The sequence below is a fragment of the Streptomyces sp. NPDC050287 genome (assembly GCF_044459385.1).
Taxonomy (GTDB): Bacteria; Actinomycetota; Actinomycetes; order Streptomycetales; family Streptomycetaceae; genus Streptomyces.
This window is the reverse complement of sequence record NZ_JBITIY010000006.1, coordinates 421104-478774: the sequence shown is the minus strand read 5'-3', so window position 1 is coordinate 478774 and position 57671 is coordinate 421104. Positions and strand designations below refer to the sequence as shown.

Annotated in this window: 41 protein-coding genes, 1 tRNA gene and 2 pseudogenes (1 of these 44 only partly in view); 13 read left to right on the top strand and 31 right to left on the bottom strand. The window is 70.7% G+C overall.

The window, feature by feature from the left end:
- Positions 1–13 precede the first annotated feature (13 nt).
- Entirely contained in the window at positions 14–1465 is a 1452-nt protein-coding gene (locus tag ACIBK3_RS24065; RefSeq protein ID WP_399368559.1) for a GH1 family beta-glucosidase, read from the bottom strand.
- Positions 1466–2202: 737 nt separating this feature from the next.
- On the opposite strand from ACIBK3_RS24065, the gene ACIBK3_RS24060 reads away from it, so the two are divergent.
- From ACIBK3_RS24060 to ACIBK3_RS24040, 5 genes are all read left to right on the top strand, one after another.
- On the top strand, positions 2203–3522 hold the full coding sequence (locus tag ACIBK3_RS24060; protein WP_399368557.1) for an ABC transporter substrate-binding protein: 1320 nt from the start codon (positions 2203–2205) through the stop codon (positions 3520–3522).
- Positions 3523–3961: 439 nt separating this feature from the next.
- A complete protein-coding gene (locus ACIBK3_RS24055) occupies positions 3962–4957 on the top strand; it encodes a carbohydrate ABC transporter permease (RefSeq protein WP_399368555.1) in 996 nt (331 codons plus the stop codon).
- Positions 4958–4971: 14 nt separating this feature from the next.
- Positions 4972–5892, top strand: coding sequence for a carbohydrate ABC transporter permease (locus tag ACIBK3_RS24050; RefSeq protein WP_399368552.1), 921 nt, complete (start codon positions 4972–4974; stop codon positions 5890–5892).
- A gap of 181 nt (positions 5893–6073) precedes the next feature.
- A complete protein-coding gene (locus ACIBK3_RS24045) occupies positions 6074–7537 on the top strand; it encodes a GH1 family beta-glucosidase (RefSeq protein WP_399368550.1) in 1464 nt (487 codons plus the stop codon).
- Between the two features lie 173 nt (positions 7538–7710).
- A complete protein-coding gene (locus ACIBK3_RS24040) occupies positions 7711–8766 on the top strand; it encodes a LacI family DNA-binding transcriptional regulator (protein WP_399368548.1) in 1056 nt (351 codons plus the stop codon).
- A gap of 495 nt (positions 8767–9261) precedes the next feature.
- Here the strand turns inward: ACIBK3_RS24040 and ACIBK3_RS24035 are convergent, their stop codons facing one another.
- Together ACIBK3_RS24035 and ACIBK3_RS24030 are read right to left on the bottom strand one after the other, a co-directional pair.
- Positions 9262–10716, bottom strand: a complete 1455-nt coding sequence (locus tag ACIBK3_RS24035) for a cytochrome P450 (protein ID WP_399368546.1) — start codon at positions 10714–10716, stop codon at positions 9262–9264.
- Entirely contained in the window at positions 10713–11666 is a 954-nt protein-coding gene (locus ACIBK3_RS24030; RefSeq protein WP_399368544.1) for an SDR family NAD(P)-dependent oxidoreductase, read from the bottom strand. The genes ACIBK3_RS24035 and ACIBK3_RS24030 overlap by 4 nt, the downstream gene beginning before the upstream one ends.
- Before the next feature lie 66 nt (positions 11667–11732).
- Here ACIBK3_RS24030 and ACIBK3_RS24025 point away from each other — a divergent pair, with 66 nt between their 5' ends.
- Positions 11733–12191, top strand: coding sequence for a nuclear transport factor 2 family protein (locus ACIBK3_RS24025; RefSeq protein ID WP_399368542.1), 459 nt, complete (start codon positions 11733–11735; stop codon positions 12189–12191).
- A 50-nt stretch (positions 12192–12241) separates the two neighbouring features.
- Here ACIBK3_RS24025 and ACIBK3_RS24020 read toward each other — a convergent pair whose 3' ends face one another.
- The 9 genes from ACIBK3_RS24020 to ACIBK3_RS23980 all read right to left on the bottom strand — a co-directional run bounded on the left by ACIBK3_RS24020 (position 12242) and on the right by ACIBK3_RS23980 (position 29551).
- Entirely contained in the window at positions 12242–12661 is a 420-nt protein-coding gene (locus tag ACIBK3_RS24020) for an ester cyclase (RefSeq protein ID WP_399368540.1), read from the bottom strand.
- A 30-nt stretch (positions 12662–12691) separates the two neighbouring features.
- Positions 12692–15097, bottom strand: a complete 2406-nt coding sequence (locus ACIBK3_RS24015; RefSeq protein WP_399368538.1) for a KR domain-containing protein — start codon at positions 15095–15097, stop codon at positions 12692–12694.
- 28 nt (positions 15098–15125) lie between these two features.
- Positions 15126–20957, bottom strand: coding sequence for an SDR family oxidoreductase (locus tag ACIBK3_RS24010; RefSeq protein ID WP_399368536.1), 5832 nt, complete (start codon positions 20955–20957; stop codon positions 15126–15128).
- A 53-nt stretch (positions 20958–21010) separates the two neighbouring features.
- A complete protein-coding gene (locus ACIBK3_RS24005; RefSeq protein WP_399368534.1) occupies positions 21011–22549 on the bottom strand; it encodes an acyltransferase domain-containing protein in 1539 nt (512 codons plus the stop codon).
- Positions 22550–22615: 66 nt separating this feature from the next.
- Positions 22616–23995 carry an NAD(P)/FAD-dependent oxidoreductase gene (locus ACIBK3_RS24000; RefSeq protein ID WP_399368532.1) on the bottom strand — a complete coding sequence of 460 codons (1380 nt, stop codon included), beginning with the start codon at positions 23993–23995 and terminating at the stop codon, positions 22616–22618.
- Between the two features lie 50 nt (positions 23996–24045).
- The gene (locus tag ACIBK3_RS23995) at positions 24046–25500 is read right to left on the bottom strand and encodes an MFS transporter (RefSeq protein WP_399368530.1); all 1455 of its coding nucleotides are present in this window, start codon (positions 25498–25500) and stop codon (positions 24046–24048) included.
- 38 nt (positions 25501–25538) lie between these two features.
- Positions 25539–26795 carry a wax ester/triacylglycerol synthase domain-containing protein gene (locus tag ACIBK3_RS23990; protein ID WP_399368528.1) on the bottom strand — a complete coding sequence of 419 codons (1257 nt, stop codon included), beginning with the start codon at positions 26793–26795 and terminating at the stop codon, positions 25539–25541.
- A 46-nt stretch (positions 26796–26841) separates the two neighbouring features.
- A complete protein-coding gene (locus ACIBK3_RS23985) occupies positions 26842–28419 on the bottom strand; it encodes an acyl-CoA carboxylase subunit beta (protein WP_399368526.1) in 1578 nt (525 codons plus the stop codon).
- A 307-nt stretch (positions 28420–28726) separates the two neighbouring features.
- On the bottom strand, positions 28727–29551 hold the full coding sequence (locus tag ACIBK3_RS23980; RefSeq protein WP_399368524.1) for an IclR family transcriptional regulator C-terminal domain-containing protein: 825 nt from the start codon (positions 29549–29551) through the stop codon (positions 28727–28729).
- A gap of 224 nt (positions 29552–29775) precedes the next feature.
- Between ACIBK3_RS23980 and ACIBK3_RS23975 the strand changes: the two are divergent.
- Positions 29776–29967: pseudogene (locus ACIBK3_RS23975) on the top strand (substrate-binding domain-containing protein); the annotation flags it as partial.
- A 7-nt stretch (positions 29968–29974) separates the two neighbouring features.
- On the opposite strand, the gene ACIBK3_RS23970 reads toward ACIBK3_RS23975, so the two are convergent.
- Entirely contained in the window at positions 29975–30292 is a 318-nt protein-coding gene (locus ACIBK3_RS23970) for a hypothetical protein (RefSeq protein WP_399368522.1), read from the bottom strand.
- Positions 30293–30346: 54 nt separating this feature from the next.
- On the opposite strand from ACIBK3_RS23970, the gene ACIBK3_RS23965 reads away from it, so the two are divergent.
- Entirely contained in the window at positions 30347–30964 is a 618-nt protein-coding gene (locus ACIBK3_RS23965) for a serine/threonine protein kinase (RefSeq protein WP_399368520.1), read from the top strand.
- Here ACIBK3_RS23965 and ACIBK3_RS23960 read toward each other — a convergent pair.
- The 5 genes and pseudogenes from ACIBK3_RS23960 to ACIBK3_RS23940 all read right to left on the bottom strand — a co-directional run bounded on the left by ACIBK3_RS23960 (position 30953) and on the right by ACIBK3_RS23940 (position 34509).
- Positions 30953–31453 (bottom strand): GNAT family N-acetyltransferase, encoded by a 501-nt coding sequence (locus ACIBK3_RS23960; RefSeq protein ID WP_399368518.1) that lies wholly within the window; start codon positions 31451–31453, stop codon positions 30953–30955. The genes ACIBK3_RS23965 and ACIBK3_RS23960 overlap by 12 nt on opposite strands.
- 100 nt (positions 31454–31553) lie before the next feature.
- Positions 31554–31626, bottom strand: a tRNA-His gene (locus ACIBK3_RS23955).
- Between the two features lie 109 nt (positions 31627–31735).
- A complete protein-coding gene (gene orn / locus ACIBK3_RS23950; protein ID WP_399368516.1) occupies positions 31736–32338 on the bottom strand; it encodes an oligoribonuclease in 603 nt (200 codons plus the stop codon).
- 154 nt (positions 32339–32492) lie between these two features.
- Positions 32493–33774 (bottom strand): annotated as a pseudogene (locus tag ACIBK3_RS23945) (helix-turn-helix domain-containing protein).
- Positions 33775–34152: 378 nt separating this feature from the next.
- Positions 34153–34509 (bottom strand): hypothetical protein, encoded by a 357-nt coding sequence (locus tag ACIBK3_RS23940; RefSeq protein WP_399368514.1) that lies wholly within the window; start codon positions 34507–34509, stop codon positions 34153–34155.
- A 383-nt stretch (positions 34510–34892) separates the two neighbouring features.
- Here ACIBK3_RS23940 and ACIBK3_RS23935 point away from each other — a divergent pair, with 383 nt between their 5' ends.
- Complete coding sequence (locus ACIBK3_RS23935) at positions 34893–35420, top strand: universal stress protein (RefSeq protein WP_399368512.1); 528 nt, start codon at positions 34893–34895, stop codon at positions 35418–35420.
- Between the two features lie 181 nt (positions 35421–35601).
- Entirely contained in the window at positions 35602–36165 is a 564-nt protein-coding gene (locus ACIBK3_RS23930) for a GPR1/FUN34/YaaH family transporter (RefSeq protein ID WP_399368510.1), read from the top strand.
- Between the two features lie 146 nt (positions 36166–36311).
- Here ACIBK3_RS23930 and glmS read toward each other — a convergent pair whose 3' ends face one another.
- Positions 36312–38129, bottom strand: a complete 1818-nt coding sequence (glmS, locus tag ACIBK3_RS23925; RefSeq protein ID WP_399368508.1) for a glutamine--fructose-6-phosphate transaminase (isomerizing) — start codon at positions 38127–38129, stop codon at positions 36312–36314.
- A 13-nt stretch (positions 38130–38142) separates the two neighbouring features.
- Positions 38143–38400: a hypothetical protein gene (locus ACIBK3_RS23920; RefSeq protein WP_399368919.1), complete on the bottom strand. Its 258-nt coding sequence runs from the start codon at positions 38398–38400 to the stop codon at positions 38143–38145.
- A 186-nt stretch (positions 38401–38586) separates the two neighbouring features.
- On the opposite strand from ACIBK3_RS23920, the gene ACIBK3_RS23915 reads away from it, so the two are divergent.
- The gene (locus ACIBK3_RS23915; RefSeq protein WP_399368506.1) at positions 38587–40149 is read left to right on the top strand and encodes a fibronectin type III domain-containing protein; all 1563 of its coding nucleotides are present in this window, start codon (positions 38587–38589) and stop codon (positions 40147–40149) included.
- A gap of 57 nt (positions 40150–40206) precedes the next feature.
- Here ACIBK3_RS23915 and ACIBK3_RS23910 read toward each other — a convergent pair whose 3' ends face one another.
- Complete coding sequence (locus ACIBK3_RS23910) at positions 40207–41088, bottom strand: DUF4429 domain-containing protein (protein ID WP_399368504.1); 882 nt, start codon at positions 41086–41088, stop codon at positions 40207–40209.
- Between the two features lie 69 nt (positions 41089–41157).
- Between ACIBK3_RS23910 and ACIBK3_RS23905 the strand changes: the two genes are divergently transcribed.
- Positions 41158–42747, top strand: coding sequence for a beta-N-acetylhexosaminidase (locus tag ACIBK3_RS23905; RefSeq protein WP_399368502.1), 1590 nt, complete (start codon positions 41158–41160; stop codon positions 42745–42747).
- A 69-nt stretch (positions 42748–42816) separates the two neighbouring features.
- Here the strand turns inward: ACIBK3_RS23905 and ACIBK3_RS23900 are convergent, their stop codons facing one another.
- The 6 genes from ACIBK3_RS23900 to ACIBK3_RS23875 all read right to left on the bottom strand — a co-directional run bounded on the left by ACIBK3_RS23900 (position 42817) and on the right by ACIBK3_RS23875 (position 49945).
- Positions 42817–44586: an IucA/IucC family protein gene (locus ACIBK3_RS23900; protein ID WP_399368500.1), complete on the bottom strand. Its 1770-nt coding sequence runs from the start codon at positions 44584–44586 to the stop codon at positions 42817–42819.
- Positions 44583–45113, bottom strand: a complete 531-nt coding sequence (locus tag ACIBK3_RS23895; protein WP_399368498.1) for a GNAT family N-acetyltransferase — start codon at positions 45111–45113, stop codon at positions 44583–44585. The genes ACIBK3_RS23900 and ACIBK3_RS23895 overlap by 4 nt, the downstream gene beginning before the upstream one ends.
- Complete coding sequence (locus ACIBK3_RS23890) at positions 45110–46402, bottom strand: lysine N(6)-hydroxylase/L-ornithine N(5)-oxygenase family protein (protein WP_399368496.1); 1293 nt, start codon at positions 46400–46402, stop codon at positions 45110–45112. Before ACIBK3_RS23890 ends, ACIBK3_RS23895 begins: the two co-directional genes overlap by 4 nt.
- Positions 46386–47828: a lysine decarboxylase DesA gene (gene desA / locus ACIBK3_RS23885; RefSeq protein WP_399368494.1), complete on the bottom strand. Its 1443-nt coding sequence runs from the start codon at positions 47826–47828 to the stop codon at positions 46386–46388. Before desA ends, ACIBK3_RS23890 begins: the two co-directional genes overlap by 17 nt.
- Before the next feature lie 176 nt (positions 47829–48004).
- The gene (locus ACIBK3_RS23880) at positions 48005–48850 is read right to left on the bottom strand and encodes a siderophore-interacting protein (RefSeq protein ID WP_399368492.1); all 846 of its coding nucleotides are present in this window, start codon (positions 48848–48850) and stop codon (positions 48005–48007) included.
- Positions 48851–48898: 48 nt separating this feature from the next.
- The gene (locus ACIBK3_RS23875) at positions 48899–49945 is read right to left on the bottom strand and encodes an ABC transporter substrate-binding protein (RefSeq protein WP_399368490.1); all 1047 of its coding nucleotides are present in this window, start codon (positions 49943–49945) and stop codon (positions 48899–48901) included.
- A 326-nt stretch (positions 49946–50271) separates the two neighbouring features.
- Between ACIBK3_RS23875 and ACIBK3_RS23870 the strand changes: the two genes are divergently transcribed.
- On the top strand, positions 50272–52200 hold the full coding sequence (locus ACIBK3_RS23870; RefSeq protein WP_399368488.1) for a glycosyltransferase family 2 protein: 1929 nt from the start codon (positions 50272–50274) through the stop codon (positions 52198–52200).
- Positions 52201–52343: 143 nt separating this feature from the next.
- Here the strand turns inward: ACIBK3_RS23870 and ACIBK3_RS23865 are convergent, their stop codons facing one another.
- The 4 genes in view from ACIBK3_RS23865 to ACIBK3_RS23850 are tightly spaced (at most 14 nt apart) and all read right to left on the bottom strand, a layout consistent with a single transcriptional unit that may run on beyond the window.
- A complete protein-coding gene (locus ACIBK3_RS23865) occupies positions 52344–53504 on the bottom strand; it encodes an acyl-CoA dehydrogenase family protein (RefSeq protein WP_399368486.1) in 1161 nt (386 codons plus the stop codon).
- Between the two features lie 6 nt (positions 53505–53510).
- Positions 53511–54458, bottom strand: coding sequence for a hydroxymethylglutaryl-CoA lyase (locus ACIBK3_RS23860; RefSeq protein WP_399368484.1), 948 nt, complete (start codon positions 54456–54458; stop codon positions 53511–53513).
- A complete protein-coding gene (locus tag ACIBK3_RS23855; protein WP_399368482.1) occupies positions 54455–56626 on the bottom strand; it encodes an acetyl/propionyl/methylcrotonyl-CoA carboxylase subunit alpha in 2172 nt (723 codons plus the stop codon). Before ACIBK3_RS23855 ends, ACIBK3_RS23860 begins: the two co-directional genes overlap by 4 nt.
- 14 nt (positions 56627–56640) lie before the next feature.
- Positions 56641–57671: the 3' portion of a carboxyl transferase domain-containing protein gene (locus tag ACIBK3_RS23850; protein WP_399368480.1), read on the bottom strand. Its footprint extends 586 nt past the window's final position; the window shows 1031 of its 1617 coding nt (coding positions 587–1617); its start codon lies off the right edge, out of view; it ends in the stop codon at positions 56641–56643.

Below are 57671 nucleotides of genomic sequence, written 5' to 3'. Positions count from 1 at the left end.
GCTCCCCCAGATGTCAGTCCGTTGCCGCCAGTGGCGGCAGGTCGGCCTCGGTGACCGGCGGGAGGGTGCCCGTGCGGGCGGCCTGGGCGTACCAGTGGGCGCTCGACTTCCGGGTGCGGGTCAGGGTGGCGTAGTCGACGTAGACCGCGCCGAAGCGCTTGCCGTAGCCGTAGGCCCACTCGAAGTTGTCCATCAGGGACCACAGGAAGTAGCCACGGACGTCCGCGCCGTCCGCGATCGCACGGCGGACCGCCGAGAGGTGGCCGTGGAGGTAGGCGATCCGCTCCGGATCGTGCACGCGGCCGTCGGGGTCCGGCTTGTCGTCGTAGGCCGCGCCGTTCTCCGTGATGTACAGGGGGAGACCCGGGGCCTCGCGGCTGTAGCGCATGATCAGGTCGTGCAGGCCGGTCGGGTCGATCGTCCAGCCCATCTCCGTGCGCTCGCCCGGTGTCTGGTGGAAGGCGACGTCGTCCGCGCCCGGCCAGGGGGAGAAGGAGCTGGCGCCGTGACCGTCGGCGCGCGGGGCGTCGGCGTGCGGGTCCGCCGCCGACACCAGGGCCGGCGTGTAGTAGTTGAGGTGCAGCGCGTCCAACGGCTGGTGGATGGCGGCCAGGTCGCCGTCCTGGACGTACGACCAGTCCGTGATCCTCTCCGTCGCGGCGTACAGCGTCTCCGGGTACGCCCCGTGCAGCATCGGGCCGTGGAAGACCCCGTTGGCCAGGTCGTCGATCTTCTGGACCGCCGCCAGGTCCGACGACTCCCGCGAAAGGGGCCGCACCACCGAGGAGTTGAGGCTGACCGCCACCGAGTTGCCGGCCGGCATCCCCGCGCGCAGGGCCGTCGTACCCAGACCGTGCGCCAGGTTCAGGTGGTGCGCGGCCTTCAGGGACGCCGCCGCGTCCGTACGGCCGGGGGCGTGCACGCCGGAGCCGTAGCCCAGGAACGCGCTGCACCACGGCTCGTTGAGCGTGATCCACTGCTCCACCCGGTCGCCGAGCGCCTCGCCGACGATCTGCGCGTACTCCGCGAAACGGTACGCCGTGTCGCGCTCCGGCCAGCCGCCCGCGTCCTCCAGCGCCTGCGGCAGGTCCCAGTGGTAGAGCGTGATGGCCGGCTTGATGCCGTGCGCGAGCAACTCGTCGACCAGCCTGCGGTAGAAGTCCAGGCCCTTCTGGACGGCCGGCCCCCGGCCCGCCGGCTGTACCCGCGGCCACGAGATGGAGAAGCGGTACGCGCTCAGGCCCAGGTCCGCCATCAGCGCCACGTCGTCGCGGTAGCGGTGGTAGTGGTCGACAGCGATGTCACCGGTATCGCCGCCGGCCGTCTTGCCCGGCGTGTGGCTGAAGGTGTCCCAGATGGACGGCGCACGGCCGTCCTCGCGCACCGCCCCCTCGATCTGGTACGCGGAGGTCGCGGCGCCCCAGAGGAAGCCTGGAGGAAAAGTCACGCGCTTGAGGTCGGGCATGGAATCGCTCTCGTGAGTCGGGGGCACCATTATGCATGGGAGCGCTCCCACGGCAACAGGGTGCTGAGAGAAGATCAAGGGGGGCCACCAAAGCAGGGCGAGGAAGGGCGAGGGGGTCGAGGAGGGGCGAGGAAGGTCGATGAGGGGGCTCCTCCTCAGTTCGTTCGCTTCGGTCCAGGCTGCGCCCATGACCCCCTCCGACGACGGACCTCCGGGACAGCGGGCAGCTGTCCGGCGGCGCTCATCGTTCACCTTCCGGAGTTCGGCGGGCGGCCCGCCTCCGCCCGGCGCGGAAATTCCCGCGACGACACCGGCGGGTGGCGCGGGCGCCGTGACCCCGGGAGCGCCTCGCCGGTGATCTGCGTGAATCCTGCGGGAGGCCGACTGATGTCCGGCCGGCGACGCGTCGCCGTGCGACACATTGACGTGACGCCCGGAACACGCTTGCGCAACAACGCCGTCTTCAAGTCTTGACACTCGGCCCGGCAGCAAGGAGTCTTCCGGCATGCCGCGTGGGAGCGGTCCCACGGAGTGTCGGGGGCTTGCTCCCGTGTGGACCGAACTACCAAGGTCCTTCCCTCTGTCTCACATGGCACATGCGTTGACCAGCACTTTTTCACCGCACGTCGAGTGCTGTGAGCTGTCCGCTGCTGGAACCGAGAGGGCAGGTCGGGAGCGTCGAACCCCGACGGTCCGATTCCTGAGATCCCGTTCCCACTGGAACAAGGAGTAGTGGAATGCGCATCACCCGTACCGGCGGTGGTCGCGGCCGCCATGCAGCGGTCCTGACCACAACGGTCCTGACGGCCTCGGCCCTGCTGCTGACCGGCTGCAGCGACGACGGCTCCTCGAACACCTCGGACTCCAACGGGAACATCACTCTCACGGTGGCCGACTACGGACAGTTCGGTTACAAGGAAGCCGGCCTGTTCGCCAAGTACCACGAGCTGCACCCGAAGATCACGGTGAAAGAAGAGACCACCGCCAACGAGCAGGACTACTACCCGAAGCTTCTTCAGCAGCTGAATACGGGCAGCGGCCTGGCGGACGTCACCGGCATCGAGGTCGGTCGCGTCAAGGAGGTCGTCGACACCCAGGCGGCCAAGTTCGCCGACCTGAGCAAGTCGATCAACGTGGACGACTGGCTTTCCTGGAAGGAGAAGCAGGCCACGGCCAAGGACGGAACGGTCATAGGCGCCGGCACCGACATCGGCCCGATGTCGCTGTGCTATCGCAGGGACCTCTTCGACAAGGCGGGCCTGCCCAGCGACCGCGAAGCCGTCGCCAAGGCGATCACCGGCGGCTGGGAGGACTACCTCAAGCTCGGTGAGCAGTACAAGAAGAAGGCTCCCTCCGGTACCTACTTCATGGACTCCGCGAGCGCCATGTACAACGCGGTCGTCAGCTCCAACGCGAAGCAGTACTACGACGCCGACGGCAAGGCGATCTACAAGGACAGCCCCGCCGTGCAGCAGGGCTGGAACCTGGCCGCCGAGGCCGCGTCGAAGAAGCTGACCAAGGGCCTGGCCCAGTTCCAGCCCCCCTGGCAGGCGGCGCTGCGCAAGGGCACCATCGCCACCGTGGTGTGCCCCGCCTGGATGGCCGCCCAGATCTCCACCTACTCCGGTGACTCCTACAAGGGCAAGTGGGACATCGCCCGTGCGCCCGGTACGACCGCGGCCAACTGGGGCGGCTCCTTCCTGGCCGTCCCCAAGAGCGGCAAGCACGTCAAGGAGGCCACCGACCTGGTCAAGTGGCTGACCTCCCCCGAGCAGCAGGCCGCCGTGTTCAAGGCGGTCGGTATCTTCCCGTCGAACAAGGGTGCTTACGAGCTCGCCGATGTGAAGAACGCGAAGCTTCCGTACTTCAACAACGCCCCGATCGGCCAGATCTACGCCGACGAGGCCGCGGCCATCCCCGAGGCCGTACTCGGCCCGAAGGACGCAGCGATCAAGGACACGATCTCCACGCAGATCAACAACATGGAGCAGCGGGGCACCAAGCCCGACAAGGCGTGGGACGCGGCGACCGAGACGATCGACAAGGCGATCGGCTGACACGCGCCGGTGCGGGCGGCCCCGCTGCCCGCACCGCGCTGTGGCGCGCGGGGCCGTGGGGCGGCTCCTGCCGCAGGCGCGAGCGGACCGGTCGTCAGACGCCGGTCTGCTTCGCGGCGTCCGGCAGACACTCACCGGACGTCGCGGAGCCGACCGGCGGCGGGTGACCGGAGCCCGACGACGTGACCTGGGCCGAGTGCTCGGCTCCGTTCGAGCAGGAAGCCCCACGTCGCCCGCCGCGGCAGCACCTGGTGTCGCGGCACCCGCCGCCCGGCGGCCGCACCCGCCGGGCCGACCCTGCCCCACACGGGCTTCGGTCCGCGGCGCGGGCCGCTCGCTCCCGTACCGATCCGCACAGGGAGCGGCGGGGCCGGCGCCCGGCCCGTAACCTCGCCTCCCGCCCGTACCCGGCCGAGATCCCCAGGGAAGGACTCCCTCCGTGGCAACGACAGTCCCCACACGGGGTGCCCACACCCCGCCAACCGGCGGCTCCGGCGCCGCGTCGAACGGACACAGCAAGTGGCGTACCCGGCTGTGGCGCTTCGACGACAAGGCGTCACCGTACGCGTACATCGCTCCCTTCTTCCTCGTCTTCGGCGCCTTCGGGCTCTACCCGCTCCTGTACACGGGCTGGATCGCCCTGCACCGGGTGGAGATGACGAGCCTGAACCAGTCCGAGTGGGTCGGCTTCGACAACTTCACCAGGATCCTCCAGGACTCCGAGTTCTGGACGGCCGTCACCAACACCTTCGTCATCGGCGTCATCTCGACCGTCCCGCAGCTGATCGTGGCCCTGGGCCTGGCCCACCTGCTCAACTACAAGCTGCGCGCCAGCACGTTCTGGCGGACGGTGATCCTCACCCCGTACGCCACCTCCGTGGCGACCGCGGCCCTGGTCTTCGCCCTGGTCTTCCGGGCCGACGGCGGCCTGCTCAACTGGGTGCTGCACTTCGTCGGCCTCGGCGACACCGACTGGGCCAACGGCGAGTGGACGTCCAAGATCGCCATCTCGGTCATCGTGATCTGGCGCTGGACCGGCTACAACGCCCTGATCTATCTGGCGGCCATGCAGGCCGTGCCCACCGACCTGTACGAAGCGGCCTCGATCGACGGAGCGACGCGCTGGCAGCAGTTCCGCAAGGTGACCATTCCCTCGCTGCGGCCGACGATCCTGTTCACCATCGTCATCTCGACCATCGGTTCCATGCAGCTGTTCGGTGAGCCGCTGCTGCTGGAGGGCGGCACGCTCGGCTCCGTCGGAGGCAGCGAGCACCAGTACGAGACTCTCAGCATCTATCTCTTCAACTACGGCTGGAAGCTGGGACATCTGGGGCCGGCCGCGGCCGTGGCCTGGGCCATGCTCGTCCTGCTGCTGCTCATCGCCCTGATCAACTGGATCGTCGGCCGGCTCGTGCGCAAGAGCGCCGCGGCCTGACGGGAGCGATATCGATGACCACGACCAGTCCCATCAAGACCGCACCGGACTTCGTCCCGGCACCGCCGGCCGCCTCCGCGGGCAAGCGCGGCGGCCGTTTCAAGCTCGGCGCCGGCCAGCAGCTCAAGGGCGGCCCGTTCACCTATGTCGCTCTGATCGTCGTCGGCCTGGGCTCCATCTTCCCGCTGTACTGGACGCTGGTGGCCGCCTCGCACGACCAGCAGCGGGTCCTGGACAGCCCCCCGCCGCTCCTGCCGGGAGGCCGGCTGTGGAGCAACCTCCAGGCCGCCTGGGAACAGGCCCACCTGGGGAAGGCGATCGTCAACAGCGTCGTGGTGGCCGGCTGCATCACCGTGGCCACGCTGTTCTTCTGCACCCTCGCCGGTTACGCCTTCGCCAAGATGCGCTTCCGCGGCCGCGGCGCCCTGATGACCGCGGTCATCGCCACCCTGACGATCCCGCCGCAGCTCAGTGTCGTCCCGCTGTTCATGATGATGTCGGACATCGGCTGGGGCGGAAAACTGGAGTCGGTGATCTTCCCGACCCTCGTCGGCGCGTTCGGTGTCTTCTTCATGCGCCAGTACCTGCTGGAGGCTCTGCCCTACGAGCTCATCGAGGCGGCCAAGGTGGATGGGGCGAGCAACATCCGCATCGTGTGGAACGTGGTCCTGCCCGCGGCCCGCCCCGCGATGATGGTGCTCGGCATGCTCACCTTCGTGCAGGCGTGGAACGACTTCTTCTGGCCCTTCCTCGCCCTGAACCAGGAGAACCCCACCCTCCAGGTGGCACTCGGTCAGCTCAGCGCCTCCTACACCCCCGACCAGAGCATCGTCATGGCCGGAGCGCTGATCAGCACCCTGCCGCTGCTGCTGGTCTTCGTGATCTTCGGCAAGCAGATCGTCGGCGGCATCATGGCGGGCGCCGTCAAGGGCTGACGCCAGGCCGCCGCCAGGGTGCCGGTCCGACAGTGCCGCGCACCCGCCCCGTTCGCCGTTCCGTACGGCCCGCCCCACGTGGGCCGTACCCGGCCGGGCGCCCACCGCCGTGCCCCGTCCGCTTCCCCCCGCCCGGATCACCGTCCGGCCCTTCCTCAGCCACTTTGGGAGCGTTCTCACCATGACCGCCGTTCGACCCGAGACCATGGCCCAGTCGGCCGCAGACCTCTCCTTCCCGCCCGGCTTCATCTGGGGTGCCGCCACCGCCGCGTACCAGGTCGAGGGTGCCGCCGCGGAGGACGGCCGAACCCCCTCCATCTGGGACACGTTCAGCCACACCCCCGGGAAGGTCCGCAACGGCGACACCGGTGACATCGCTGCCGACCACTACCACCGGTACCGCGGCGATGTGGCGCTGATGAAGGAGCTCGGCCTCAAGGCCTATCGCTTCTCCATCTCCTGGTCCCGCGTGCAGCCCACCGGCCGCGGGCCCGCTGTCGAGCGGGGCCTCGATTTCTACCGCCGGCTCACCGACGAGCTCCTGGAGGCGGGCATCACCCCCGTCGTCACCCTCTACCACTGGGATCTGCCCCAGGAACTGGAGGACGCGGGCGGCTGGCCGCACCGCGACACCGCGCGCCGCTTCGCCGATTACACCGAGATCATGGCCCGGGCCCTCGGGGACCGGGTCGGCCAGTGGACCACCCTCAACGAACCCTGGTGCTCGGCGTTCCTGGGCTACGGCTCCGGCGTGCACGCTCCCGGGCGTACCGACCCGGCCGCCACCCTGCGCGCCGCTCACCACCTCAACCTGGCTCACGGCCAGGCGATCGGGGTGCTGCGCGCGAACCTGCCGGCGTCCGCGCAGACCTCCATCACCTTCAATCTGCACGAGGTGCGTCCGCTCACCGGCAGCCCCGAGGACGCCGAGGCCGCACGCCGCATCGACGCGGTCGGCAACAGGATCTTCACGGGCCCCGTCCTGGACGGCGCCTACCCCGAAGACCTGCTCGCCGACACCGCCCGCATCGTCGACTGGGCAGAGCTCGTGCACGACGGCGACCTGGCCGAGATCTCCCGCCCCATCGACGTGCTCGGCGTCAACTACTACGCGCCGACCGTGGTCTCCATGGCCGACGGTGGTGCCGGCGCCGGCACCACCAAGAACGACGGGCACGGTGCGAGCGACCACTCTCCGTGGACCGGCTCGGAGCACGTCGACTTCCATCTCGCCAACGACGACCTCACCGCGATGAACTGGGCCATCGACCCCAATGGGCTGCACACCCTGTTGACCGCCCTGGCCGCGTCGCACCCGGGGCTGCCGCTGATGGTCACCGAGAACGGCGCCGCCTTCGACGACTACATCTCTCCCGAAGGCCAGGTGAACGACCCGCAGCGGATCGCCTACCTGCGCTCCCACCTGGACGCCGTTCGACGGGCCGTCGCCGACGGGGCGGACGTGCGCGGCTACTTCCTGTGGTCCCTGCTGGACAACTTCGAATGGGGCTACGGCTACTCGAAGCGCTTCGGTGCCGTCTACGTGGACTACTCCACCCAGCGCCGCATTCCCAAGGCGAGCGCCCGCTGGTACGCCGAGGTGATCCGCAGGAACGAGCTGCCGACCGCCGGCGAGCAGGAGTGAAGCCCGACCGCCCGCGCTGAGGGGCGCCGCCCCGACACCGGCGGCGCCCCCGTGCGTCCTTACGGCGACTCGGTGGGAGAACCCCGGTCGACGAGGGACGATGCGGTCGGGGGCGGCCGGGCCCCCGGCTGTTACATTCCTGGCCTGAAGGCTGCAAACGGAAGGCGGCGACTATGCCGGTCAACGGTGGACGAAGCCGGGGCGGGCGACGGCCGACCCTGGAAGAGGTCGCCGCACGCGCCGGCGTCGGCCGCGGCACGGTGTCCCGGGTGATCAACGGTTCGCCCCGGGTCAGCGACGCGACGCGCGCGGCGGTGGAGGCCGCGGTCGCGGAGCTCGGCTATGTGCCCAACACGGCCGCGCGCGCCCTGGCGGCAAACCGCACGGACGCGATCGCCCTGGTCGTCCCCGAGCCGGAGACCCGCTTCTTCGCGGAACCGTACTTCTCCGACATGTTGCGGGGTGTCGGCGCGGAGCTTGCCGACACCGAGATGCAATTACTGCTGATCTTCGCGGGCAGCGACCGTGAGAGGCAGAGACTGGCCCAGTACCTGGCGGCCCACCGGGTCGACGGCGTCCTGCTGGTCTCCGTGCACGCCGACGACCCCCTGCCCGACATGCTCTCCCAGCTGGAGATCCCGGCCGTCATCAGCGGCCCGCGCTCGGCCGCGGAGACGCTCCCCTCCGTCGACTCGGACAACTACGGCGGCGCCCGCTCGGCGGTCGAGCACCTGCTGGCCCGCGGCAGCCGGGCGGTCGCCCACATCACCGGCCGCCTCGACGTGTACGGCGCCCAGCGCCGCGTCGACGGCTACCGCGACGCCCTGCTCGACGCGGGGCACAAGGTGGACGAGCGGCTGATCGAGACGGGTGACTTCACCGAGGAGGGCGGCCGACGGGCGATGACCAGGTTGCTGGCCCGCCGCCCCGACCTGGACGCGGTCTTCGCCGGCTCGGACGTGATGGCGGCCGGCGCCGGCCAGGTCCTGCGCGAGGAGGGCCGCCGCATCCCCGACGACGTCGCCCTCGTCGGCTACGACGACTCCGCCATCGCCCGCCACATGGACCCGCCCCTGACCAGCGTCCGCCAGCCCATCGAGGAGATGGGCCGCCGGATGATCGACCTGCTGCTCACGGAGATCGCGGACCGCCGCCCGGCGGTCACCCGTGAACTGGAGCGGCGCAAGGTGGTACTGGCGACGGAACTGGTGCCGCGGCGGTCGTCCTGACGCCGTCTCACGGGTGACGGCGAGCGGCGGGAGCGGGCCGGCATCAGCGTGCCGTTCAGGCCCGCGGCGCCGCCGCCGATCACCGTCTTACGGGTGACGCCGACGGCCCCGCCCCGCGAGGTCACGCCGGTGCCATCCCCGGTGCGGTCGCCGCCGGGGCCGTTCGGTGCGGTGGGTGGTGAACCACGCGATGCCCAGGATCGCCTTCGGCCGGTGCGGCGAGTGCGGGCACCTCCCGCGCCCCCGCCCTTGAGGCAGTGGGGGAGCGTGCCGGGCGTCGCGACGGGGCGAACGTTGCCTGACGCGGTGAGGGTCGCGGGAGGAGACACCCGGGCGGGGTGGACCCCCGGCCCGCTCTTCGCTCCCCGCGGCACCAGCCCGCGCGGTGCGCGACGGCCGCCCCGCGCTTGCGACCGCTGCCGGGTCTACGCGCCTCCCGCGCTTGCGACCGCTGCCGGGTCTACGCGCCTCCCGCGCTTGCGACCGCTGCCGGGTCTACGCGCCTCCCGCGCTGTAGGGGCACGCGGACTCCGCCCGCCCCGCCGCCCCGGCGATGGTCGGCGCCGGCACGGGCGGCGTCCGGTTCTCGCGCGGGCGCAGCCGCACCATCACGTCGCGCAGGGGCCGCAGGGAGATGACGGGAGAGCCGTAGCGGAGCGCGTCGCCCGGGATGAGGTTGATGCGGAACCGCTGGTTGATCATCGCCACGATGATCCGCAGTTCGAGCAGGGCCATGGAGTTGCCGACGCACTGCCTCGGGCCCGCTCCGAACGGGAAGTACGCCATGCGCGGGCGCTCCCGTACGGCCTCGGGGGTGAAGCGGTACGGATCGAAGGCCAGTGGGTTGTCCCAGTGGCGCGGGTTGTGGTGCGAGGCCAGGGGCGAGAGCAGGATGGACGAGCCGGCCTCGATGTCGTAGCCGCCGAGGGTGTCGGGGCCGACGGCGGCGCGCGGGAAGATCCAGATGGGCGGGTACATCCGCAGGCTCTCGTCCACCACCATCCGCGTGTACGTCAGGTCGGCCGCCGTTTCGGCGTCAGGGGTGCCGCCGCCGAGAACACGACCGATCTCCTCGTCCAGCTCGTCCTGCACGTGCGGATGGTTGGCGATCGACAGCAGTGTCCAGCACAGGGAGACGGCCGTGGTCTCGTGGCCGGCAAGGTAGATGGTGAGCAGTTCGTCCCGCAGTTGCCGGTCGGTCCACGGCTCGCCGGTGACCGGGTCCGTGGCCTGTTCCATGAGGGCGATCAGCGGACCCTCACCGGTGCGCGCGTAGCTCTCGCGGACATCCCGGACCACCTTGTCGAAGACCTGGTGGATGTGGGCGATCTTGCGGTTGCGGGCGGTGGGCAGCCAGGACGGGAGCATCTCCGACGGCGTGCCCCGCCGGAACATCACCTCCACCACGTCGTCCACGATCCGCTTCAGTACGCGGGAGGAGGGCTTGATGTCGTAGGCGAACAGCGAGCGGCTGAGCGTGACCAGGGTGAGCCGCAGCATCTCGGTCATCAGGTCCACGGGCTCGTCCCGCGCGGTCCTGGCCTCCCACTCGTCCAGCATCTCCCCGGTCGCCTCGACGATGTTGGGGACGATGTCGGTGACCGCGTTCTTGAGGAACACCGGCTGCACCGCCCGGCGGTGCCCGCGCCAGAACTCGCCGTCCGTGGTGAGCAGGCCCTTGCCCATCACCACACCGAACTGCTCGTACAGCGGCCCGCGGACGTAGTTGGCGTTGTTCTCCACCAAGACCCTGCGCACCGCGTCGGGGTGGGTGACCTGATGGACGGTGAACGGCCCGAGCCGCATACGGACCATCTCTCCGTGGTCGCGCTGGAGGCCGAGCAGGAAGTCGGCGGTGTTGCGGCGCCAGGGACCGAGACTGCCGAGGAGAGGAGCGCCCTTGGGGCCGGGGGCGGTGCGCGTGGCCGGTGCTGCTGTGGTGGTGGTCATCGGGGGTCCTTCCCTGGGGAGGAGGTGCGGGTGAGAGGTGCGGTCCGCCGGCCCGCGGACGTCGCACCGGCCGGGACGGGCCGCCCGGCGGTCCGGCGCGGCACCGGGAACGCGCGCCGCACGAAGAGGTGGTCGAAGACCGCGTCCGGTGCCAGCCGCCGCAGTGCGAGGGTGCTGCGAGCGAGGAACCCGACGGTGTAACGGGCGCGGGGGCGGCGTTTGCGGGCAGCGCGTTCCACGACGCGGGCCACGTCGTCGGCCTGCACGGTGAAGGTGCCCGCCAGGGTGCGGCGGCTGCCGGTGTAGATCGCTTCGAAGTACTCGGCGGTGCGCTCGCGGAACTCGTCGTAGACCTCGCTGACCGACGGCAGGTTGTCCACGTACGTCGCGCCGAAGTTGGTGGTGCGCACCGGGCCGGGCTCGATGAGTACGACCTTGACGCCGAAATCGGCCGTCTCCAGACGGAGCGCGTCGCTGAGCGCCTCGACGGCGTGCTTGGACGCCTGGTAGAAGCCCCCGCCGGGGACCGCGTACCGGCCGAAGATCGAGGAGATGTTGATGACGGTCCCGGTGCCGGCGGCCCGCATGCCGGGCAGCACCAGCTGGCTCAGGCGGGCCAGGCCGAAGACGTTGGTCTCGAACTGCCGCCGCATCTTTGCGAGTCCGATCTCCTCGACGACACCGGAGGCCGCGAATCCGGCACTGTTCACCAGGGTGCCGACCGATCCGTGGTCCGCTTCGACGGCGTCGACGGCCACGCGCATGCTGTCCTCGTCGGTGACGTCCAGCCGCAGGGTGCGGATGCCTTCGGCGGCCAGCTCGGCGAGCGTTTCCGGCCTGCGCGCGGTGGCGTACACGAGCATTCCGGCTCGGTGCATCCGTCGGGCGCAGGCCCGTCCTATACCGGATGAACAGCCGGTGATCAGTACGGGGTCGGGTCGGGTGTTCAAGATGTCCCTTTTCTCTTGGCCGAATCGGACGGTTTGGGGCGGGGGTTTCCGGAAAGGCGACCGTGCATGTATCACCGGATCGTGGCCGCGAAGCTGCGCAAAGCATTCTCCGACATCAACTCCGGAAACTGGCAGTCCATGGTGGACACTCTCGCACCCGAATTCACTTACGTCTTCTACGGTGAGCACGCGCTCTCCGGCGAGCGGAATACAATCGAATCCATGAGCCTGTGGTGGGAGCGGGTTTTCCGTCTCATTCCCGATGCCGAATTCGAACCGCAGGAGATCGTCATTTCCGGTGGCCCCTGGCTGACCAAGGTGGCCACCCGGGTACAGATCGGCGGACCACTGCCCGACGGCACCCGCTACGACAACGTCATGACCCAGTTCATGTATCTCAAGTGGGGGCGCATCACCGAGATCCACACCCTGGAGGACACCGTCGTCCTCCAGCGGGCGCTGGACCGGATCGCCGCCTCCGGCAACACCGAAGCCCACGCCGAGCCCATCACGGACAAGCGCTAGGCCCCGCGACCGGCACCGGCACCCGCGCGGGTGCCGGTGCCGGCGTGTGGTCAGCCGAAGGCGCCCAGCTGCTTGGCGAGGTCGAACGCGTCCAGGGAGAACCAGCTCTCCACGATCACCCCGTCCCGGAACTCGTCGATGACGATTCCGGGAACGGCGAACTCCCGGCCCACGGCCGGAATTCCCTCGTACGGCTCCCCGGTGTGGGTTCCCCGCGCGGTGAACCGGCTGACGACCTTGTCGCCCTCCAGGATCCAGTCGTCCACCGTCACGTGCAGGTCGGGGAAGGAGGCCCGCTGGATCCGCACCCATTCCTTGAGGTGCTCCACACCCTCCTCGCTGTTCGGGGCCGTTCCGTGACTGATGTGGTCGGAAGCGGCGCCCTCGTAGATGACGTCCAGGTTTCCCTTGTTGAGGCACTCCTCGTAGTAGCGCTCCAGAACGGCCTTGTTCCTCAGGGTGTTCGACATTTCTTGGCTCCTCTCATGGGGAAATCAGTGTCAGTGGGCTGCGATCGGGCCCTCGAAACCCGTCAGCGTCATGACGCGGGCACCGGAGGACGCGCTGTTCACTTTCCATATGCCGAGCACGGGATCCCCTTCGATGAGGGAATTGCCGTCCTCCGCGGCGTGCAGCGTGACGCGTCCGACGGTCAGCGGGTCGACGGCGACCGAGAGACCCGCCCCTTGCCGCGTGCACAGCCGCACCACGTTCTCCAGCGCGGACACGGGCAGGCCGGTGCGCGGGACGGCCGGTGTCGCCCACAGGTCGCCCGGCGCGCAGGGGCGTACCTCGCCCGCCCAGCGGCGGTCCTCGGTACGGGTCCACCGCGCGCGAGGCACCACCGACGAACGCCAGCGCAGGCGCTCGGGCCCGGAGCGCCAGGTCGTCGTCGGGGTGACGCCGCTGCGGGGAGGGGCAGGCGGGCGCGTGCCCCCCGGGGCGTAGACGATGCGTGCCCTCGCCTCCGGGGCCGGAGCGCTCATGCCGCCGGGGCGGCGGAAGCGCGCCTCGACCGTCCAGGTACGTCCGTCCTGGGCGCCCCGGATCTCGCGTTCCAGGACCGTCGCGGTGCCGTCGAGCCCGAGCAGGTCCAGCGGGATGACGACGTCCTCCAGGCAGTCGATCCTCAACTCCGGGAAGTCCGGGGGCACGACCCACTCCGCGCCCCTGAGCGCGTTCTCCAGCAGCAGGCTCACCGGGACCGCCTCGGCGCCGTCCACCAGGAAGTCCGTCAGGACCGGCGTCGTCTCCCGGTCGAAGCGGACCTGTGAGACCAGCCGGGCGTGCGGCTCGTAGGAGGTGACCTCGCCGAGGTGGTGGATCTTCGGGTAGACGTCGGCGTATCCGGGCAGGTCGGGCACGACGGGGTAGCCGGTGGCCTGGCCGGGGTCGATGGCGTCGCCGAGCGGTCCGACGAAGGTGACCTCACCGCAGGAGCCCGCCAGCAGCTCGTCCCGCCACTTGGCGAGGCCGTCCGAGACGCCGAGCGGGGCCATGTAGCGGCGCGTCGCCGAGAAGTTGGCGATGAGGCCGATGCGGTCCCAGGTCGGCCAGGCGAGCGTCATCACCGGGTAGTCCGCCCGCCGCTCGGCCCAACGGCCCAGCCGGGCCAGGCCCTCGTTCGCCGCGGCGTACTCCAGCTGGCCGACCATGCCGCCCAGCCGGCCGGTGAGCGAGCCGACGTTGCAGAAGAACTTCAGCCGGTGGCCGGCGAGTTCCCCGAAGAGGTGGACGAAGCTGCCGATCTTCGTGCCGACCGTGCGAAGGATGTCGTCGTCCGTCTTCTTCGGCAGCCTCGCCGCGTGGTCCACGCCCGCGTTGTGCACGACGCCGGTCAGCGCGTCGCCCTCCCTCCGCAGCAACGCGCGCACCTGCTCCGGGTCGGTGAAGTCGCACGGGACGTACTCGATGGGCAGTCCGCGCTTCCGCGCGGCGGTGAGGTTGCCGGCGAGTTCCCACAGGCGGCGGGTACGGGCGATCTCGCGGCGGATCTCGGGCAGCGGACGCCCCCGGCGGTCCGACCACACCTGCTTCTCGTACGCCTTCAGCTCCGCCTCGGTCACGCCGAACCAGGGCTCTCCCTCGGAGGGGAACGGCTCCCGGCCGGTCACCAGGATCCGGGTGCCGTGCTTCTCGGCGAGGGTGCGGGCCAGCTCCCAGCCGATCCCGCGCCCGCCGCCCGAGACCAGCACACAGTCGTCAGGGCCCAGCCGTACGGTGGGCGGACCGGCGGGGCGGGCGCCGGGAGACAGGGTGAGGCGGCGCCCGTCGCGGTGGCCGACCTCGAGCTCGCCCGGTCGGCCCAGCTCGCTCACGACAAGGCCGGGCAGGTCCGCCACGGCGGACTGCGCGATGTCGACGACCCGGGCGTTGCAGTTGGGGAACTCCCGGTGCAGGGTCTTCGCCAGCCCCGCCCAGATGCCTCCCAGGGGCTGGGCCAGGTCGTCGTCCGGGTGCTGTCCCATGCCGCCGCCGAGGTAGGTCACGGCCAGGTAGAACAGCCGTCGTGCGGAGGTCTCCGCGGCCCAGTCGTCGTAACTCTCGCGCAGTGCGGCCACGGTCCGCAGGAGGGGTTCGCGCCATACGTCCGCCAGGTCCTCGTCGGCGGTCGTGTGCAGGGTGAGGTCGACGATCGCGTCCACCGCGCCGTCGCCCGGGGCCGGGGCGGGCGTGTCAGGCGTGCGCCTGCGCACCCGTGCCCCGTGCGCGGTCAGTTCGCGTTCGACCGCCTCGGCGCTCACGTCGTCGGCGGCGAGCACCAGGACCCGCATCCCGGCCAGGCGGGACGGGTCCCCGGTGAGCGGCGGCAGGGTGGTGGGCCGCCACACCATGCGGGTGGCGGGCTGCACCGACGGGTCGGTCGCCTCCCCGGTACCTGTGGGGATCTGCGAGGACGTCAACATGTCCGCGCTCCTTCCTCGTCGCGGCGGTTCAGGCGCCATCGGCCGGGACCGCTTCGCCGGTCAGGGCGTCGACGTACCCGATCAGGGCCGCCCGGAGGTCCTTCATCTGCAGGACCATCCGGCCGTCGGGGCGGGCCGCCACGAACCGGTTCTCCGCCCGGTCGGCGGCGAGGCCGAAACCGGGGGGTGTGGCGTACAGGTCGACGGTGCTGTCGCCGGTCGACAGGGTGTGGTCGTTCGCCTCCTCGTAGAGGTCGATGCGGCGGATCGACAGCGGGGCGGCGACCGGCACCAGCCGGCCGTCCACCAGGTCCAGCACTCCGACCCTGGCCAGACCGTCCAGCAGCACGCACGGGACGGTGAACCGCTGCCACACCTCCTCCGGAGGGAGCAAGAGGTCGTAGCGGCCCCGCTTGCCACGGGGGTGGACGGCTGTGCCCGTCGTCGACACGAACGGTCCGCTCAGCCGGACCGGGGAGCCCGGCTGGTGGTACGGGTCGGGGACGGGGGTGTCGTCCGCGCTGTCCCATGGCTCCCAGCGGGGGGCGTCCGGATATGTGTCGGCCAGGAGGACGCGGGCCGCGAAATGCGGCCTGTCCTCGACCAGGACGACGCCGTTCGGTGCCACCACGTCCTCGGTGACATGGACCTGGACGACGGTCGCGTCCCCCTCGTCGTCGACGATCTCCGCCCTGATGCGCTTCGGCGGCGTGGGGACGTCCCGGTACACCCGCAGGAAGTGCTCGAACCTCAGGTCCTCGAAGGCGACCACGTGCCGGTCGGGTACCAGGTGGCGGGCCGCCTCGGCGGCCAGCTCGGTGACGAAGGTGCCGGGCAGCGTCGGTTCGCCGCGCACGGTGTGGTGCTCCAGGTAGCCGTCGGTCCGCAGGTCGAAGGGGCACTCGAAGACCGCGGACCGGTCGTCGAAGGACACCAGGCGGCGCAGGAAGAACCCGTCGGGGCGGGGCGCCGCGGTCTCCCGGGTCAGATAGCCGGGGTAGAACTTCTCCACCGTGGCCTCCTCCGACTCCCCCAGGTGCACGACGGAGGGCCGCCGGACGGGGGTGTGCAGCTCCTGCACGAAGTGGTGGACGCCCTCGGGCACCGGCATGCTGCTGTACGAGCCGGCTCGTTCGTAGTACGCCTTCGTCAGTTCGCCCGCGCCCATGCCGACGCCGCCCCACAGCGTCCAGCCGATGGTGAACTCCTCGTGGTCCGAGGCGGCCGCCGCGTAGGTGGCCGCGCTGGCCAGGAAGTCGTTGGCGGAGGCGTAGTCGGCTTCGCCGAGCTGTCCGAAGTAGCCCAGCAGGGAACCGAAGTTGCACCACAGGCGGGGCGGGGCGTCGCGCAGGGCGTACTTCAGGTTCAGATACGACTGCACCTTCAGGTCCCGGATGGCGGTGAACTCGGCGAAGTCCTTGTCCTTGATGAGGGCCGAACGCTGCAGCCCCGCCGCGTTGACGAGCAGGTCGATGGTTCCGTGCTCGCGCAGGACCTCGCCGAGGGCCTTCTCCACCACGGCGCCGTCGCGCATGTCGCAGGTGCGGTAGGTGACCCGGTCCGGGCCGCTGTACGCCGCCATCTCCTCCAGGTTGCGGCGTGACTCACGGGCGTTGAGCATCCGGTCGAACTCCTTGGTGATGCTCGCGACGTTGCGGCCGTCGCGTTTGGCGAGTTCGGTCGAGATGAACGTCGCCCGGCCGGCGGCGAACTCCTCGTCGGTGCCGGCGAAGACGGACGGCGGGTAGGCGTCGAGGGCGTTGCTGCCGAGCACGTGGATGCGCGACCCGAACTCCTTGGCGAGCGACTTGACCACCTCGGCGGTGATGCCCCTGGTACCGCCGGCCACGACGATCACGGAGTCCCGGTCGAGGGCGGCGGGCGTCGCCTCGGCCGGCGCGGCCGGTTCGTCCCGCAGACGGTACGTACGGCGGACACCGTCCGTCTCGACGACCACGGGGAAGTCACGCCGGGCACGGCTCTCGGCCTCGACGCCGCGTATGGCCGCCGCCACATCGCGGCCGGACGTGAGGAAGGCCAGACTGCCGCCCTCGGACAGCTCCAGCCCGGCGCTCTTCAGCAGACCGGTGAACAGTCCGGAGAAGGGGTGCGGTGTGCCACCGGGCACGGCACCGAGCAGCAGCATCGTCAGCGCTGAACCGGGCCGGGCCAGGTCGTCGTAGGCGTACTGAACGGCCAGGTACGTGGCGTCGTGCAGGGCGAGCAGGGACGGCGGCGTGCCCGTTACGGGCCCCTCGTCCGGCGGTACGGCACGACTGAGGTCGCTCACCACCCGCACCTGCGTGACCGGCCTCCCCACATCGGCCATCGCCTCCCGGACCGCCTCCGGCGTGACCCGCGCCAGGTAATGCCAACCGGCACGCGGGACGTCGAGCGGCGTGGTGGACAACACCGTGAGCGCGGCCTTGGGGTCCGCCACCTGGGCGAGCAGAGCGGGTGCGTCGGTGACGACGACGGCACCGTCCGGCAGAAACGTCGCCGGTTCCCGGACCGGGACCGCCGGAGTGTCCTCCAGCACGGGCACGCGACGCCGTACGAGCAGCGGTTCCCCCGCCTCGGTGTGGGTGGTCGAGCGGAAGGGGGCGCGGAGCGTTCGGGCTCCGCCCGGCGCGTCGTCGTCCCTCTCGTCCGGGATCGTCAGCCTGAGGTGGGCTCCCGACGAGTCGCCGGTGCTGGAGACCGTCGTCGTGCCTGCGGGGCCGTGCAGGGCGCGGAGGATGGCCAGCCCTCCGGAGGCGCCCAGGTAGCGGGCGTTTTCCGGGGCGGCGGGGCCGCACAGGACGGGTTCCCGGGTGGGGGCTTCGTCCAGGGTCTCGTCGATGTAGGCGAGGACGGGGAGGCCCGCCTGCCGGGCCCGGTCCTCCGTCGTCAGGGCGAACAGGAAGGCGCCCTCGGCGAGTTCCGTCCGGTTCTCGGGCAGCAGGTCGCCGATGAGGGAGCGGTACTCCGGGAGGCTGTTGCCGTTGATGCCGCCGGCCAGGGCGAAGTCCAGCTCCCCGGTGCGCAGATAGCGGCCGGCCAGGGTGATCGAGGACAGGGCGGAGGAGAAGCCGGAGTCGACTGTCATGTTGGAGCCGTTGAGGTCGAAGTAGTTCGCCACCCGGGCGGAGATGATGTTGGGCATCTGGCCGGGGAAGGAGTCCTCGTTGGACTCCGGGATCGCCGACCGCACCTGCTCCCGCAGCCGGTCCAGCACCCGCGGCACCTCGGCCGACCCGGCGAGCGGTGACTCGGCGAGCGCCTCACCGATGTCGTCCAGGTAGCAGCGGTTCGCATACTGCATGGCGGCCCTGGTCGGCCCCATGTGTCCCACGAACACCCCGGTCTTCGGCGCCTGTTCGCTCCAGAAGTCCGGCATCTGGTCGCGCAGCTGGTGCGCGCACTCCAGGACCATCAGCTGGCACCGGTCCAGGGCGCGGATCGTCTTCGGGGGCAGCCGGATCTTCTTGAACGGCGGCACCGGATAGTCCGCCCCGAAGGTGTCCCGCGGCCCCGCGCCGCCCGAAAGCCAGCGCGTCACTTCCGTACGCCCGTCAAGGCCCGGCACATGCGCCGACCAGCCGACGAGCGCCACCCGGCTGTCGGTGGCCGGAGCCTTCGTGGTGGGGGTCTCCGCGGCCGGCGCCCCGGCGGGAGCGCGGTTCTCGGAGACGATGAGATGGGCGTTCGTACCGCCGAAGCCGAACCCGGACACCGCCGCCAGCCGGGGCCGCTCACGGCTCTGAGGCCACTCACGCGGCTCCGAGGTGACCTCGAGCTCCGTCTCGTCCAGCCGGAAGTCGGCTCGGGGCGTGTCGAGACGGAACTGGCCGGGGATGGTGTGGTGCTCCAGGCCCTTCAGGCTTTCGATGAGCGAGACGACGCCGGCGGCCCAGCCGGTGTGGCCCAGCAGCGATTTGTTGGACGTGACGGCCGTCGGCGCCGAGGTGCCGAAGTGCTCCCGCAGCGTCGTGAACTCCTCCAGGTCACCGGCGGGCGTACCGGTCGCGTGCGCGTTGATCCACCGCACGTCCGCGGTGTCGACCTCACCGCCCTCCAGCGCCCGCCGCACCGCGAGGGACTGCCCCCGGGCGTTCGGGGCGTAGATCGCCTTGCCCTTGCCGTCGGAGGACGAGCCGAAGGCCCGCAGCACCCCCAGCACCCTGTCGCCGTCCCGCTGGGCATGGCTCAGCCGCTTGAGGACGACCAGGGCGGCGCCGTCGGCGAAGATCACACCGTCGGCGCTCTCGTCGAGGGCGTGCACGGTGCCGCGCTTCGACAGGCCCTGCAGCTTGGAGAACAGCACGGTGCCGCGCGGCGCCAGCGCGAAGGCCCCGCCGCACACGGCGATGTCCTGCTTGCCCATCAGCAGGCCCTTGGCCGCGATGTCGATGGCGTACAGCGACGAGGAGCAGGCGGTGTCGACCATGTGGAGTTCGGTGGACGGCGGCAGTACGCCGTCCATGGCCACCTCGCCGACCCGGTGGGGCAGGAAGCGCGAGGGGGAGCCGGCGCCGCGCCGGTACCGGTCGGTGAGGGTGTGGTCGATGCCCTCGCGGAGCGTCTTCCGTCGCTCGCCGGGGACCTGCAGGTCGTCGAGGATGCCGTGCGTCAGCCGGGTCGCACTCTGCAGGACGCCCGCCTCTTCCAGGTGCTGGCTGCCGTCCGGGGTGTAGCCGACCACGAAGGAGCACCGGTCGGTGTCGCGGCGGTGGACGCCGTCGAGTGCCTGCACGAGGCTGTGGCGCAGCCACTTGGTGGTGAGCTCCTGGTCTCCGGGCTCGCCCGGCATGCCCTCAAGGGCGCCGTCGGCAGGGGCGAAGTCCGTGATGAACACGCACTGTTCGGCGTACGCCTTGTCCTCGGCGGTCAGGTCGGGCGAGTGGAAGCTGTCGTGCTGCCAGCGGTCCCGGGGCACCTTGACGAAGAGCTCGTCCCCGGTCGTCCGCAGCTTCCAGAACTCGTCGGGGCTGTTGGCCCCGGCGACGGCCATGCCCATGCCGACGACGGCGATGGCGTCGTCGCCGAACTCTGCCTGCTCGACGGACTCGTGCGATACCTCGGGCGCCTCGGCACGCTCCGCCGGAGGCGAGAGCAGCGCCGCGCCGAGCGTGAGGCCGCCGTCGGCCAGGACGACCTGTCCGGTGATCCACCGGGCGTCGTCGGAGGCGAGGAAGGCGACCAGCCCGGCGAACTCCTCCGGCCTGCCGAGCCGTCCCCAGGGTGTGGACCGTTCGATGATGTCCCGCATCTGGGCGGCCCGGGGGAACTTGTCCGCCACCTCGCTGCTCAGCATCGCGGCGGACGCCACATTGACGCGGATGCCGAGCGGGGCCAGTTCCACCGCGAGGTAACGGGCGGAGGCCTCCGCGGCGGCCTTCGCCGGGGCGCACGCCGAGTAGTTGGCCATCACCATCTGCGAGCCGCCCAGTGCCGAGACGGTGACGATGGAGCCGCCGCCGTTCCTGGCCATCAGCGGCGCGGCGGCCCGCGAACAGCGCAGTCCGCCCTTGTAGTTGGTCTCGATCGCCTTGTCCAGGTGCTCTTCGGTGACCTCGTCCGGCGGCAGCAGGGCGCCGTTCGCCGCGTTGTTGACGAGGATGTCGAGCCGCCCGTGCAGCCGGTCGATCTCCTGGAACATCCGGTCGACCTGCTCCTGCCGGGCCACCGAGGCCCGTACGAGGTCGACCCGGGCGCCTGCCGCCACGAGTTCGTCGCGGGTCTGCTTGGCCTGGTCGTGCGAGTGGAAGTAGTTGAGGACGATGTCGGCCCCGCGTGCGGCGAGCTCCCGCACGACGGCCTTTCCGATCCCTCGTGACCCGCCGGTCACCAGTGCCACCTTGCCGGTGAGGTCCTTCATGGAAAACGCGTGTCCTTCTGGGAGGGGCGAACGGGCAGCGAAGCGAGGAGCGGTCAGCCGGCCGGCGCCGGCTCGGGCCGCCGTTCCAGCTCCGCGATGACGAAGTCGGCGATCGCGTCGAGCGTGTTGTAGGGCGCGAGCCGGAAGTCGGCCTCGCGTGGCGGCAGCCCGTAGCGCTGGGAGACCCGGGTGAGCAGTTCGACCTGCTTGACCGAGTCGACGCCGAGTTCGGCCTCCAGCTGCACCCCGGCCTCGAAGACCTCCTCCGGGTACTCCAGGGCCTCCGCGTACAGGGTCCGCAGCTCGGCGAAGAGCTCGTCCCGGTCCAAGGCCGCGTCCGGGGGCGCCTGCCTGGCTCGGTCCTCCTGCGACTCGGTCTCCGGTGCCACGGGCTCGGGTGTCACGGCGCCCGGGGCCTGCTCCGGCTCCTGCTCCTGCTCCGGCTCCGGCTCCCCGAAGGTCTCCAGGTCCGCCCGTATCCGCTCCACCACCTCGTGGCCGTGCGCCTTCCAGTACTCCTCGAAGACGTGCGAGGGCACGGAAGGAGCCAGGAGTTCGGCGAGGCCGGTACCGGAGGGGCCGTGCGGGTCGGCCAGTCCGGCGTCGCGCAGTTCCCGGAGCGTGGCATCCAGCACCAGCCGGCCGCCGTCGTCGAGCGAGAGGGTGGGCAGGGAGCGTACGTCCGAGCCCTTCGTCAGCCGGGTCACCAGCTTGGACAGCGCGGGGCGTCCGCCCGCCTCCACGAAGGTGGAAACACCGTCCCGGTGCAGGCGGCGTACCGCCGCGGCGAAGCGGACCGGCTGGACGAAGTGCTCCGCGAGGCGCCCCGCGAGCGCTTCGCCGGGCTCGTAGTAGCGCTGGAGGATCGGTGAGTACACCGGCAGCCGCAGGGGATGCTGCTCCAGCGTGCGGACGTACGCCTCGAACTCGGGCGCCGCGGGGGCCAGCGCCGGGGTGTGGAAGGGGAAGGGCGCGTCGATCTCGATCGCCCCGATGTTCAGCTGTGCCGCGATCGCCGTCACCTGGTCCAGCACCGCGTCCGGCCCGCTGACCACGGTCTGTTCGTCGTGGTTCTCCGTGGCGACGGCCAGCAGCGGGTGGTCGAGCAGACCGAGGAGCATCCGTACGCGGTCGGCCCCGGCCGACAGGGCCACCATGCGCCCGTCGACGCCGTCGTGGCGCTCGATGACCGCCACGCGCTGGGCGACGATGCGCACACCGTCCTCGGCGGAGAAGGCGCCGGCGGCCACGAGGGCGGTGATCTCACCGAGGCTGTGCCCGGCGAGGACGTCCGGGCGGACGCCCTGGTCGGCCAGGATCTCGTGGGCGGCCAGGCCGGCGCCGTAGATGGCCACCTGGGACATCCAGGAGTCGCCGGCCAGCAGGGAGCGCAGGTCCGTCTGTTCCGGGCCGAACAGGATGTCGCTGATACGGCGTGAGAAGAGGGCTTCGGTCGTGGTGTCGAGGCGGGCGAACACTCGCTGGACCTGCGGGTACGTCTCCTTCGCCCGCCGCAGGGCGGTGCCGTCGAAGCCGCCCTGGCCGGGGAAGACGAACGCGGTGGTCAGGTCGGTGGAGGTGTTTTCGGGCATGCTGATCCGTCCCTTGGTGAAAGCGGGTGGGATGTGGTGTGGAAAGTGACTGTGTGAGCCGTGCGGCTAGCGCGCCGGCCGGGCGGCGTTCTCGAGCAGGTACTGCCCCATGGAGCCCAGGTTCCTGGCGATCAACCGGTCACCGGCCCGCGCGGCCGGGGGAATGTGCCGGGGTGCTCCGCGCACCAGCCAGCGCACCATCCGCACCTTCCAGCTCGTGCCGGGGCCGGACTCCACATGGTCCAGCAGGGCGTGCATGTTGGCGGCGGAGTAGAACCGCGCGGGGTCCACGATCGTGGCGAACACGCCGACCATGTCCCGGCCGTGCGTGGCGCTTCGGCTCATGGCCCGGATGAACTCGACCTCCTCGGGGCTGTGATTGTCGATGAGGGCGTGGTCACAGGTGTACTGATAGTGCCCTTTGACCATGTCGTCCCGTCGGCGGCCGTAGCCGGCGAGCGCGTCGGACAGTCCGGCGCCGCCGGACCCCGACCAGGCCGCGTCGACGGCCTGCACGAGGAGTTCGGCGCTGCGCAGGCCGTCGCTGATGCCGGCGGCCGTGATCGGGTCCCGGGTGTAGCCGGCGTCGCCGACCAGCGCCCAGCCGGGGCCGTGTGAGCGGCGCAGGAAGTTCGGCACGGAACCCGTCATCCAGCGGCCCGCGCGCTTGGTCTCGCGCAGCAGCGAGGCCCACTCGGGGTCCACCGCCTCGAAGGCGTCGATGACGGTCCGGTCGCGCTCCTCCTCCCCGCTCGCCTTGAAGTCCCTCGTGGGCAGGGCGACGCCCACGATGGTGAGGTCGTCGTGGGTAGGCCAGGTGAAGGTGTGCTTGTGGGTGTGCCGGTGGGTGCGTACCCGGCCGTCGTGCGGCAGCCCCTCCCAGTAGGCCCAGTGGCTCTTGTTGAGGACCGGGCGGGTGGCGTACTTCTCGGCGCCCGTGAGGCGGGCGACGGTGGAGTTGGAGCCGTCGCCGCCCACCACGAGGCGGGCGTGCTCGGTCACGGGCGAGCCGTCGCCGGTGCGTCCGCGTACGCCGGTGACGGCGCCCGCCTCGTCCGTGCACAGTTCCTGGACCGAGAAGTTCTCACGGAACTCGGCGCCGGACTCGATCGCGGCCTCCAGCAGGATCCGGTCCAGCGTGGCCCGGTCCGGGGAGTAGGCCTCGTCGACCTCGTCGACCGCCGGAAGTGGGGCCATCAGCCGGGCCCGGCCGCTCTGCAGGCCGTACTCGCGGATCGGCGGGCAGCCCGTGACGGTCAGCCGCTCCAGCAGTCCCCAGCGCTTGAGCCTGAGGATGCCGGGCGGGTGCACCAGGTTGGTCGCCGCGGCCTTCCCTCCGGGGAAGACAGCCCGGTCGAGGAGAAGGACCCGGTATCCGGCCCTCGACAGGAGCATGGCTGTGGCGGCACCGCTGATCCGTGCGCCCACCACGATGACGTCGTACATTCCAGTCCCCCAGTTGCGTGTCGTGGGTTCGCGTACCGGGCCGGCGCGGGTCAGCCCCTGGTGTTCTCCAGTGCGGGAGCCGCGCTCGCGCGGTCGTCGCCGCGGGTTGCTTCCGCCGCCTTCCTCTCCTGGGAGCGGCGCGGTGCGGTGAGCATCGCCAGGACGCCGAGCGCGGCGAATCCGGATCCGGCCCAGGCGGCAGGGACCAGGCCGTCGACGAACCGCTGCGGGGTGCCGTAGCCGCCGTGCGAGGTGAAGATCGAGGTCAGCACCGCGACGCCGAGGACGCCGCCCAGCTCCCGGAACGTGTTGTTGGCGCCGGAGGCGATGCCCTGTTCGCGCGGGCGGACGACGTTCATCGCCATCTCGGCGGTGGGCGCGAAGAACAGTCCGAGACCGATACCGCCCAGCACCAGACCGGGCACCTGGTCCGCGTACGCGGTGTGGACCTCGGTCACCGAGGCGAGCCAGCCAAGCGCCACGGCTTCGGACAGCAGCCCGAGGGCCACCACGAGCCGGTTGCCGATCCAGGCGGTCAGGAAGGACGCGAGCGGGGCGACCAGGACGGGCATGGCCGTCCAGGCGAGCATCCGCACCCCCGCCTCCAGGGGAGTGAAGCCCTGGATGTTCTGCATGAACTGGGTGAGCAGGAACACCAGCCCGAACATGGCGGCGAACATCAGCATGCTGGTGACGTTGACGGCGGTGAACGAGCGGTTGCGGAAGAGCCGCATCGGCAGCATCGGGGCGGGGGCGCGCATCTCCCACAGGACGAAGCCGGCGAGCAGCACGACCCCGGCGATCAGAGAACCGAGCACCTTACCGGTGGTCCAGCCGTCGTTCGTGGTGCTGACCAGGGCGAAGACCACGCCGAGCATGCCGAGGCTCACCAGTACGGTGCCGGTCAGGTCGAGCCGTGCCTCGGGCTGCCTGCTCTCGGCCAGTTGCCACAGGCCCAGCAGCAGGACGACGACGCCGATCGGCACGTTGATCCAGAAGATCCACTCCCAGGAGATCTTCTCCACGACGGCACCACCGACCAGCGGTCCGAGCGCGACCGCAAGACCGCTCAGCGACCCCCAGACGCCGAGGGCGATGCCCCGCCGCCGTTCGGAGACCGCATCGGTCAGCAGCGTGAGGGTCAGCGGCATGACGATGGCCGCGCCGAAGCCCTGCACGGCCCGGGCGGCGATCAGCTCGCCCGGCGAGCCGGCGAGGGCGCACGCCGCCGACGCGGCGGTGAACACCGCGAGCCCTATGAGGAACATCCGCCGGCGTCCGAAGCGGTCACCCGCGGCCGAGCCGGCCATCAGGAAGACCGCGAAGGCCAGCGTGTAGGCGTTCACCGTCCATTCCAGGTCCTGCAGATCCGTGCCCAGGGACTTCTGGATTGCGGGCAGGGCGGTGATCACGACGAGATTGTCCAACGCGGCCATGAAGACCGCGAGTCCGCTCACCGCCAGGGTGGACAAGGCGTTTCCGCGTGCGGGGGACCGACCGAACATAGAGATCCTTAGTCGAGACTTCGGGGGCGTGCTCCGGGTCAGGCGGTGACGGACAAGGTGTCCAGCGCCTCGCGCCACAGGCCGGCCAGCCGCTCCGCTCCGGGGAGCGCGCGGTCGTACAGGAAACCGACCCGGACCTGCTGCCCGTAGGACAGGAGTGTCACGGACAGGGCGTTGCCCGGCAGGAGGACGCCGAGCGGGGTCGCGTCGATCGCCGGGGCGCCCCGGAAGGAGAGCGCCGCGGGCAGGCTGAAGTTGGAGGCGTACAGCGGTGACGCGTGCGGGTTCAGCAGACGGCGTACGGTCCACCGCGTCACCGGCGACGGCAGGATCCCGACGAGGGCCCTGCTGGCCGGCCTGAGGCCGTGGGCGCGCATCCGCCGGGTGCGCTCGGCGAGCTGCGGGAACGCGATGTCGAGCGGCGTCCCCCGGACGGGCAGGGTCACGACGGCGGTGGTGAGGTGGTTGCCGAGGAGCCCCTCCTCCCCGGGCAGGCGGGTGCTCAGCGGCATCCGTACCGGAACCGGTGCCGTCCGGAAGAGCGATCGTACGTCCCTGTCGCCGTCCGCGCTCCAGTCGGCGAGGGCCTGCCACAGGGTCATGAGGAACGCGTCGTTGAGGGTGCCGCCGAACCGGCGGCTCAGCTCCCGCAGTTCGTTCCAGGCCGCTCCCGCACTGGCCACGCCGAGGCGTTCGGGGCGTGGCTCCGGCGCCCTGGGCCAGGACCTGGCGGGCAGGAGGGCGCGGGCGAGTCCGGTGCCCACGCTGACCGTTCCCCGGGCCAGTTCGCGCGCCGAGCCGCTGATCAGCGGCCGTGGTCCGGCCGGTCGCCGGGTCCCGTCCGGCGGGCCGCCGTCGCCGAACAGCGTGGTGACGATGTGGGCGGCTCCCATGCCGTCCTCGGCGCTGTGGTGGACCCGGTAGCAGATCGCGAACTCGCCGCCGGCGTAGCCGTGTACGAGGTGCATCGACCACAGCGGCGCGCTGTCCAAAAGCGGCTCACGGGCCAGGGCGGTGAGCACCGTGTCCAGGGGCGTTTCCGCCGGGAACGTCCGCTCGCCCACGTGCGACGCGGGGTCGAAGCCGAACACCGGCTCCCGCCGGGGCCGCCGCCCCCGCGCCGGGGTCATACGGTGGGTCAGTCCCGGGAGTGCGGGCAGCCGCTCGGCGACGTGGTCCCGCAGTTCCTTCAGGGGCGGCGGTTTGCCGCTGAACCGCAGGAACTGGCCGTGGGTCAGAGCCTCGCCCGTGATGGAGAGGAAGACCTCGTCGATCGGGTTGAGTCGGTGGTTCATGCGCTCGGCTCCCCTGCCGGTCGCGTCGGTCGGCGTGCGGCGCCCGTCACGTGGGCGGGTTGCCGTGCTTGCGCGACGGCAGGTCGGCGTGCTTGGCCCGGAAGGTCCGCAGCGCCTCGATGAGCGTGGAGCGGGTTTCGGCCGGGTCGATGACGTCGTCGACGAGGCCGCGCTCGGCGGCGTAGTAGGGGTGCATCAGCTCGGCCTTGTACTCCTTGACGAGCCGGGCGCGGGTCTCCTCGGGGTCGTCGGCCGCGGCGATCTCCCGCCGGAAGACGACGCCCGCCGCACCCTCCGCGCCCATCACCGCGATCTCGTTGGTGGGCCAGGCGTAGGCGGCGTCGGCGCCGATGGACCGGGAGTCCATGACGATGTAGGCGCCTCCGTACGCCTTGCGCAGCACCAGGGAGATCCTGGGAACCGTCGCGTTGCAGTACGCGTACAGGAGTTTGGCGCCGTGGCGGATGATGCCGCCGTGCTCCTGGTCGACGCCCGGGAGGAAACCGGGCACGTCGACCAGGGTCACCAGGGGGATGCTGAAGGCGTCGCAGATCGAGATGAAGCGGGCGGCCTTCTCCGAGGCGTGGATGTCGAGCACCCCGGCGAGGCTGGTCGGCTGGCTCGCGACGACACCGACGGTCTGCCCGTCCAGCCGGGCCAGTACGCACAGCACGTTGGTGGCCCAGCCCTCGTGGACCTCCAGCCAGTCGCCCTCGTCGACGATCTCCGTGATCACCGCGCGCATGTCGTAGGGACGGTTGCCGTCGGCCGGCACCAGCTCGGCGAGGCCGTCGTTGCTGCGCTCCGCTGGGTCGGCGCTGTCGTAGGCGGGGGGTAACTCGCGGTTGTTGGCCGGGAGCAGGGACAGCAGGTGGCGCACTTCCTCCAGGCACTCGGCCTCGTCGTCGTAGACGAAACCGGCGACGCCGGACACCCCGCCGTGGACGTCCGCGCCGCCCAGTTGCTCGTGGGAGATCTCCTCACCCGTGACCGACTGCACCACGTCGGGGCCGGTGATGAACATCTGGGAGGTGCCGCGCACCATGAAGACGAAGTCGTTGAGCGCCGGTGAATACGCCGCGCCGCCCGCGCACGGGCCCAGCATCACCGCGATCTGCGGAATCGCTCCGGACGCCCTGGTATTGCGCCGGAAAATGCCGCCGTATCCGGCGAGCGCCGAGACACCTTCCTGGATACGGGCACCCGCGCCATCGTTGAGGGAGACCAGCGGCGCCCCGGCCGAGAGGGCCATGTCCATGACCTTGTGAATCTTGTCCGCATGGGCCTCGCCGAGTGATCCGCCGAAGATACGGAAGTCGTGGGCGTAGGCGAACACCGTCCGTCCGTGCACGGTCCCCCAGCCGGTGACGACCCCGTCGGTGTAGGGCTTGCGGTGTTCCAGTCCGAAGCCGGTGGCGCGGTGCCGCCGCAGCCGCTCGACCTCGTGGAAGGATCCGGCGTCGAAGAGCAGGTCCAGGCGTTCCCGCGCGGTCAGCTTGCCGCGGGCGTGCTGTTGTTCGGTACCACGGGAGCCGGGGCCGCGCTCCGCGTCGAGTCGGGTGGCGTGCAGGAGGGCGACGCTGTCCCGCATGTCCGGCGGGGGGGTGTCGGATCGGACCGTCATACGCGTGTCTTTCTCCGTACTCGGGGGTTGGCTCTCCTTTCCTTTTCGATTATTCGAGGGTCGCCGCACCGCATGTCAAGGGAAATCATAACTATCCCGCGGGGCGAGAAATGCGCCGAAATCCCGCCTCACGAGAAGGGTGAGATTACGTGAATGCCGCTGCTCATTGCGGGTACGCGGAATCATTTTAACGACGGACGGAAGTTTCCCCGGTGGGTGGATGGAGTGTCTGATGGGGTCCCTGATAAAACAGGGCACCCGGCCGGAAACAGCCGGGTGCCCTGTCTGTGCGCGGGCCGGAGGTCGCTCAGTAGGAACCCGGCGCCTCCGCGGACCAGGGCCCGTGGTCGTCCGCCGGCGTGAAGCGCGCGGCGGCCTGCTTCACGGCCTGTACGGCAGCCGCGGGCCAGGCCGACAGGTCGTGCAGGGGCTTGAGCACGGCCACGGATCCCATGATCAGCCCGTCCCACCGGACGGGCGCCGCGCAGCCGGCCCAACCCGCCGCCCACTCCTCGGCGTCGACCGCGAGCCCGTCCTTGCGGACCGACTCTAGGGAGGCGAGCAGCCGCCCGTTGTCGCGGTACGCGCCGGGCCCCGCGCCGTCGGGGACCGGCTCGGCCAGGACCCGGTCCTGAATGACCTTCGGGAGGTACGCGAGGACGGCCCGCCCCGCCGCGCCCGTGCGCAGCGAGCGGAAGCTCTCCAGCAACGCCCTGGGACTGATGCCGAGTTCCGACAGGTCCGAGGTGCCGACGGCCATGTCCAGGCACTGCTTGCCGGCCCCGCCGAAGGGCGCCAGGGCGAACAGGAACGCCAGCCCCCCGTCGGTGGCGGCGCGCAGGTCCTCCAGAACGGCGTGCACGACACGCTCGTTGGGCGCGTGGGCCACGGATTTCAGCCCGAGCCGCGCGGCACCGGCGCCCAGCCGGTACAGACCGTGCCCCTCGCGGGCGAAGATGCCGTCGTACACGCCGGACTGGAGAATGCGGTGGACCGTGGAGTCGTCCAGCCCCGTCACTTCGGCTAACTCGCCCGGGCCGTGCATCTGCCCTTCGACCTCGGTGAACGCCCGCTGGACCCGAAACACCCGGTCGGCGTGCGCGCTCCCGCCGAGCGTGCTGCGCTTGCTCATACCTTGCTCCCCGTTGCGTGGCGCCGTCCCACCCCCGGTGGGACGGCCTGTCCAGGGCCACCACGGTAATCGCCCGGCCATCCCTGCGGCTATGCGGCCACTGCGACCGGGAATCCCCGCACTTTTCCGCGCGATAATTTCCTTGTGAATCTACGGCACATTCAGCCGTCTTCCGCGGCCTTGTCGAACAACCGGAAAACGACAGCCCGTACACGTACAACTCAGCCCGCCGCCCCGACCTTGACGCGGTCTTCGCCGGCTCGGACGTGATGGCGGCCGGCGCCGGCCAGGTCCTGCGCGAGGAGGGCCGCCGCATCCCCGACGACGTCGCCCTCGTCGGCTACGACGACTCCGCCGTCGCCCGCCGGCGGAAGGTGGTACCGGCGACGGAACTGGTGCCGCGGCGGTCGTCCTGACGGAGCTTCACGGATGACGCCGGCGGCCCCGCCCCGCGAGGTCACTCCGGTGCCATCCCCGGTGCGGTCGTCGCTGGGGCCGTTCGGTGCGGTGGGTGGTGAACCAGGCGATGCCCAGGATCACGACTCCGGCCAGCCAGAAGAAGATCACCAGCCAGGCGCCGAGGAGGGAGTCCGGATTGGTGGCGCCCCCGCACAGCCTTCCGACGCACCCCTTGCTCGCCGCGTCCAGAGCGATCACGAGCCACAGCAGCATGCCCAGGTTGAACCCGAGAAGCACCCAGGTCAGCACCCGCCACCGGGGAACGTGCCGCCAGGCCCGCATGACGAGCCTCCCAACCTCACGAACGGCTCTTATGCCGACCATACGCTGAGCCCCATGAGCCCTCATCCACTGCTGGACGTCGACCAGGTCCCCGACCTCGAACCCCGCCTGCGCACAGTGGGTGAGGTGTTCAGTGTCTTCCGTGCCCTCGGCACCCAGGACTCGGGCTGCGTCTCGCACGGCGTCCGCCTCCCGGACGGCACCCGCTGGTGCGTCAAGGAGGCCACCACCGGCCCCGCCCGACGCTCGCTCGACCGGGCCTGGGCCTTCCACCGGGCGGTCCGGCATCCGGTGATCGTGCCGCACCTGCACCGGATCGCGGTACGGGACGGCCGTACGGCGACGGTGATGCCCTGGCGGGCGGGCGAGTACCGCCCGGGCCCGTTCGTGCCGGCGGCGGACCGTCTCCCCGGCTCCCGGCGCTTCATGGCGCCGGAGGAGTGGCGGCGGGGCGCGGTCATCGACATCCGCACCACGGTCTACGTCCTCGGCCGCACCGCCCGTCTCCTCCTGGACGCGGGCGACGACGAGCGCGCCTTCCTTGGTACGGCCGCGCAGCTGACGGTCATCGAACGCGCCACCCGTGCCGATCCCGGCGAACGCTTCGGCGGGGCAAGGGAGTTGGCGGCGGCGTGGCGGGCGGCGTCGGAGCCGTGGGCGTCAGGGCCGTAGCGCCAGCCGCCAGAGGGTCTCGCCGTCGTGCGTCTCGTCCGTGGGGGACAGCCCGGCCGCCTCGGCGACGGCCGCCGACGCGCGGTGGTCGGGGTGGATGTGGGCGACGACCGTACGGACGTACCGCCCCACGAGCCAGGTGACCAGCCCGCGCGCCGCCTCGGAGGCGAATCCGCGGCCCTGCCAGGGTGTGCCCACGATCCAGGCGATCTCCGCGGCGTGCCGACCGGTGACCGTTGCCTGGACGGTGCCGATGAGGCGGGGTTCCTCGCGCGACCGCAGCACCCAGTTGCACCAGGAGACACCCGGCTCGGGCGCGCCGGCGACGAGGCGCTCGTAGCGGGTCCGCAGGTCCTCGGCGGTGAGGGGCGCGCCGCCGATGAACGCGTGCAGCGCCGGATCGGACAGGACGACGGCCATCTCCTCGGCGTGCTCGACGCGCAGCGGGAGGAGGTCGAGGCGGGCGGTGCTGATGGGGTCGGCCTGCACGGGGGCCTCAAGGGGGCTGTGTGGTGCTGTGGAGGGGTTCGGCGTACGGAACGCGATCAGCCGGTGACCTTGTCTCCAAGGTCACCGGCTGATGACTCAGGGTGAGTGACGGGACTCGAACCCGCGGCATCCTGGACCACAACCAGGTGCTCTACCAGCTGAGCTACACCCACCATGTCGGCGGCCCGGGTTTCCCCGACCGGCCGAGAAAAAGTGTACAGGGTCCGAAGGGGTGCTCGCGCCAGGCTTTCCCGGTGCCCCTTCGAGGGCTTCTGACCTGCGCTACTGCGCGGGCAGGACGTACTTGGCGGCGATCGTCTTCGCGGTGTCGGAGTCCGGGCCCGGCTGCGGTACGAAGACGGCCTCGCGGTAGTAGCGCAGTTCCGCGATGGACTCGCGGATGTCGGCGAGGGCGCGGTGGTTGCCGTTCTTCTGCGGGCTGTTGAAGTACGCCCGCGGGTACCAGCGCCGGGCGAGCTCCTTGATGCTGGAGACGTCGACGATGCGGTAGTGGAGGTAGTCCTCCAGCGTCGGCATGTCCCGCAGCAGGAACCCGCGGTCGGTGCCGACCGAGTTGCCGCACAGGGGGGCCTTGCCGGGTTCCTTGACGTGCTCCCTCACATAGGCGAGGACCTGCTCCTCGGCGTCCGTGAGCGTCGTACCGCCGGACAGCTCCGTGAGCAGTCCGGACGCGGTGTGCATCTGACGCACCACCTCCGGCATCGTCTCCAGTGCCTGGTCCGGCGGGCGGATGACGATGTCCACACCGTCGCCGAGGATGTTGAGCTCGGAGTCGGTGACGAGGGCGGCGACCTCGATGAGCGCGTCGTCGGACAGCGAGAGGCCGGTCATCTCGCAGTCGATCCACACCATGCGATCATTCATGCGACCACCCTACGGCTGACGTCCGCCTTCCGGGATGCCCGGTGCCGGCCCTGACCTTGCTGGGGAGCGGCAGCCCCCGGGACGGAGGGGGAGGGCAGGGGCGGCGGGGGCGAGAACCTCCCCGCGCCGCCGCCGCCACCGGCCGAACCGGACCTCACATGCCGCTGCGCTGCCCCGGCAGACTCGCCCGGCTCCCCGCGTACGCCTCGCGACCGTTCTCCGAGGCCGACGAGGAACTCGAAGACGATGACGACGATGTCAGAGAACCTGACGTCCCCACCGGGCTGGGCGCCGACGTACGGCGGCTCTGGAGCGGGACCGGCCCGCCGCCGTCCTGGTGCAGCGCGGCCGCCGACGCGCTCGGCTGACCGGCCGCCGCTGCCACGCCGTCGCCGTCCACCGGCGGTCGGTCCCCCTGCGGCCTGCGGGCGCGGTACGCGGCCCGGTAGGCGGCCGGGGACGAACCCAGCTGGCGGCGGAAGTGTCCGCGCAGCGCCACCGGCGAGCGGAAGCCGCAGCGCCCCGCGACCTCGTCCACCGAGTAGTCCGACGTCTCCAGCAGCCGCTGGGCCTGCAGGACGCGCTGCGTGATCAGCCACTGCAGCGGGGCACTGCCCGTCAGCGAGCGGAACCGGCGGTCGAACGTACGACGGCTCATGTACGCGCGGGCGGCCAGCGTCTCCACGTCGAACTGCTCGTGGAGGTGCTCCAGCGCCCAGGCGACGACCTCGGCGAGCGGGTCGGCGCCGATCTCCTCGGGTAAAGACCTGTCGAGGTAGCGCTCCTGGCCGCCCGACCGGCGCGGCGGCACCACCAGGCGCCGGGCCAGCGCGCCCGCCGCCTCGTTGCCGTGGTCCGTCCGCACGATGTGGAGACAGAGGTCGATTCCGGCCGCCGTACCCGCGGACGTCAGGACGTCGCCGTCGTCCACGAACAGCTCGCGCGGATCCACGTGCACCGACGGGTAGCGCTTGGCCAGCGTCGGCGCGTACATCCAGTGTGTGGTCGCGGGGGCGGCCGTCCAGCAGGCCCGCCGCCGCGAGGACGAAGGCGCCGGTGCACAGCCCCACGATGCGGGCCCCCTCCTCGTGCGCGCGGCGCAGCGCGTCGAGTGCTTCCTCCGGTGGCGGAGAGGTGATCGAACGCCAGGCCGGCACGACGACGGTGCCCGCCCGGGAGATCGCTTCCAGGCCATGCGGCGCGGTGAGTTCCAGGCCCCCTGTGGTCCGCAGCGGGCCTTCCTCACCGGCGCTCACCAGCAGTCGGTAGCGCGGCACTCCGGCGTCCTGGCGGTCGATCCCGAACACCGAAAGCGGTATGGAACTCTCGAAGATGGGGCCGCCGCTGAACAGCAGCACCGCGACGATCTCCTTGCGGCGTCGCCCGGACAGTTTCCGGGCGGCGGCTTCCGGCGTGGCGGTGGCGTCGTGGCTCATACTGCTAAGCCCCCCTCGGTGGTCGCGGCTCCTCGGTTGTGTCGCTCCTGCACGTTTCCCCTTGGTCCTGCACGAGTCCCCCGCCGTAAGACAGTCAAGATCGAATCTACTGCGTGCTGTGGTGTCGTCGTGACAAGTCCGTCATCCGGCACATTGTCGACTTGGCAACTTGGCGTGAAGCATTCGATCACGAAGCGTTGCACTCGTGGGGCGTGCAGGGAAGTGCGCCTTGTCGCAGTGGCCAATCCACGTAGGGTGCGCAGACCCCCGAAGACCCTTTCCGTGCAGGTGGAACGGGGGTTGGGGGGTGGTTCGGCCAAGGGGTGCGCGGGGGTCGGAAGTTGGCTGAAAAGAGTCGGCCGTGTGCGCGGAAACCGGTCAGCCGACCGGTGTATTTCCCCCGCTGTGACGTCCGCCTCGGTGTGCTCCCACTCCGGCCCGGTGATGGCGGACGTGCGAGCGGCCGTGGTGGGAGCCGCCACGGGGATTGCGCTCATGCGGAACCGGGCGGGCCGCGCCGCGTTCCGACTGGCGCAGGAGGATACGGCAGGCCGCGGTCACGGCGGCCAGACCGAGCGCGGCGCCGGTGGCGCCGGCCAGCGAGGTGCCGAACCACAGGAGGACCACGGGGACCAGGACGCAGCTGAAGGCCGCCCAGCGGATGACCTCCGTGGCGGAGTCCTGGCCGGGTGAGGCCGCGCGGGGGGACTCGGGACGGGGTCTGGGACCGGACATGCGTGCTCCCTGGGGCGTGGCTCAGGGGGTTCAACGCGTGTTCGATCCATCGGTCACTCTGTGTCTGCCGGCCGGACACTGTCAGTTCGGCAACGGCCCGCCGGGGCACTGCCTCTCGGCCACGGTCCGCCGTTGACGGTGGGCCCGGCAGGGGGTCGGCAGGTCGGCCCCGTGCAAACCGCCTGTACAGCGCAGCAACCATTGCGTTACCGGCGCCCCCTCGTGCATGCTCCCTGGAACCCCCACGGACCGTGGGCGGGAACTGGGCTAAGGAGGCGTGCCGCCGTACCCTTGAGGGTATGGGGTCGGGAAGATGATTCCCGGACACAGCTCCGCCGCACACTGTCGTCCCTCCCAAAAAGGATCACAACGCCGAGACAGCCATGGCCGGTCACGAATTCTTCGAACCCGCGGACCGCAAGCGGCCCGTCGCCGATCCCACGGCGGCCGAGCCCCTGGCGGCGGAAGAGCCACGCCATTCCTGCGACCCCGCTTTCAAGCACGGCGTCGTGGTCGGCTTCGACGGCTCCACGTCCAGTGAGCGCGCCCTCGCGTACGCCATCGGCATGGCTCATCGCTCCGGATCGGCCCTGATCATCGTCCATGTCGCCAACCGGCTGCCCACCACCGTGTGGGCGGGCTGTGAGCCCCCGGTCTTCGTCGACGTGCCGGACCACCGCACCGAGGTCCTCGGTCTCGAACTCGCCTGCGCGGACTACCTCGCCGAAGTGCCCTGGATCCTTGTCGAGCGCGGCGGCGACATCTGCCACGAGCTCGAAGAGGTGGGGCGCGAGTACGAGGCGAACGCGATCGTCGTCGGGTCGACCCACGGCATCGTCGGCCGGATCTTCGGCTCGGTCGCGGGGCGGCTCGCGAAGCGGGCGAAGCGGCCCGTGATCGTCATCCCGTAAGCCCCCGCGCTTCTGTCGTTGTCATCCCGTAACTCGCCGTTCTCCCAGGTGAGATGAGTCCTGGGTAGTGCCGACTCCCTTTGTGCGCCGCGTAAATCTACTCGTGCGTAGATGTGTTTGTGCCCTTGTGAAGGGCATATACCGGGCACCGCACAACCGCACAGCATGAAGGGAGCCCGCCGTGGACAACGACGTCTCCGCGGGAAGTACCACCACGATCGTCGGCCGACTCGCGCTCGGCATCACGCTGTTGGCCTTCGGCCTCGGGTACACCGACGTCATCGACGGTGTGACGGCCGCTGACGCTGTATCAATCGCCCAGTACGTGGGCGGAGTTGCCCTCTTCGTCGCCGGACTGATGGCGTTCCGCGACGGTGACTCCGGCAGTGGGACGGCTTTCTCGGCGCTCGGCGCCCTCTGGTTCACGTGGGCCGTGTCGGCCGACAACCAGGTGTCTGCCAACGCGGCCGGACTGTTCCTGCTTCTGTTCGCCCTCGTGGCGCTGTCCCTCACCGTCGCCGGCGGCGACCCGCTGGGCCGGGGCGCCTACGGGTTGTTCTTCGTCTCGCTGGTCCTGCTCGCCGTCGCGAGGTTCGCCGACAACGACTCTCTCGTGAAGGTCGGGGGCTGGTTCGCCGTGGCGGCCGGGGCGGTGGCCTGGTACGCGGCGACCGCGGCGCTGGCCCACTGGCCGACCGCCCTCCCGCGACGCGCGGCGGGCCGGGGCGTGACGGCCACGGGGTAGCTGCCGCCGGCTGGGGGGTTGGGCGGCTCCCCGGCGATGGGACGGCCCCCGCGTGTTGGTGGCAACACGTGGGGGCCGTCCTCTTTGTTCGGCCTCTGCGGGTGCGTTGGGGTTGCTCGCGCAGTTCCCCGCGCCCCTTTGGGGCGCTACTCGACCGTCACCGACTTGGCGAGGTTCCTGGGCTTGTCGATGTCCCTGCCCAGGGTCAACGCCGTGTGGTAGGCGAGGAGTTGGAGGGGGATGCCCAGGAGGATGGGGTCGAGTTCGTCCTCGTTCTTCGGGACGACGATGGTCTGGTCGGCCTTTTCCTGGCACTCGTGGGCCACGGCGAGGATCCTGCCGCTGCGGGCCTTGATCTCCTCCAGGGCGGCGCGGTTCTTCTCCAGGAGGTCGTCGTCGGGGACGATCGCGACCGTGGGCAGGGCGGGCTCGATGAGGGCGAGCGGGCCGTGCTTCAACTCCGAGGCGGGGTAGGCCTCGGCGTGGATGTACGAGACCTCCTTGAGCTTCAGGGAGGCCTCGCGGGCCACCGGGTAGCCCCGGACGCGGCCGATGAAGAGCATGGAGCTGGCCTCGGCGTACTGGTCGGCCAGCTTCTTGATCTCGTCCTCCTGCTCCAGGATCTCGGTGATCTGGCCGGGCAGTTTGCGCAGGCCCTCGATGATCCGCTTGCCGTCGCGGACCGAGAGGTCGCGGGTGCGGCCCAGGTGGAGGGCGAGCAGGGCGAAGGCGACCGTGGTGTTGGTGAAGCACTTCGTCGAGACCACGCAGACCTCGGGGCCCGCGTGCACGTAGATGCCGCCGTCGGCCTCGCGGGCGATCGCCGAGCCGACCACGTTGACCACGCCCAGCACCCGGGCGCCCTTGCGCTTCAGCTCCTGGACGGCCGCCAGCACGTCGTACGTCTCACCGGACTGGGAGACGGCGACGTAGAGGGTGTCGGGGTCGACGACCGCGTTGCGGTAGCGGAACTCGGAGGCGGGCTCGGCGTCGGCGGGGATGCGGGCCAGCTCCTCGATCATCTGGGCGCCGATCATGCCCGCGTGGTACGAGGTGCCGCAGCCGAGGATCTTCACGCGGCGGATCTGACGCGCCTCGCGGGCGTCGAGGTTCAGGCCGCCGAGGTGCACGGTGGAGAAGCGGTCGTCGATGCGGCCGCGCAGCACGCGGTCCACGGCGTCGGCCTGCTCGTGGATCTCCTTGTGCATGTAGGTGTCGTGGCCGCCCATGTCGTAGGAGGCGGCCTCCCACTCCACGGTGGTCGGCTCGGCGGTGGTGCGGGTGCCCTCGGTGGTGTAGGTGCGGAAGTCGTCGGCCTTGAGGGTGGCCATCTCGCCGTCGTCCAGGGTGACGATCTGGCGGGTGTGGGCGACCAGGGCGGCGATGTCCGAGGCGACGAACATCTCCTTCTCGCCGATGCCGAGGACGACCGGGGAGCCGTTGCGGGCCACCACGATCCGGTCGGGGAAGTCGGCGTGCAGGACGGCGATCCCGTACGTGCCCTCGACGACCCGCAGGGTCTCGCGGACCTTGTCCTCGAGCTTCTCGTTCTGCGCGCGGGCGATGAGGTGGACCAGGACCTCGGTGTCGGTCTCGGAGAGGAACTCGACGCCGTCCGCCTCCAGTTTGCGGCGCAGGTCGGAGGCGTTGTCGATGATGCCGTTGTGGACGACGGCGACCTTGCCCTCGGCGTCCAGGTGCGGGTGGGCGTTCACGTCGGAGGGGGCGCCGTGGGTGGCCCAGCGGGTGTGGGCGATGCCGGTGGTGCCCTTGAAGCGCGCCGGAACCTTGGCCTCCAGGTCACGGACCCGACCCTTGGCCTTGACCATCTTCAGGCCGGACGTCTTCGGAGAGGTGACGACGATGCCGGCCGAGTCGTAGCCGCGGTACTCCAGGCGCTGCAGGCCCTCCAGGAGCAGGGGAGCGACGTCACGCTTCCCGATGTAACCCACGATTCCGCACATACAGATGTGTCCCTCAGCCGTAGACGATGCGGCGCAGCTGCCGGAGCGTGAGCTCCGCCGGTGCCACCGCGCGGTATTTGAGATCCGCCGCGATCCGTTCGAAGATCTCCGCGTTCACCAGGCCCTGGGCCTGCAACTCGCGGTGGCGGCGACGGACGAATTCCTCGGTCGTCTCGTCGAAGTAGGCGAGCACGTCCTGGATCACCCGCAGTGCCTCGCCCCGGCTCAGGGGCGTGGACCGCGTCAGATGATCAACGAGTTCGTCGTGCACCCGGTAGATCCTGGAGGACTGACGGCGCTTTCGCAAGAATCCTGCCCGATTCCGGGCAGGCCTTTGTTGGCGATCTTTGGTCGAACGTTGAATCTGTCATGAGGACCTGTTCTCGCGTCGTCCATCCGGCGTCTTGCGCTCCGTCGCCTGGGGGGACGAGTTTCAGACGCCATGGACATTCCTCGCATGGGAGTACCCGAGCAGCTGGCCGAGCGCATGAACATGGCAGAGCAGCACGAATACCTGCGCGCCAGATTCTCGCGGCGCACGATGATCAGAGGCGGCGCGGTCACGCTGGGCGCCGTCGCCGGTGGCGCGTTCGTGCCGGGTGCGACCGCCCAGGCGGCCGTACCGACACAGACGGCCGTCAGCACGGAGACCGTCGACGGCGCGCTCGTCGCCCCCTTCGGCCGGCACCTCGCCTACGGCAACGACCCGCGCACCGAGATCACCGTCTCCTGGCAGGTCCCGGTCGCCGTCAAGAAGCCCTTCATCCGGATCGGCGCCCGCCCCTGGGACCTCTCCCGCAAGATCGAGGCCGAGGTGCGCACCCTGTACACCCCGGCCGGTGTCGGCGCCAGCGGCGACCACACCCAGTACTACCTGCACGCCAAGCTCACCCACCTGCGCCCCGGCCAGACCTACTACTACGGCGTCGGCCACGCCGGCTTCGACCCGGCCGAACCGCACCTGCTCGGCACCCTGGGCACCTTCACCACCGCCCCCGCCCACAAGGCGCCGTTCACCTTCACGGCCTTCGGCGACGAGGGTGTCAGCTACCACGCGCTGGGCAACAACAGCCTGCTTCTCGGCCAGAACCCGGCCTTCCACCTGCACGCCGGAGACATCGCCTACGGCGACCCGGCCGGCCAGGGCAAGAGCACGGACACCGGCTTCGACTCGCGGGTGTGGGACCAGTTCCTCGCCCAGACCGAGTCCGTCGCCAAGTCCGTCCCGTGGATGCCGGCCTACGGCAACCACGACATGGAGGCCTGGTACTCGCCCAACGGCTACGGCGGCGAGGAGGCCCGCTGGACCCTGCCGGACAACGGGCCCGACAAGAAGAACCTCCCCGGCGTCTACTCCTTCGTCTACGGCAACACGGCGGTCATCTCGCTCGACGCCAACGACATCTCCTTCGAGATCCCGGCCAACCTCGGCATCTCCGGCGGCACCCAGACCACTTGGCTGGAAGCCCAGCTGAAGAAGTTCCGGGCGTGCGACGACGTCGACTTCATCGTGATCTTCTTCCACCACTGCGCCTACTGCACCTCCACCGCGCACGCCTCGGAGGGCGGTGTGCGCCAGGAGTGGGTGCCGCTGTTCGAGAAGTACACCGTGGACCTGGTGATCAACGGTCACAACCACCAGTACGAGCGCACCGACGTCATCAAGGCGGGCAAGGTCACCAAGAAGCTTCCGATCGGCGGCACGGCGTACCCCGAGACCGACGGTGTCGTGTACGTGACGGCGGGCGCGGCAGGCCGCAGCCTGTACGCGTTCAGCGCCCCGCTGTCCTACGAGGGCCACGAGAACGAGGTCGACTCCGTGGCCTCGTTCATCAACACCAAGGACGGCAAGCAGAACGAGACCGTCACCTGGTCCCGGGTGCGCTACCTCGACTACTCCTTCCTGCGCGTGGACGTCACCCCGGCCGCCAGGGGCCGCACGGCCACGCTGACGGTGCGGGGCATCGCGGAGAGCGGCGCGCGGGTCGACCACTTCACGGTGGCGCGCAAGGCCAAGTAGGGCTCTAGCCGAGGTGCGTGTGCCCGGAAGGCGGGGCGCACAGCGGGCGGGCGGTCCTCACATCGTCTTGAGGATCGCCTGCTTGGCCACCGCGAACTCCTCGTCGGTGAGCACACCCGAGCGGTGCAGCTCGCCCAGTTCGCGCAGCCGCCGCAGCACCGCGTCGTGGTCGTCCTCGACGGCGGGCGCGGGCGCGGCGAGCGCCTCGGGCCGGGTGGGCCGTACGTCCTTCGTCTGGGTCGCCGGATGCGGCAGCCGTACCTGGACGGCCGCCGCGACCAGGGCCATCAGCGGGTCCCTGCGGAAGTTCCACAGCTCCACGGCGTTCGGGTCGTACTTCGGCGGGGCCTTGGTCGGGGCGTTCCTCACGGTGAAGCGGAGATGGCCGTTCTCCAGACCCGCCCCCGGGTACCACTCCACGGCGGTGATCTCGGAGAGAGCGAGGGTGCGGGCGCCGGCGGCGGCCTTGGCGTCCTCCGTCTTCCAGTTCCATTCCAGCCGGACCTGCTCGCCGTCGAAGCTCGCGGTGCCGTCCCCGGCGGAGACCGAGATCGGCACGGCCGGGCCCGGCAGCAGATACGTGTCCACCGGGTCGGCCGGAACCCGGTCCAGGAGCAGCGCGCCCCGCACCTCGTCCACGAAGTACTCCGCGACGCCGTAGCGGTCGGACTCGACGACCAGCTGGTACGGGTCGTGCGGCTCGGTGAGCCGGCCGCCGGTGGCCAGCAGCAGCGGATCGGCGCCGTCCCGCAGCCGCAGCCGAAGCCGCCCGCTCTTCTTGCCCTGTTCGAAGGAGATGCCCGCCAACGCGCCCAGGGGGACGACGAGTTCACCGAGCGTCCTGCGGAGCAGGCTGACGTTCTTGTCAAGTCCGGGAGTCAGCCTCAGGGCATCACCGTCGAACGCCCAAGTGCCGTCCTTCTGGAGGATTTCCGCCATGAGGGGATTGTTTCACCGGTTCCGAGGCAGGATTGGTCCATACCTATAGACCTCAGGGAGGGATCGCTGGTGAGACAGCACCACAGCACGACCCGTCTTCTCGGTTCACTGCTGCTCGTCGCGACGGCGGGCGCCTTCTCCGTCGCCGCGGCACCGGCCGCCGGGACACCGGCCGCCACCCCGCTCGACCGAGTGGTCCCGGCGCCCGCCTCGGTCACACCCGGAGGATCGCCGTACCGCATCACCAGTGACACGCACATCCGCGTCGACGACTCCCGCGAGGCACGCGGGATCGGCGCCTACCTCGCCCAGCTGCTGCGCCCCTCCACCGGCTACCGCCTCCCCGTCACCACCCGCGGCCGCGGCGGCATCCAACTGCGCCTGGCCAAGGGCCCCTTCGGCGCCGAGGGATACCGCCTCGACAGCGGCGCCAAGGGCGTCACCATCACCGCCGCCCAGCCCGCCGGGCTCTTCCACGGCGTCCAGACCCTGCGCCAGCTCCTGCCCGCGGCCGTCGAGAAGGACACCGTGCAGCCCGGCCCCTGGCTGGTCGTGGGCGGCACCGTCCGGGACACCCCGCGCTACGGCTGGCGCGGCGCGATGCTCGACGTCTCCCGGCACTTCTTCACCGTCGACCAGGTCAAGCGCACCATCGACCAACTCGCCCTCTACAAGGTCAACAAGCTGCACCTGCACCTCAGCGACGACCAGGGCTGGCGCATAGCCATCGACTCCTGGCCGCGCCTGACCACCCACGGCGGCTCCACCGAGGTCGGCGGCGGCCCCGGCGGCTTCTACACGAAGGCCGACTACCAGGAGATCGTCCGGTACGCGGCCTCCCGCTACCTGGAGGTCGTCCCGGAGATCGACATGCCGGGCCACACCAACGCGGCCCTCGCCTCCTACGCCGACCTGAACTGCGACGGTGTCGCGCCCCCGCTCTACACCGGCACCGAGGTCGGCTTCAGCTCGCTGTGCGTGCGGAAGGAGATCACGTACGACTTCGTGGACGACGTCATCCGGGAGCTGGCCGCCCTCACCCCGGGCCGCTACCTGCACATCGGCGGCGACGAGGCGGACTCCACGAGCCACGAGGACTACGTCAAGTTCATGGACCGGGTCCAGCCCATCGTCGCCAAGTACGGCAAGACGGTGATCGGCTGGCACCAGCTGACCGGCGCGACCCCGGCCAAGGGCGCGCTCGCCCAGTACTGGGGACTCGACTCAGACACCGCCGAGGAGAAGGCCCAGGTGGCCAAGGCCGCACAGAACGGCACCGGGCTCATCCTCTCGCCCGCCGACCGGATCTACCTCGACATGAAGTACGACGAGGACACACCCCTGGGGCTGGACTGGGCGGGACACGTCGACGTGAAGCGGGCCTACGACTGGGATCCGGGCGCCTATCTGCCGGGGGCACCCGCGTCGGCCGTACAGGGCGTCGAGGCGCCGCTGTGGACCGAGACGCTCGCGACGAGCGCGGACCTCGAGTACATGGCCTTCCCGCGGCTCGCGGGCGCCGCCGAGCTCGGCTGGTCGCCGGCGGCCACGCACGACTGGGACGCCTACAAGGTGCGGCTGGCCGCGCAGGGGCCGCGGTGGGACGCGTTGGGGATCGGGTACTACCGGGCACCCGAAGTCCCTTGGCCCACACGGTAGTTGAAGCGTCCGAGCGGACGGGCACCCCGGAGGACCGTACTCCGGGGAGCCCGTCCTTCGGTCGGGGGCCTACAGCCCCGCGATGGGGTTCTGAAGATTCCCGACCAGCTGGAGCGCTCCGGACGGATCCGCCAGGTCCACCATCTGCCTGTTGTCGCGCAGCTGGAGCCGGTTCAGGCAGGACAGCGCGAACTCGGGGGCGAACATGTCGTACCGCTTGAACTTGTCGCCGAGTTCGGGCACCGACCGCTGGTAGTCACGGGTGACCTCGGCGACCGTGCGCCAGAAGTCCTCCTCCTCCAGGATATGCTCGGTGGCGAGGTTCGCGGCGAGGAAGCGGAAGAAGCAGTCGAAGACGTCCGTGAAGACGGACAGGAGCTTCTTGTCGTCCGGGACCTCGACGCGCAGCCGCTCCACCGTCGGCGGCAGCACCGCGTCCGGGTCCATGACGGCGATCTCCTCGGCGATGTCCTTGTAGATCGCGCGCTGCACCACGCCGTCCTTCAGGACCAGGATCACGTTCTCGCCGTGCGGCATGTAGACCAGGTCGTAGGCGTAGAAGCTGTGCAACAACGGGGTGTAGTACGCCTTCAGGTAGCGGCGCAGCCACTCCTTGGGCGGCAGCCCGGACCGCTCGATCAGGGCGCCCGCGAAGGAGGCGCCCTGGTGGTCCACGTGCACGAGGGAGGCCATCGTGGCGAGGGACTCGCCGTTACGGAGGGACGGGACCGGGCTCTCCCGCCACAGCGCGGCCAGCATCTTGCGGTACGGCGAGTAGCGGTCGGTCGCCTGCTCGTACTCCAGGTGCCGGTAGCCCACGGCCGCCCGCTCCCGGATGATCGTGAGGCCCGTCGACTTCAGCACGGGGTCGCCCTCGATCAGCTGGGCGAGCCAGTCGTTGATCGCCGGGGTCGCCTCCATGTACGCGGCCGAAAGCCCGCGCATGAAGCCCATGTTGAGCACGGACAGGGCCGTCTTCACATAGTGCTTCTCGGGGTGGGACGTGTTGAAGAAGGTCCGGATGGACTGCTGGGCCAGGTACTCGTCCTCGCCCTCGCCCAGACACACGAGGTGGCCACGGGCGACCTCGGCGGCGAAGGTGACGGTGAGCTTGTTCCACCACTGCCAGGGGTGGACGGGTATCAGGAGGTAGTCGTCGGGGTCGAGGCCCCGGTCGGTGAGCTGCTTCTCGAACCGCTCGACCGTCTCCTCGCCCAGCTCCTCCCGTACGAAGGACTCGTACTCGATCCCGACACCCGCCGTGAACGCCGCCCGAGAGCGGTGCGCGGCCAGCCACACCAGGCGGACCGGGCTCGCGGTCTCGGGGGCGTACGAGAGGTACTCGTGGATCCCGAAGCCGAGCCGCCCGTTGTTGGCGACGAAGCAGGGGTGGCCCTCGGTCATGCCGGTCTCGATGGCCTGGAAGCCGGACCGCGCCAGCTCGGCGACCGGGACCTGCGGCTTGGTGAGCTTGTAGCAGGTGCTCGAGAGGGTGGAGGAGATCTCCTCCAGGTAGACCGGCAGGATCTCGTCGCTCAGGCCCAGCGCCTTCCTCAGCTCGATGAAGAAGTCCAGGGCGTCGACCGGGAGGTCCTCGCCGTCGCGGGTACGGGTGATCGAGTCGGCGTCCACCTGCCAGTGGTCGAGCGCCCGGCGGGTGGCCGAGAAGCGGTAGCGGGTGAGGCCGTCGTCGCTGCTGACGACGTACCGCCCGTCGGCTTCCTCCGGCGTGACCAGCCGCTCGTGCGCGAACTCCGCGAGGGCCTTGCGCACGAGGAGACGGTTGGCCTTCTCCCAGCGTTCGGGGGAGAGGTGGGACACGGCGTCGGCGAGGGTCATGCGGACACCGCCGTGGCCGCAGCGAACCGCTCCCGGGTGCAGAAGCTCAGCAACGCCTTCTTCTCCGGCTTCTGTATCTCCCGCTCGGGCACGAACCCGACGGCCTCGTTCAGGGCGTGCACGGCCTTGTTGGACACGTCCGGCTCGACGACGACGCGTGCCACCGCCGGGTCCTCGAAGAGGTGCGCCATCACGGCCGTGATGACCGCCCGGGTGAAGCCGTGCACGGGCCGGTCGGTGGGCGCGACCAGGAAGTGCATGCCGACGTCGCCGGGCCGGGGCTCGTAGAGGCCGACCAGTTCGCGTTGGGCGGGGTCGTACTTCTCCATCAGGAACGCCGGTTCGCCGTCGTGCAGGCCGAGCAGGGCGTGGTGGTGCTCGTCGGCGGCGATCTCCATGTACGCCCGCTCGACGTCCTCCAGCTTCGCGTCCTGCATCATCCAGAAGGCCGCCTTGGGGTGCGTGACCCAGGAGTGCAGCAGCTCGGCGTCGCTCAGGGGGTCGAGGGGGCGGAAGGTGAAGGTCATACGGCGAACTCCTGGAACGCGATCGTCTTCTCGACCGGGTAGTACTCCGTGCCGAGCAGCTCACGGATGATGCAGCTGTTGCGGTACGCACCCATGCCCAGGTCGGGGCTGGTGACGCTGTGGGTGTGGACGCCGGCGTTCTGCAGGAAGACGCCGCGTCCGGTGACGTCGATGGCGTAGTTGCGTCCGACGTCGAAGTTGCCCCGGGAGTCGTAGCGCAGGCGGCTCTTGACGGGCCTCAGGAACTCCGGCTCGGCGTAGTGGTAGCCGGTGGCCAGGATCAGGCCCTGGGACTCGATCTCGTAGTCCTTGCCCTGCTCCTCCTGGCGGAAGGAGAGGGTGTACGTGCCGTTGTCGTACCGGGCGCCGGTGAGGGCGGAGTTGGTCAGCAGGCGGGTGGGCACCGGACCGCCGAGGTTCTTCTGGTACAGCAGGTCGAAGATCTCGTTGATGAGGTCGCCGTCGATGCCCTTGAACAGGCCCTTCTGCTCGGCCGTGAGGCGGTAGCGGGTCTGCTCCGGGAGTGCGTGGTAGTAGTCGACGTACTCCGGGCTCGTCATCTCCAGCGTGAGTTTCGTGTACTCCAGCGGGAAGAAGCGCGGGGAGCGGGTGACCCAGTTCAGCCGGTAGCCGTGGACGTCGATCTCGCCGAGCAGGTCGTGGTAGATCTCGGCGGCGGACTGCCCGGAGCCCACCAGCGTGATCGACTCCTTGCGCTGGAGCTCGGCCCGGTGCTCCAGATAGCGGGAGTTGTGGAGGAAGTCGCCGCCCAGGCCCTGGCAGGCCTCGGGGACGTGGGGCGGGGTGCCGGTGCCGAGGACCAGGTGCCGGGCGCGGAACTCGTCGCCGGCGGCGGTCCGCACGACGTAGACCTCGGCCCCTTCGTCGTACGTGACCTCGGTGACCGTCGTGCCGAAGCGGACGCTGCTCAGCTTGTTCGCGGCCCAGCGGCAGTAGTCGTCGTACTCGACCCGCAGGGGGTAGAAGTTCTCGCGGATGTAGAACGAGTACAGTCGGCCCTTCTCCTTCAGGTAGTTGAGGAAGGAGTACGGCGAGGTCGGGTCGGCGAGGGTGACCAGGTCCGACATGAACGGGGTCTGGAGGTGGGCGCCGTCCAGGAACATGCCGGCGTGCCACTCGAAGTCGGGCTTCGACTCCAGGAAGACACCGTCGAGTTCGGCGATGGGCTCGGTGAGGCAGGCCAGGCCGAGGTTGAAGGGGCCGAGCCCGATCCCCACGAAGTCGTGAGTCGCGTAAGAAGGGGCCGGGTTTTCAGGACGCGCGGTCAAGGGACTCTCCCAGGTACTGCTCGGCGTGGCCGGCGATCAGGTCGAGGACGCCGGCGATGTCGTCGACCGTCGTCTCGGGGTTGAGCAGGGTGAACTTCAGGTAGTGCCGGCCGTCGACCTTGGTGCCCGCGACGATCGCGTCCCCGGAGGCGAACAGGGCCTTGCGGGCGTACAGGTTGGCGCGGTCGATCTCGGCGGGGTCGGTGACGGCGGCCGGGATGTGACGGAAGACGAGGGTGGAGAGGGCCGGCTCGACGACGACGTCGAAGCGGGGGTCGGCCGTCAGCAGTTCCCAGCCCGCCACCGCCAGGTCGCAGACCTCGTCGAAGAGCTGCCCGATGCCGTCGGCGCCCATCACCCGCAGGGTCATCCACAGCTTGAGGGCGTCGAAGCGGCGGGTGGTCTGGAGGGACTTGTCGACCTGGTTGGGGATGCGCTCCTGCACCATCCGGCGGGGGTTGAGGTACTCCGCGTGGTAGGTGGCGTGGCGCAGGGTGGCCGCGTCCTTGACCAGCACCGCGGACGAACTCACCGGCTGGAAGAAGGACTTGTGGTAGTCGACGGTGACCGAGTCGGCGCGCTCGATGCCGTCGATGCGGTCCCGGTGCCGCACGGAGGCGAGCAGTCCGCATCCGTAGGCGGCGTCGACGTGCATCCACACGCCGTACTGGGCACACAGCTCGGCGATCTCGGGCAGCGGGTCGATGGAGCCGAAGTCCGTGGTGCCGGCGGTCGCGACGACGGCCATGGGGACCAGGCCGTCCTGCTTGCAGCGCTCCAGCTCGTGGGCGAGCGCGACGGTCTGCATCCGCTTGTCGGCGCCGACGGGGATCGACACCACGGCGTCCTGGCCCAGGCCCAGCAGTTTCGCGGACTTCTTCACACTGAAGTGGCTGACCTCGGATGCGAAGACGCGCAGTGTGGCCAGGCTGTCGCTCTTGGCCTCCTCGCGGGCCAGCAGCAGCGCCTGCAGGTTGGACTGGGTGCCGCCGGAGGTGAAGACACCGTCGGCGTTCTCGCCGAGCCCGATGCGGCCCGCGGTCCAGTCGATGAGCTTGCGCTCGATGAGGGTGCCGCCCGCCGACTGGTCCCAGGTGTCCAGGGAGGAGTTGACCGCGGAGAGGACCGCCTCGCCGACCACGGCCGGGATGACGACCGGGCAGTTGAGGTGGGCGAGGTAGCGGGGGTGGTGGAAGTAGACCGCGTCCCGGAGGTAGACGTCCTCCAGTTCGTCGAGCACCGCCGCCGTGTCGTGCAGCGGCTGGTCGAGGTCGATCTCGTCGATGCGCGGGGAGAGGGCGTCGACGCTGACTCCGGTGAACGGACGGGACGTGGTGGCGAGTTTGGCCGCCACCCGCTCGATTCCCTCGGTCACGGAGCGTCGGTAGTGCTCCGCGGTCGTGTCGTTGAGCAGGTGCGAGCGCATGTGCGGGTCCTCCGGTGGGGACGGTCCGTGGGGGGCGGGGAGCAGGACGGAGCCTCGGCTTTAACTTAGGTTAGCCTAACCTAATTCACGCGACGAAACCCTGCCTCTGCCGTGACCGCCGTCACTCTGAACTCGGGCCTGTAGTAAGGGAGTTGGAGGGGGCGAGCAAGGCGGTTTCACTCCTGCTCGCGGAGCTCCTCCTCGGAAAGGCCCTGCCGCCAGTAACCCACGAAGGTGACCCTGCGCCGGTCGAACTCCCGCTCCCGCACGAAGTGCCGGCGCAGCTCCTTCACGCAGCCGGACTCGCCCGCGATCCAGACGTACGGCCGCTCGGCGGGCGGCAGGTGGCAGGCGCGGATGGGGTCGAGCGCGAGCGGGGAGCCCGTGGCGTGGCTTTCGTCCCGCACCAGCCAGGTGATCTCGGCATCCGCCGAGGTCACCAGGTCCTGTACGTCACCGGCGTGCGGCACCTCCAGCCAGACCCGGGCACGGGTGCCGGCCGGCAACGACTCGACGATGGAACAGGCGGCGGGCACGGCGGTCTCGTCACCCCAGACCACCACCAGATCGGTGTCCTCCGGAGGCCGGAAACGGATCGCCCGGTTGTCCGCGACCGCCGGCCCGATCAGCAGCACCTTGTCACCGGCGGCGGCCCGCGCCGCCCACGCGGAGGCCGGGCCGGCCGGAGTGTGCAGCACGAAGTCGATGTCGATCTCGACGGTGTGCCCGTCGGGCCCGCGCCGAAGGTCCCGCAGCGTGTACGAGCGCATCACCGCCCGTACGTCGTCGGGGAGTTCGCGCCAGCCCTGCCACCAGCCGTCACCCAGCTCGATCGGGACGCGGGGCTCGGACTGACCGGGGTGCGGGAGGAACAGCGACAGCGACTGGTCCCGCCCGTCGGAGAGGAAGGCGCGCAGATCCTCCCCGCCGAAGCTCACCCGGACCAGAGACGGCCCCAGCCGCATCGTCCGCACGACCTGGAGGGAGAAGAAACGGAACGGAGCGGCTACTGCGGTGGTCATGGGGTAACTCCTGAATCGACGTCAGGGACGCTTACCTGGGTGCGCGGTTCAACCGACCTTCTTCGCGCCCTCGATGGCCTTCGCGAGGTTCTCCACCATCGGCACGCACTTGTCGTACGACAGAATCGGCTCCGGAGAGCGCGAGATGACCTGCCCGGCCTTGACGGCAGGCAGCTTCTTCCAGGTCGCCTCGGTGATGTCGGCGGGCTGGATCGTCGCGGTGCGGTCGTCCATCATGATGATGTCGGCCGGGTACTTGTCGACGTTCTCCCAGCTCAGCGTCTCGTACCAGCCGCCGGTCGGCTTCTTCGCGGACTCCGGCGGCTCGACGAAGTTCACGCCGAGGGCCTTGAAGTACTCCAGGTCGACGGAGAGGTTGGTGCCGGAGACGTAGAACGAGGTCTCGGCGGCCGAACCCGCCAGCACCTTGATCTCGGGCCGGGCCTTGGCGGCCTTGCGCAGCCGCTCCGAGGCGGCCTCGAAACGCTTCTTGGCGTCGGTGACCTTGGCGGCCGTCATGTCCGCGCCGAGCGACTCGGCCAGCTCCCACATGCGGGCGAGCGGCTTGGTCAGCTGACGGTCGTAGACGGAGATCGCGACGCTCGGGGCCAGCTTGGCGATCTTGTCCTTCGACGCCTCGGGCACGTACCAGAGGGTGCCGGCGGCGTCGAAGGTGGTGGTGATCAGGACCTCGGGTGCGAAGGCCGCGTACTTCTCGACGTTGAACTGGTCCCACACGTTGCCGAAGACCGTCAGCTTGCTGACGTCCATGTCGCCGGCCTGGACGTCGGCCTTGCCGCTCTTCGTCGTGGTCGGGCCGAACACGCCCGTGATCTCGATGCCGTAGTCGAAGAGGGCGGCGGCGACCCCGGTGAAGGCGACTGTCTTCGTCGGGACCTCGTCCAGCTTCACCGTCGTACCGCGGTCGTCCTTGAAAGACCACGGCCCGGCGGCTTTGGAGGGCGCCGTCGAGTCCGAGCCGCCGCTCTCCGCGTCACTGTCGCCGCACGCGGCCAGGAAGGCGCCGAGGCCGAGCGCGCCGCCGGCGGCGAGCAGGCCGCGGCGGGAGAGATGGGCGTTTCCGGCGTTCGGCATGGAGGGGTCTGCTTTCGTGCGTACGGGGGGCAACTGGACGCGCGCCAACGGTGAGCGGCGGATCAGGCTTAGGTTAGCCTAACCTTCTATTTTGTCCAGAGGGCACCCGGCCCCTGTGCCCGTCCTGTGTGGAGCGATGCCCGCGCGGGCGTGGTGCGGGCTGCTCGATGCGGCGGCCATCCCTGACCTCGGCGACGCGAAGGGTGGAGTCGTACGCGACGCTCGACGCGCCTGCCATGTCGACCCGCGAGTTGGTCAGGCCCTCCGTGCCCTGCTCGAAGGCAAGAAATCCGTCGGCGCCCGGGTCGGCAGGTAAGGTCCGTGGAATGCCGAGAGTCAAGGTCAGCGTCATCGTTCCCGTCTACAACACCGGGAAGTACGTCGACGAGTGCGCGCCGTCGCTGCTGGGGCAGAGCCTGGCGGCCGACGAGTACGAGGTGATCTACGTCGACGACGGGTCGACGGACGACACTCCGGCCCGGCTGGAGAAGATCGCGGCCGCGCATCCGAACGTCCAGGTGCACACCATGGCGAACTCGGGGTGGCCGGGTGCGCCGCGCAACCTCGGTATGCGGCACGCCAAGGGCGAGTACATCCAGTTCGTCGACCATGACGACACGCTCGGGCCCGAGGCCCTGGAGCGGCTGTACGAGCACGCGACGCGCAACGACGCCGACGTGGTCATCGGCAAGATGTCCACCGACATGGCGCGGCCCCGGCGGCTGTTCCGGCACACGGTGGACGCCTGCACGATCGAGAACGACGAGCTGATGCAGAGCTTGTCGCCGCACAAGATGTTCCGGCGGGCGTTCGTCGAGGAACACGGGCTGCGGTTCCCGGAGGGGCCGTGGATCATGGAGGACCTGGCCTTCGTCAGCGCCGCCTACCTGAAGGCCGAACGGATCTCGATACTCGCCGACTACCCCTGCTACTACTGGATGAAGCGGGACGACGGCGGCAACAACACCCGGCACCGGTTCAACCCCCGGCACGGGTTCTGGCCCAACCTGCGCACCATCGTCCGCCAGATCAAGGACGGCACCACTCCTTCCGACGACATCGACGCACTGCAGAACCGGCTGCTGCACCGCCTCTACCACGTGGAGATCCTCTCCCGGACCCGTGAGCCGGAGATCCTGCGCGAGGACCCGGCCGAGCAGCGGCAGCGCTTCGAGGCGGCCCGGGAGGTGGCGCGGGAGGAGTTCCCGGCGGCCGTGCGGGAGGGGCTGCCCGCAGTGTCACGGCTGCGGGCCGAACTGCTGGAACGCGGGGACTTCGACGGGGCGGTGACGCTCGCGGAGCGCGTCCGCGACGTGACGGCACGCGGCCTGGTCGGCGAACCGCGGTGGGAGGACGGCTGCCTGGTCGCCGACGTCACCCTGGACCTGCTGCGTGGGGACGGCGAACCGCTGGTCCTCGTCGAGCGGGACGGGACGTGGTGGCTGGACCCGGAGCTGCTGGACGGCGTGCCGGGGACGGAGGACGGCTGGGAGGTTCCCGACCCGTTCCGGCGGGCGCACGCGGAGCTGGTGGTGAAGGACCGGGACCGGGAGGACTGGTGGTACCCGGAGGGCGACCCGGAGGTGCGGCTGCAGCCGCTCGGCAAGGGGCGGTCGCGGCTCGTCGTGTCCGGGCGGCTGCGTCTCGACCCGGAGCGGCTGGCGGGCGGCCGGCCACTGAAGCGCGGGGTTCACGACCTGTGGGCGCACGTCATGTTGCTGGGCGTCGACCGGATGGTCCGTGTGACCGGCGGCGGCACTGCGGGCGGTCCGGCCGCGGGCCCGGCGCTGACCGGCGGGCGGCTCGCCCTGCCGTACTGGACCAAGGGCAAGGGTCAGCTCGCCCTCGACCTGGACCAGCGTCTGCGCAGGCTCGGGCCTGACACCAACGGTGTCGTCTCCGCGAACACCTCGCGTGCCCAGCGGTCGCTCGGGCTGCCGTACATGGCCGCCGCGCCGGGCGCCCCGCTTCCCGTCCAGGTCACCGTGTCCACCCTGACGGTCGAGGCGAAACTGGCCCCCGGAGCCGACGGAACGGCACGACTGCGCCTGCCCACCCGCCTCAAGCTTCCCGCCGGACGTCACCCGGTCACTTTCCCGAAGGCGGACACCCCGGTCGCGTACGCCGTGGTCCGTGACGGTTCCCTGCTGCGTCTGGAGGGCCCGGCGTACCAGGCCGGCACCGGGCGTCGGCTCCGGGACGCGGTCGCCGACAACCGCCGGATCCGGCGGCTGCGGGGGCGGTTGGGCCGGTAGGGCCGGGCGGCCGACAAGGCTCGGCGGCCGACTCCCGGCAGCCGTCGGCCCGCTCCGTCCTCGGCTGACGGCGGCCGACTCCCGACGTTCGCCGGCCCGCTCCGCCCCGGCGGACGCGGGTCGACGCGGACTGGCGACCGGAATCAGCCCGCCAGGCCCAACTCCCTCGCGATCAGCATCCGCTGGACCTCGCTGGTGCCCTCGCCGATCTCCAGGATCTTGGAGTCGCGCCACATGCGGGCGACCGGGTACTCGTTCATGAAGCCGTAGCCGCCGTGGATCTGGGTGGCGTCGCGGGCGTTGTCCACGGCGATCGTGGACGAGTACAGCTTGGCGAGGGCCGCCTCCTTCTTGAAGGGGTCGCCGGAGACGAGGCGGGAGGCCGCGTCGCGCCAGGCGAGGCGGGCGGTGTGGGCTTTCATGTCCATGTCGGCGATCTTGAACTGGATGGCCTGGTTGGCGCCGATGGGGCGGCCGAAGGCCTCGCGTTCCTTCGCGTACTTCACCGACTCGTCCACACAGCCCTGCGCCAGCCCGGTGGCGAGGGCGGCGATGGCGATCCGGCCCTCGTCCAGGATGCGCAGGAACTGGGCGTAGCCGCGGCCCTGTTCGCCGAGCAGATTCGCGGCCGGGACACGGACGTCGGAGAAGGACAGCTCACGGGTGTCCGAGGCGTTCCAGCCGACCTTGGAGTACGGGGCGGCGACCGTGAAGCCGGGGGTGCCGGACGGCACGATGATCGCGGAGATCAGCGGCCTGCCGTCCGCCTTGCGTCCCGTCACCGCGGTGACCGTGACCAGGCCTGTGATGTCCGTGCCCGAGTTGGTGATGAAGCACTTGCTGCCGTTGATCACCCACTCGTCCGTCTCCGGGTCGAGGCGGGCCGTCGTCCGGGTGGCGCCCGCGTCCGAGCCGCCGCCGGGCTCGGTCAGCCCGAACGCGCCGAGGACCTCGCCGGAGCACAGCCGGGGCAGCCACTGCCGCTTCTGCTCCTCGGTGCCGAACAGGTGGATCGGCATCGCGCCCAGCGAGACGCCCGCCTCCAGGGTGATGGCGACCGACGAGTCGACCCGCGCCAGCTCCTCCAGCGCGATGCCGAGGGCCAGATAGTCGCCGCCCATGCCGCCGTACTCCTCTGGGAACGGCAGCCCGAACAGCCCCATGCGGCCCATCTCACGGACGATCTCGTACGGGAACTCGTGCCGCTCGTAGAAGTCGCCGATCTTGGGCGCCACGACGTCGTGCGCGAACTCCTCGACGGTACGGCGGAGTTCTTCCAGTTCGGGGGAGAGTCGGTGGTCCATCGTTGTTCACTGCTCCTGGGGGGAGAGGGCTCGGACGGTGCGGGACGGGCTGGGCCGGCCCAGGTGCGCGGCCATCCACACGCTGGTGGCGACGAGACGGCCGAGGTCGACTCCGGTGTCGATGCCGAGACCCTGAAGCATCCACACGAGGTCCTCGGTGGCGAGGTTGCCGGTGGCGGACTTGGCGTACGGGCAGCCGCCGAGGCCGCCCGCGGAGGCGTCGACGGTGGTGACGCCGTACTGGAGCGCGGCCAGGGTGTTGGCGAGCGCCTGGCCGTAGGTGTCGTGGAAGTGCACGCCCAGCACCTCGGTGGGGACCCGCGCTTCGGTGAGCGCGGTGAGGAGGGCGAGCACATGGCCGGGCGTGGCAACCCCGATCGTGTCGCCGAGGCTGAGCTCGTCGCAGCCCATGTCGAGCAGGGCCCGGCAGACCCGGACGACCTGCGGGATCGGCACCGGGCCCTCCCACGGGTCGCCGAAGCACATGGACAGATAGCCGCGCACGTGCACGCCCTCCGCCTTCGCCCGGGTCACCACCGGCTCGAACATCGCCAGCGCCTCGTCGACCGTGCGGTTGAGGTTCGCCTTGGCGAAGGACTCGGTGGCGCTGGCGAACACGGCGACCCGGCGGCTGCCGAAAATCAGGGCCCGGTCCAGTCCGCGTTCGTTCGGGACGAGGACCGGGAGGTCGACGGGGAGATCGTCGATCAGCGGGAACAGCTGCTCGGCGTCGGCGAGTTGGGGCACCCACTTGGGGTGCACGAAGCTGGTCGCCTCGATCGTCGTCAGGCCGGCTCCGGCGAGGCGGCGGATGAACGCCGCCTTGATCTCCGTCGGGACGGCCGTCTTCTCGTTCTGCAGGCCGTCGCGTGCGCCCACCTCGTGGATCCGGACACGGGCGGGCAGGCCCGGGGCCGGTACGACCATGGGGAGGCCCAGTTCGGGAGTGCTCATGGCGTCTTCTCCTCGACGGGGGCGGACTCGAAGGGGGTGGTCTCGAAGGGGGTGGTCTCGGAGGTGGCGGTACCCGCGGTGGCGGTACCCCCGAGGGCGGTATCCGCGGTGGCGGTATCCGAGCTGCCGGTACCCGAGCTGCCGGTCTCCGCGGGCGCGATGACCGCCAGCACCTGGTCCATGGCGACCGTCGCCCCCGGCACGACGTCCAGTTCGGCGACCGTGCCGGCGTGCGGGGCGGAGATGACGTGCTCCATCTTCATCGCCTCGACGACCAGCAGGCTCTGGCCCGCGGTGACCTCGTCGCCGACGGCGACCTTCACGACGGTGACCGTGCCGGGCATCGGTGCGGTGAGCGAGTCGGCGCCCGCATGGGCCGCGCCCGTGAGGGACGCGGCGACCGGGTCGTGGTCGCGCACCTGCCAGGCGTCGCCGTCGCGGCCCAGCCAGGTGCCTCCCGGCAGGGCGGCGAAGGTGTGGGCGATGCCGTCGAGGTGGAGGGTGAACCGGGACCGGGAGTCGCTGTCCGTTCCCGGGGGCGGCCCGGCGTGTGCCCGGAGCGGTGTCCGCGCGCCGTCGGCGAGTACCTCGGCCCCGCCGTCCGCCGTGCCGCGCACCCGGACGGTGCGCGGCTCGTGCCCCGCCACCTGGAGGTGGTGAGACGTCCAGGCCCGCTCGCCGCCCAGACGCCAGCCATCGGCGACGGAGAACGGATCCACCCAGCCGGGCCCCGCCGCGCCGAGGGCGGCCTGGCGCAGCAGCGCTGCCGCCGCGTACACCTCCTGCGGGACCTCGGCCGGTACCAGTCCCTCGACCTCCCGCTCCACCAGCCCGGTGTCCAACTCGCCCGCCACGACCGCCGGATGGGCGAGCAGCCGCCGCAGGAATCCGGCGTTCGTCGGCACGCCCAGCGTGACCGTCTCCGCCAGGGCGGCCCGGAGTTTCCTGAGCGCGGTGGCCCGGTCGGGCCCGTACGCGATCACCTTGGACAGCATCGGGTCGTACAGGCTGCCGACCTCGGTGCCCTCGCTGAGCCCGGAGTCGGTGCGGACGCCGTCGCCCTGGGGTTCGTGGAGTTTCAGGACCGTGCCGCCGGAGGGGAGGAACCCGCGCGTGCCCTCTTTGACCGACACCGTCTCGGCGCAGACGCGGGCCTCGATCGCGTGGCCGGTGAGGGCGATGTCGTCCTGTCCGAAGGGCAGGGGTTCGCCGGCCGCCACCCGCAGCTGCCACTCCACCAGGTCCAGCCCGGTGATCAGCTCGGTGACCGGGTGCTCCACCTGGAGGCGGGTGTTCATCTCCATGAAGTAGTACGACGACGGGTCCTCGCCGGGGACGATGAACTCCACCGTGCCCGCGCCCCGGTAGCCGCAGGAACGGGCCGCCTGGACGGCCGCCTCGCCCATCGCCGCCCGGGTCCTGTCGTCCAGGAGGACGGAGGGCGCCTCCTCGATGAGCTTCTGGTGGCGGCGCTGGAGGGAGCACTCGCGCTCGCCCAGGTGGATCACCCGGCCGTGGCCGTCGGCCAGGACCTGGATCTCGATGTGCCGGGGCCGGTCGACCCACCGTTCGACGAGCAGGGTGTCGTCCCCGAAGGAGGCGCGGGCCTCGCGGCGCGCGGCGGCGATCTCGTCGGCGAGCAGGGCCGCCTCGCGCACCAGCCGCATGCCCTTGCCGCCCCCGCCGGCGGAGGGCTTCAGCAGCACCGGCATACCGATCTCCTGGGCGGAGTCGGCGAGTTGGGCATCGCTCAGTCCGCTGCCGCTGGACCCGGGGACGACCGGCACCCCGGCCGCCCGCACCGTCTCCTTGGCGCGGATCTTGTCCCCCATGAGGGCGATGGCGTCCGCGGGCGGCCCGATGAAGACCAGCCCGGCGTCGGCGCACGCCCGCGCGAAGCCGGCGTTCTCCGCCAGGAAGCCGTATCCCGGGTGGACGGCCTGGGCGCCGGTGCGGGCCGCCGCCTCCAGGAGCCGCTCGACGGACAGATAGCTCTCGGCGGCGGGCGCCGGGCCGAGCCGCACGGCGGTGTCGGCCTCCCGGACGTGCCGGGCGTCGGCGTCCGCGTCGGAGAAGACGGCCACCGAGCGCACGCCCAGCGAGCGCAGCGTACGGATGACGCGGACGGCGATCTCGCCCCGGTTGGCCACAAGCACTGTGTCGAACATCGTCGTCAGGTCCCTCACATCCGGAAGACGCCGAACTGGGGGTCACCCAGGGGCGCGTTGGCGCACGCGGTCAGAGCCAGGCCCAGCACCTGCCGGGTGTCGAGCGGGTCGATGACCCCGTCGTCCCAGAGCCGGGCGGTGGCGTAGTAGGCGTTGCCCTGACGTTCGTACTGCGCGCGGATCGGCGCCTTGAACGCCTCTTCCTCCTCGGCGGGCCAGTCCTCCCCCCGGGCCTGAGACTGGTCCCGCTTGACGGTCGCGAGGACGGAGGCGGCCTGCTCGCCGCCCATGACGGAGATCTTGGCGTTGGGCCACATCCACAGGAAGCGGGGCGAGTACGCCCGCCCGCACATGGAGTAGTTCCCGGCGCCGTACGACCCGCCGACCACGACGGTCAGCTTGGGCACGCGCGTGCACGCCACCGCGGTCACCATCTTGGCGCCGTGCTTGGCGATACCGCCGGCCTCGTACTGCTTGCCGACCATGAAGCCGGAGATGTTCTGCAGGAACACCAGCGGGATCCCGCGCTGGTCGCACAGCTCGATGAAGTGGGCGCCCTTCTGGGCGGACTCGGAGAACAGGATGCCGTTGTTGGCGACGATCCCGACGGGGTGGCCCTGGATCCGGGCGAAGCCGGTGACCAGGGTCTGCCCGAACTCGGCCTTGAACTCGGCGAGACGGGAACCGTCGACCACGCGCGCGATGATCTCGCGCACGTCGTACGGGGTGCGGGAGTCGACGGGCACGGCGCCGTACAGCCCGTACGGGTCGAGCTTCGGCTCGACGGCGGGCCGGACCTCCCAGGGGAGGGGCCCGCGCGCGCGGAGGGTGGCGGCGATGTTCCGCACGATGCGCAGGGCGTGGGCGTCGTCCTCGGCGAGGTGGTCGGTGACGCCGGAGATCCGGGAGTGCACCTCGCCGCCGCCCAGCTCCTCCGCGGTGACGACCTCCCCGGTGGCGGCCTTCACGAGAGGCGGACCCCCGAGGAAGATCGTCCCCTGGTTCCGCACGATGACGGCCTCGTCGCTCATCGCCGGGACGTACG

Bases quoted from the DNA above. Each gene is read 5' to 3' on its own strand.
- ACIBK3_RS24040 (WP_399368548.1), top strand. From the start codon at position 7,711: ATGCCGGTCAACGGTGGACGAAGCCGGGGCGGGCGACGGCCGACCCTG.
- ACIBK3_RS23860 (WP_399368484.1), bottom strand. From the start codon at position 54,458: ATGAGCACTCCCGAACTGGGCCTCCCCATGGTCGTACCGGCCCCGGGC.
- ACIBK3_RS23995 (WP_399368530.1), bottom strand. From the start codon at position 25,500: ATGTTCGGTCGGTCCCCCGCACGCGGAAACGCCTTGTCCACCCTGGCG.
- ACIBK3_RS23870 (WP_399368488.1), top strand. From the start codon at position 50,272: ATGCCGAGAGTCAAGGTCAGCGTCATCGTTCCCGTCTACAACACCGGG.
- ACIBK3_RS24010 (WP_399368536.1), bottom strand. From the start codon at position 20,957: ATGAAGGACCTCACCGGCAAGGTGGCACTGGTGACCGGCGGGTCACGA.
- ACIBK3_RS23900 (WP_399368500.1), bottom strand. From the start codon at position 44,586: ATGACCCTCGCCGACGCCGTGTCCCACCTCTCCCCCGAACGCTGGGAG.
- desA (WP_399368494.1), bottom strand. From the start codon at position 47,828: ATGCGCTCGCACCTGCTCAACGACACGACCGCGGAGCACTACCGACGC.
- ACIBK3_RS24065 (WP_399368559.1), bottom strand. From the start codon at position 1,465: ATGCCCGACCTCAAGCGCGTGACTTTTCCTCCAGGCTTCCTCTGGGGC.
- ACIBK3_RS24050 (WP_399368552.1), top strand. From the start codon at position 4,972: ATGACCACGACCAGTCCCATCAAGACCGCACCGGACTTCGTCCCGGCA.
- ACIBK3_RS23865 (WP_399368486.1), bottom strand. From the start codon at position 53,504: ATGGACCACCGACTCTCCCCCGAACTGGAAGAACTCCGCCGTACCGTC.
- ACIBK3_RS23940 (WP_399368514.1), bottom strand. From the start codon at position 34,509: ATGTCCGGTCCCAGACCCCGTCCCGAGTCCCCCCGCGCGGCCTCACCC.
- ACIBK3_RS23985 (WP_399368526.1), bottom strand. From the start codon at position 28,419: ATGACGGTCCGATCCGACACCCCCCCGCCGGACATGCGGGACAGCGTC.
- ACIBK3_RS23875 (WP_399368490.1), bottom strand. From the start codon at position 49,945: ATGCCGAACGCCGGAAACGCCCATCTCTCCCGCCGCGGCCTGCTCGCC.
- ACIBK3_RS24025 (WP_399368542.1), top strand. From the start codon at position 11,733: ATGTATCACCGGATCGTGGCCGCGAAGCTGCGCAAAGCATTCTCCGAC.
- glmS (WP_399368508.1), bottom strand. From the start codon at position 38,129: ATGTGCGGAATCGTGGGTTACATCGGGAAGCGTGACGTCGCTCCCCTG.
- ACIBK3_RS24045 (WP_399368550.1), top strand. From the start codon at position 6,074: ATGACCGCCGTTCGACCCGAGACCATGGCCCAGTCGGCCGCAGACCTC.
- ACIBK3_RS23990 (WP_399368528.1), bottom strand. From the start codon at position 26,795: ATGAACCACCGACTCAACCCGATCGACGAGGTCTTCCTCTCCATCACG.
- ACIBK3_RS24000 (WP_399368532.1), bottom strand. From the start codon at position 23,995: ATGTACGACGTCATCGTGGTGGGCGCACGGATCAGCGGTGCCGCCACA.
- ACIBK3_RS23970 (WP_399368522.1), bottom strand. From the start codon at position 30,292: ATGCGGGCCTGGCGGCACGTTCCCCGGTGGCGGGTGCTGACCTGGGTG.
- ACIBK3_RS23895 (WP_399368498.1), bottom strand. From the start codon at position 45,113: ATGACCTTCACCTTCCGCCCCCTCGACCCCCTGAGCGACGCCGAGCTG.
- ACIBK3_RS23935 (WP_399368512.1), top strand. From the start codon at position 34,893: ATGGCCGGTCACGAATTCTTCGAACCCGCGGACCGCAAGCGGCCCGTC.
- ACIBK3_RS23880 (WP_399368492.1), bottom strand. From the start codon at position 48,850: ATGACCACCGCAGTAGCCGCTCCGTTCCGTTTCTTCTCCCTCCAGGTC.
- ACIBK3_RS24060 (WP_399368557.1), top strand. From the start codon at position 2,203: ATGCGCATCACCCGTACCGGCGGTGGTCGCGGCCGCCATGCAGCGGTC.
- ACIBK3_RS23965 (WP_399368520.1), top strand. From the start codon at position 30,347: ATGAGCCCTCATCCACTGCTGGACGTCGACCAGGTCCCCGACCTCGAA.
- ACIBK3_RS24035 (WP_399368546.1), bottom strand. From the start codon at position 10,716: ATGACCACCACCACAGCAGCACCGGCCACGCGCACCGCCCCCGGCCCC.
- ACIBK3_RS23980 (WP_399368524.1), bottom strand. From the start codon at position 29,551: ATGAGCAAGCGCAGCACGCTCGGCGGGAGCGCGCACGCCGACCGGGTG.
- ACIBK3_RS24020 (WP_399368540.1), bottom strand. From the start codon at position 12,661: ATGTCGAACACCCTGAGGAACAAGGCCGTTCTGGAGCGCTACTACGAG.
- ACIBK3_RS23910 (WP_399368504.1), bottom strand. From the start codon at position 41,088: ATGGCGGAAATCCTCCAGAAGGACGGCACTTGGGCGTTCGACGGTGAT.
- ACIBK3_RS24005 (WP_399368534.1), bottom strand. From the start codon at position 22,549: ATGCCCGAAAACACCTCCACCGACCTGACCACCGCGTTCGTCTTCCCC.
- ACIBK3_RS23855 (WP_399368482.1), bottom strand. From the start codon at position 56,626: ATGTTCGACACAGTGCTTGTGGCCAACCGGGGCGAGATCGCCGTCCGC.
- ACIBK3_RS23915 (WP_399368506.1), top strand. From the start codon at position 38,587: ATGGGAGTACCCGAGCAGCTGGCCGAGCGCATGAACATGGCAGAGCAG.
- orn (WP_399368516.1), bottom strand. From the start codon at position 32,338: ATGAATGATCGCATGGTGTGGATCGACTGCGAGATGACCGGCCTCTCG.
- ACIBK3_RS24015 (WP_399368538.1), bottom strand. From the start codon at position 15,097: ATGTTGACGTCCTCGCAGATCCCCACAGGTACCGGGGAGGCGACCGAC.